This window comes from bacterium (genome assembly GCA_037127815.1).
GTDB lineage: Bacteria > Patescibacteriota > Minisyncoccia > Phycocordibacterales > CAIZLB01 > CAIJKW01.
This window is the reverse complement of record JBAXXP010000005.1, coordinates 1-46,097: the sequence shown is the minus strand read 5'-3', so window position 1 is coordinate 46,097 and position 46,097 is coordinate 1. Positions and strand designations below refer to the sequence as shown.

At 36.2% G+C, this 46,097-nt stretch carries 48 protein-coding genes and 1 tRNA gene; 39 read left to right on the top strand and 10 right to left on the bottom strand.

Going from position 1 to position 46,097, the window contains the following annotated elements; translation table 11 throughout:
• The first annotated feature begins 212 nt into the window (after positions 1-212).
• The 7 genes from WCQ00_03975 (at position 213) to greA (ending at position 7,237) form a co-directional block, all read left to right on the top strand.
• Complete coding sequence (locus WCQ00_03975) at positions 213-563, top strand: hypothetical protein (protein MEI6042693.1); 351 nt, start codon at positions 213-215, stop codon at positions 561-563.
• A gap of 121 nt (positions 564-684) precedes the next feature.
• Positions 685-1,236, top strand: a complete 552-nt coding sequence (gene frr, locus WCQ00_03970) for a ribosome recycling factor (protein ID MEI6042692.1) — start codon at positions 685-687, stop codon at positions 1,234-1,236.
• A 75-nt stretch (positions 1,237-1,311) separates the two neighbouring features.
• Positions 1,312-2,475 (top strand): site-2 protease family protein, encoded by a 1,164-nt coding sequence (locus WCQ00_03965; protein ID MEI6042691.1) that lies wholly within the window; start codon positions 1,312-1,314, stop codon positions 2,473-2,475.
• Between the two features lie 137 nt (positions 2,476-2,612).
• Complete coding sequence (locus WCQ00_03960; protein MEI6042690.1) at positions 2,613-3,677, top strand: rod shape-determining protein; 1,065 nt, start codon at positions 2,613-2,615, stop codon at positions 3,675-3,677.
• Positions 3,655-4,458 (top strand): rod shape-determining protein MreC, encoded by an 804-nt coding sequence (locus WCQ00_03955; GenBank protein ID MEI6042689.1) that lies wholly within the window; start codon positions 3,655-3,657, stop codon positions 4,456-4,458. Before WCQ00_03960 ends, WCQ00_03955 begins: the two co-directional genes overlap by 23 nt.
• Positions 4,459-4,709: 251 nt before the next feature.
• A complete protein-coding gene (locus WCQ00_03950) occupies positions 4,710-6,647 on the top strand; it encodes a penicillin-binding transpeptidase domain-containing protein (protein ID MEI6042688.1) in 1,938 nt (645 codons plus the stop codon).
• Between the two features lie 125 nt (positions 6,648-6,772).
• Complete coding sequence (greA, locus tag WCQ00_03945; GenBank protein MEI6042687.1) at positions 6,773-7,237, top strand: transcription elongation factor GreA; 465 nt, start codon at positions 6,773-6,775, stop codon at positions 7,235-7,237.
• Between the two features lie 99 nt (positions 7,238-7,336).
• Here the strand turns inward: greA and WCQ00_03940 are convergent, their stop codons facing one another.
• Positions 7,337-7,726: a hypothetical protein gene (locus WCQ00_03940; GenBank protein MEI6042686.1), complete on the bottom strand. Its 390-nt coding sequence runs from the start codon at positions 7,724-7,726 to the stop codon at positions 7,337-7,339.
• A 606-nt stretch (positions 7,727-8,332) separates the two neighbouring features.
• Between WCQ00_03940 and mraZ the strand changes: the two genes are divergently transcribed.
• The 17 genes from mraZ (at position 8,333) to WCQ00_03855 (ending at position 21,716) form a co-directional block, all read left to right on the top strand.
• Positions 8,333-8,776 (top strand): division/cell wall cluster transcriptional repressor MraZ, encoded by a 444-nt coding sequence (gene mraZ, locus WCQ00_03935; GenBank protein MEI6042685.1) that lies wholly within the window; start codon positions 8,333-8,335, stop codon positions 8,774-8,776.
• Positions 8,777-8,781: 5 nt separating this feature from the next.
• Entirely contained in the window at positions 8,782-9,825 is a 1,044-nt protein-coding gene (gene rsmH, locus WCQ00_03930) for a 16S rRNA (cytosine(1402)-N(4))-methyltransferase RsmH (protein ID MEI6042684.1), read from the top strand.
• 32 nt (positions 9,826-9,857) lie between these two features.
• Entirely contained in the window at positions 9,858-10,184 is a 327-nt protein-coding gene (locus WCQ00_03925) for a hypothetical protein (GenBank protein ID MEI6042683.1), read from the top strand.
• A 132-nt stretch (positions 10,185-10,316) separates the two neighbouring features.
• The gene (locus WCQ00_03920) at positions 10,317-12,071 is read left to right on the top strand and encodes a penicillin-binding protein 2 (GenBank protein MEI6042682.1); all 1,755 of its coding nucleotides are present in this window, start codon (positions 10,317-10,319) and stop codon (positions 12,069-12,071) included.
• Between the two features lie 367 nt (positions 12,072-12,438).
• Positions 12,439-12,855 (top strand): hypothetical protein, encoded by a 417-nt coding sequence (locus WCQ00_03915; protein ID MEI6042681.1) that lies wholly within the window; start codon positions 12,439-12,441, stop codon positions 12,853-12,855.
• A 180-nt stretch (positions 12,856-13,035) separates the two neighbouring features.
• Entirely contained in the window at positions 13,036-13,716 is a 681-nt protein-coding gene (locus WCQ00_03910) for a hypothetical protein (protein MEI6042680.1), read from the top strand.
• A gap of 452 nt (positions 13,717-14,168) precedes the next feature.
• Positions 14,169-14,240: transfer RNA gene (locus WCQ00_03905), tRNA-Glu, on the top strand.
• Positions 14,241-14,391: 151 nt separating this feature from the next.
• Positions 14,392-15,414, top strand: a complete 1,023-nt coding sequence (locus tag WCQ00_03900) for a hypothetical protein (protein ID MEI6042679.1) — start codon at positions 14,392-14,394, stop codon at positions 15,412-15,414.
• Between the two features lie 168 nt (positions 15,415-15,582).
• On the top strand, positions 15,583-16,488 hold the full coding sequence (locus WCQ00_03895) for a hypothetical protein (GenBank protein MEI6042678.1): 906 nt from the start codon (positions 15,583-15,585) through the stop codon (positions 16,486-16,488).
• Positions 16,489-16,778: 290 nt separating this feature from the next.
• Positions 16,779-17,984 (top strand): tryptophan synthase subunit beta, encoded by a 1,206-nt coding sequence (trpB, locus tag WCQ00_03890; GenBank protein MEI6042677.1) that lies wholly within the window; start codon positions 16,779-16,781, stop codon positions 17,982-17,984.
• A 104-nt stretch (positions 17,985-18,088) separates the two neighbouring features.
• On the top strand, positions 18,089-18,520 hold the full coding sequence (locus WCQ00_03885; protein MEI6042676.1) for a hypothetical protein: 432 nt from the start codon (positions 18,089-18,091) through the stop codon (positions 18,518-18,520).
• A 102-nt stretch (positions 18,521-18,622) separates the two neighbouring features.
• On the top strand, positions 18,623-19,117 hold the full coding sequence (locus WCQ00_03880; GenBank protein ID MEI6042675.1) for an NUDIX domain-containing protein: 495 nt from the start codon (positions 18,623-18,625) through the stop codon (positions 19,115-19,117).
• A gap of 155 nt (positions 19,118-19,272) precedes the next feature.
• The gene (locus WCQ00_03875) at positions 19,273-19,509 is read left to right on the top strand and encodes a hypothetical protein (protein MEI6042674.1); all 237 of its coding nucleotides are present in this window, start codon (positions 19,273-19,275) and stop codon (positions 19,507-19,509) included.
• A 48-nt stretch (positions 19,510-19,557) separates the two neighbouring features.
• Positions 19,558-20,118: an alpha/beta hydrolase gene (locus tag WCQ00_03870; GenBank protein MEI6042673.1), complete on the top strand. Its 561-nt coding sequence runs from the start codon at positions 19,558-19,560 to the stop codon at positions 20,116-20,118.
• A 62-nt stretch (positions 20,119-20,180) separates the two neighbouring features.
• Positions 20,181-20,657 (top strand): hypothetical protein, encoded by a 477-nt coding sequence (locus WCQ00_03865; GenBank protein MEI6042672.1) that lies wholly within the window; start codon positions 20,181-20,183, stop codon positions 20,655-20,657.
• Positions 20,641-21,294 carry an MFS transporter gene (locus tag WCQ00_03860; GenBank protein ID MEI6042671.1) on the top strand — a complete coding sequence of 218 codons (654 nt, stop codon included), beginning with the start codon at positions 20,641-20,643 and terminating at the stop codon, positions 21,292-21,294. The genes WCQ00_03865 and WCQ00_03860 overlap by 17 nt, the downstream gene beginning before the upstream one ends.
• A gap of 5 nt (positions 21,295-21,299) precedes the next feature.
• Positions 21,300-21,716: an HAD-IA family hydrolase gene (locus WCQ00_03855; protein MEI6042670.1), complete on the top strand. Its 417-nt coding sequence runs from the start codon at positions 21,300-21,302 to the stop codon at positions 21,714-21,716.
• Between the two features lie 64 nt (positions 21,717-21,780).
• Here WCQ00_03855 and WCQ00_03850 read toward each other — a convergent pair whose 3' ends face one another.
• Positions 21,781-22,311: an inosine/xanthosine triphosphatase gene (locus tag WCQ00_03850; protein MEI6042669.1), complete on the bottom strand. Its 531-nt coding sequence runs from the start codon at positions 22,309-22,311 to the stop codon at positions 21,781-21,783.
• 254 nt (positions 22,312-22,565) lie between these two features.
• Here WCQ00_03850 and WCQ00_03845 point away from each other — a divergent pair, with 254 nt between their 5' ends.
• Positions 22,566-22,859, top strand: a complete 294-nt coding sequence (locus WCQ00_03845) for a hypothetical protein (GenBank protein ID MEI6042668.1) — start codon at positions 22,566-22,568, stop codon at positions 22,857-22,859.
• Between the two features lie 144 nt (positions 22,860-23,003).
• Complete coding sequence (locus WCQ00_03840) at positions 23,004-23,408, top strand: hypothetical protein (GenBank protein MEI6042667.1); 405 nt, start codon at positions 23,004-23,006, stop codon at positions 23,406-23,408.
• A gap of 101 nt (positions 23,409-23,509) precedes the next feature.
• On the opposite strand, the gene WCQ00_03835 is transcribed toward WCQ00_03840, so the two are convergent.
• A complete protein-coding gene (locus WCQ00_03835) occupies positions 23,510-23,971 on the bottom strand; it encodes a GatB/YqeY domain-containing protein (GenBank protein ID MEI6042666.1) in 462 nt (153 codons plus the stop codon).
• Between the two features lie 57 nt (positions 23,972-24,028).
• Between WCQ00_03835 and WCQ00_03830 the strand changes: the two genes are divergently transcribed.
• Positions 24,029-25,234 carry a DNA recombination protein RmuC gene (locus WCQ00_03830; protein MEI6042665.1) on the top strand — a complete coding sequence of 402 codons (1,206 nt, stop codon included), beginning with the start codon at positions 24,029-24,031 and terminating at the stop codon, positions 25,232-25,234.
• Positions 25,235-25,244: 10 nt separating this feature from the next.
• Here WCQ00_03830 and WCQ00_03825 read toward each other — a convergent pair whose 3' ends face one another.
• Positions 25,245-25,526, bottom strand: coding sequence for a hypothetical protein (locus tag WCQ00_03825; protein ID MEI6042664.1), 282 nt, complete (start codon positions 25,524-25,526; stop codon positions 25,245-25,247).
• Between the two features lie 14 nt (positions 25,527-25,540).
• A complete protein-coding gene (locus WCQ00_03820) occupies positions 25,541-25,936 on the bottom strand; it encodes a hypothetical protein (GenBank protein ID MEI6042663.1) in 396 nt (131 codons plus the stop codon).
• 115 nt (positions 25,937-26,051) lie between these two features.
• Here WCQ00_03820 and rplU point away from each other — a divergent pair, with 115 nt between their 5' ends.
• Positions 26,052-26,417, top strand: coding sequence for a 50S ribosomal protein L21 (rplU, locus tag WCQ00_03815; protein MEI6042662.1), 366 nt, complete (start codon positions 26,052-26,054; stop codon positions 26,415-26,417).
• Between the two features lie 115 nt (positions 26,418-26,532).
• Positions 26,533-29,883 (top strand): hypothetical protein, encoded by a 3,351-nt coding sequence (locus WCQ00_03810; protein ID MEI6042661.1) that lies wholly within the window; start codon positions 26,533-26,535, stop codon positions 29,881-29,883.
• Positions 29,884-29,967: 84 nt separating this feature from the next.
• Here the strand turns inward: WCQ00_03810 and WCQ00_03805 are convergent, their stop codons facing one another.
• The 3 genes from WCQ00_03805 to WCQ00_03795 all read right to left on the bottom strand — a co-directional run bounded on the left by WCQ00_03805 (position 29,968) and on the right by WCQ00_03795 (position 32,935).
• On the bottom strand, positions 29,968-30,693 hold the full coding sequence (locus tag WCQ00_03805; protein MEI6042660.1) for a toprim domain-containing protein: 726 nt from the start codon (positions 30,691-30,693) through the stop codon (positions 29,968-29,970).
• Between the two features lie 66 nt (positions 30,694-30,759).
• A complete protein-coding gene (gene dnaB / locus WCQ00_03800) occupies positions 30,760-32,187 on the bottom strand; it encodes a replicative DNA helicase (GenBank protein ID MEI6042659.1) in 1,428 nt (475 codons plus the stop codon).
• A 169-nt stretch (positions 32,188-32,356) separates the two neighbouring features.
• Complete coding sequence (locus tag WCQ00_03795; protein ID MEI6042658.1) at positions 32,357-32,935, bottom strand: hypothetical protein; 579 nt, start codon at positions 32,933-32,935, stop codon at positions 32,357-32,359.
• Positions 32,936-33,035: 100 nt separating this feature from the next.
• On the opposite strand from WCQ00_03795, the gene WCQ00_03790 reads away from it, so the two are divergent.
• On the top strand, positions 33,036-33,605 hold the full coding sequence (locus WCQ00_03790; protein MEI6042657.1) for an NYN domain-containing protein: 570 nt from the start codon (positions 33,036-33,038) through the stop codon (positions 33,603-33,605).
• A gap of 108 nt (positions 33,606-33,713) precedes the next feature.
• On the opposite strand, the gene cysS is transcribed toward WCQ00_03790, so the two are convergent.
• A complete protein-coding gene (cysS, locus tag WCQ00_03785; protein ID MEI6042656.1) occupies positions 33,714-35,165 on the bottom strand; it encodes a cysteine--tRNA ligase in 1,452 nt (483 codons plus the stop codon).
• Positions 35,166-35,785: 620 nt separating this feature from the next.
• On the opposite strand from cysS, the gene WCQ00_03780 reads away from it, so the two are divergent.
• From WCQ00_03780 to leuS, 9 genes are all read left to right on the top strand, one after another.
• Positions 35,786-37,042 (top strand): S41 family peptidase, encoded by a 1,257-nt coding sequence (locus WCQ00_03780; protein ID MEI6042655.1) that lies wholly within the window; start codon positions 35,786-35,788, stop codon positions 37,040-37,042.
• Between the two features lie 18 nt (positions 37,043-37,060).
• Positions 37,061-37,510: a 50S ribosomal protein L9 gene (gene rplI, locus WCQ00_03775; GenBank protein MEI6042654.1), complete on the top strand. Its 450-nt coding sequence runs from the start codon at positions 37,061-37,063 to the stop codon at positions 37,508-37,510.
• 178 nt (positions 37,511-37,688) lie between these two features.
• Complete coding sequence (locus WCQ00_03770; GenBank protein ID MEI6042653.1) at positions 37,689-38,108, top strand: type II toxin-antitoxin system Phd/YefM family antitoxin; 420 nt, start codon at positions 37,689-37,691, stop codon at positions 38,106-38,108.
• Between the two features lie 3 nt (positions 38,109-38,111).
• A complete protein-coding gene (locus WCQ00_03765; protein ID MEI6042652.1) occupies positions 38,112-38,381 on the top strand; it encodes a type II toxin-antitoxin system mRNA interferase toxin, RelE/StbE family in 270 nt (89 codons plus the stop codon).
• Positions 38,382-38,408: 27 nt separating this feature from the next.
• Entirely contained in the window at positions 38,409-38,825 is a 417-nt protein-coding gene (locus tag WCQ00_03760; protein MEI6042651.1) for an NUDIX domain-containing protein, read from the top strand.
• 39 nt (positions 38,826-38,864) lie between these two features.
• Entirely contained in the window at positions 38,865-39,575 is a 711-nt protein-coding gene (locus WCQ00_03755; GenBank protein ID MEI6042650.1) for a M48 family metallopeptidase, read from the top strand.
• Positions 39,576-39,646: 71 nt separating this feature from the next.
• Entirely contained in the window at positions 39,647-40,042 is a 396-nt protein-coding gene (locus WCQ00_03750) for a TspO/MBR family protein (protein ID MEI6042649.1), read from the top strand.
• 122 nt (positions 40,043-40,164) lie between these two features.
• Positions 40,165-42,825, top strand: coding sequence for a hypothetical protein (locus WCQ00_03745; protein MEI6042648.1), 2,661 nt, complete (start codon positions 40,165-40,167; stop codon positions 42,823-42,825).
• Positions 42,826-42,930: 105 nt separating this feature from the next.
• The gene (gene leuS / locus WCQ00_03740) at positions 42,931-45,423 is read left to right on the top strand and encodes a leucine--tRNA ligase (GenBank protein MEI6042647.1); all 2,493 of its coding nucleotides are present in this window, start codon (positions 42,931-42,933) and stop codon (positions 45,421-45,423) included.
• A 108-nt stretch (positions 45,424-45,531) separates the two neighbouring features.
• On the opposite strand, the gene WCQ00_03735 is transcribed toward leuS, so the two are convergent.
• Positions 45,532-45,921: a hypothetical protein gene (locus WCQ00_03735; protein ID MEI6042646.1), complete on the bottom strand. Its 390-nt coding sequence runs from the start codon at positions 45,919-45,921 to the stop codon at positions 45,532-45,534.
• Positions 45,922-46,097 lie beyond the last annotated feature (176 nt).

Here is a 46,097-nt window from a genome sequence, read left to right as displayed (position 1 = left end):
TGCAGCAACTGATTTGATGTTGATGCTTGCGGATGGGACAGTGAAGTAGGGAGTAGTTGTAAAATGAAAAATATAAAATACCCCGTTTCGTGGGGTATTTTTATTGTTAAGTCTTGTTGCTGAGGTAGACAGTATTTCTATAATCCTACACATATTTAATAATTGTAATAATACTTTGTGTGTGCTATAAAAATAGATGGAGGCGACAAATTATGATCATATCCACGCATAATAAAGTAAAATCGTTACGTGATTTCTGGCGAGAAATTGTGGACGCCAAAAAGAATGACGCATGGTACAAAATAAGCGGTTGGACTAACGTTCGAGGTAAGGATGTTGTTGTCCTTGAAAAAGATGGAGAAAAGACGGAGAACATTGAGATGTCTGACACTGATGAAGACAACGTCTTGTCTCAACAAGTGAGAAGTCTCTATGAGGTGAGTAACCTTGTTCACCTTCGCTTTTTTCAGGATAGTTTCAGAGTTGTGGTTTGCGCTGAAAATTCGCAGATCAAACGATTGAAGTGCGACAAAAAGGACCGTATTTATTTGTCTGAATTTTGATTGGTTTTATCTCATTTGGTCAGCTGCAGGTTTTGTACGTCAATTAATGCCCGGCCCCTCTAGAGGGGCCGGGCATTTGAACTTTTACTTAACCAACTCAATATGGTATTATACAAACATTATGGCATACGATTTTTCATCATTTAAACAAAAAACAAAAGGCACAGAAGATTGGCTTATTAAAGAGTTGTCAGGAATAAGAACAGGTAGAGCAACAGTTTCATTCCTTGATGGTATTAAGGTTGATTCTTATGGAAGTATTATGCACTTATCAGGTGTAGCAAGTCTGGTGACTGAGGATTCAAGATCAATAAGAATTACACCTTGGGATAGAAGCCAAACTCAGACAATAGAGAAGGCAATTAATCTAGCTAATCTTGGTGTTTCTGTTTCTGTTGACGATAAAGGACTACGTGTTATTTTTCCAGAACTAACAGGTGAGAGAAGACAACAGCTTGCAAAAATCGCAAAACAAAAACTTGAAGAATCAAAAGTTGCCCTTAGAAGAGAGCGTGGGGAAATTTCTGATGATATAAATACAAAAAAGAAAGATGGAGAATTAAGTGAGGATGATATGATGCGCGCAAAGACAGAGATGGAGAAAATAGTAAAGGAATGCGAGGCTATTTTAGAGGCTCATTTTGCAAAAAAAGAAAAAGAAATAATAATCTAGTCTACTAAATTTAGAATAATTTATGGCAGTCAAGATCTATAAAAAATCTTACTTAATAATACTAATAAATAATTAATGATATCTACAATAATAATATTCGTACTCGTTTTAACTCTTCTTATTGCCATTCACGAGCTGGGGCACTTCCTTGCTGCAAAAATGTTTGGCATTAGAGTTGATGAGTTTGCTATTGGTTTTCCACCACGTCTATTCCATATGATGATTGGAAAGACTAAGTTTGCAATGAATCTTGTTCCTCTTGGTGGATACGTTAAAATTCATGGAGAGAATCCAGAGGATAGTCTTACTCAAGACAGTATTTTAGCAAAACCAAAGTGGCAACAAATTGTTGTACTTATTGCTGGTGTTACATTTAACGTTATTCTTGCTTATCTATTTTTGGTTGCAACATTAATGATTGGAACGAAGGTTTCTGTAGATACATTCCCTGGAGAAGTTGTTCAAAACCCTAAGTTAATTATTACAACAGTTCTTCCTGGAGCTCCTGCTGAATTAGTTGGGATTAAGCCAGGAGATGAAATACTTTCTATCTCAAATGGTAAGGATTTATTTGTAGGCCCTACATTATCTATTTTAAATGTTCAAAAAACAATTTCAACTGCTGATAAGAATGTATCTGTAACAGTGAAAAGATTATCTGTTTCCGGTGTTAAAAGTTCTTCAACTGCGTCTGTTACATCATCGACATCAACTCAAGAGATTACATCAAAGGAAGAAGCAAAGGCTTTTAATTTTGCTCCAGTAGTGTCGGGCGATCAAAATAAAAAAATGGCTGGTATTTCTATGGACATGATTGGAGAAGCAAAAATAGGATTCTTTAAATCATTTTACTATGCGGGTATTCAGACATTTAATTTACTAGAAAATATTACAATAGGATTATCAAAATTTATTGGGAGTATTTTTGTAGGCAAAGGCTCTCTTAAAGAGGTAACTGGACCAATAGGAATTGCTAATGTTGTAGGAGACTCTGCAAAAGCAGGAATTACAGATCTATTTATGATTATTGCTGTTATTTCTGCAAATCTTGCTGTAATTAACATGGTTCCATTCCCAGCTCTTGACGGAGGTAGGGTTGTTGTGGTCATAATAGAAGCAATAATAAGAAGACCTATTAAGGCAAGTATCATAGGGTGGGTAAATGGTATAGGTTTTATAGTGCTAATTGGGCTAATGGTGGTTGTAACATTCAAGGATATATTTTACATGTTCAAATAGTAGATGTGGCAAGTTGATTATAGCCTATATTTTATATAGAATAGCGGTATAAGGGTCAGGCATCATACCAGTACAATGTACTTGTATTTGTGACCTTAAACGATACTGACGACCCAATCATACAACCATCCAAATACATGTTTAAAAATATCAAAGCTAAATTTTTCAGAATGACTTCCAATGAGATTGGAATAGATCTTGGTACTGCTAATACTCTTGTATATGTTTCTGGAAGGGGTGTGATAATAAACGAACCGTCAGTTGTTGCTGTGAATCAAAAAACTGGAAGAGTTGTTGCTGTTGGCGCACAAGCAAAGGCAATGCTCGGAAGAACTCCAGGGCACATTCTTGCTGTAAGACCAATTGTTGATGGAGTTATTTCTGACTTTGAAATTACAGAAGAAATGCTTTCATATTTAATTAAAAAATCTGAAGAGCTATCAAAGAAGATGCTTGGACCAAAGGTTGTTGTTGGTGTGCCTTATGGAATAACTAATGTTGAGCGTCGTGCAGTACGTGACGCAGCAAGAAATGCTGGAGCAAGAGAAGTTCATGTGATTGAAGAGCCTATGGCTGCAGCAATTGGAATAAGACTTCCAGTTAGAGAAGCTACGGGAAGTATGATAGTTGATATCGGTGGGGGTACAACCGATATTGCTGTTATATCACTTGGCGGTATTGTTCGCGCAAAAAATCTAAAAGTTGCCGGTGATAAGCTAAACAATGATATAATGTCTTATATCAGAAATGAGTTTAAAATTCTGATTGGAGAAAAGACTGCTGAGGATTTAAAGATTGCAATTGCAAGTGTTGTAGAAAATAAACCAGCACTTGAAGCTGCAATTAGGGGGAGAGATTTAGTTACAGGATTACCAAGAGAAGTTATTGTAACTGACTCAGATATAAGAGAAGCAATAGGGGCATCAATAGATACCTTCCTAGAGGCCGTAAAAGAGGTTCTAGAGACCACTCCACCTGAAATATTGGCTGATGTTATGAGAAATGGAATTCACCTTGCAGGAGGTGGCGCATTGATTAGGGGTCTTCCTGAAGTGTTATCAGCTTATGTTGGAATTCCTGTGTTTGTTGCTGATGACCCACTTACTGCAGTTGCAAGAGGGGCTGGAATAATCCTAGAGGACATGGACATTTTTGAGGAAATGCTAATACAAAATGAAGATGAACTACCAACAAGGAAATAGATATAATTCAAATCAAAAAAAAGTATTTAGTAAAATACAGTTTATTAGTTTGTTAATTTTATTTATTTTCTGTGCACTGCTTTATATATTGGCAAAAAAATCTCTAGTCAGTAGTGTTCAGAATATACGAGCGTACGTAGTTAATGGAACAAGCGAACCTAGATTTGTGCCTAGAAATTTATCTGAGCAGGCGCTGATAGTTTCTCTTCAAACTGAGAATGATTACTTAAGATCACTGCTTGGAAAAACACCAGTAAATTCTGATATGATTTTATCGAGTGTAATAGAGAGGCCTCCAAGAACTCCTTTTGATTCATTGATATTAGATATTGGTGATGATCAAGATATTGCAGAAGGTGACATGGTTTTTTCCGATGGAATGTATGCTATTGGGATAATTTCTTCTGTTTCAAAACATACTTCAACCGTGACACTTTTCTCATCGTCAGGGCAAAAAATTGATGCACTTATTAATTCTCCAATAGAAGGATCAAAAGATATTGCTAACTCTACAACCACAAAAAATATTAAAGATAAAGATTATCTGAATTCTGTAACCGTTGAAGGAAGAGGTGGTGGAAATTTCTATATAAAATTACCTAAAAATATTAAGGTAAAGATAGGTGATCCTATTGTCTGGCCATCATCTGAGACAATTGTTTTGGGCTCAATTGAGGTCATTGATTCAAGCGAAGGTGATGCATATTCACAGGTCTATTTTAAAAGTCCTATTAACATGAATTCATTAAGATATGTTCAAATCAAAAAGATTTTACGTTAATCTAATAGTGTTATTGTCCGTTTTTATTATGCCTTGGTGGGTTCCATTATCTTTGGCTGTTATATCCTCGTGGTTCTATTTATATTATGAAGCTGTGATAGCAGGTTTACTTCTGGACCTTTTATACAGAAGTGATATTTTTGTTACTTTCTATGGTAGACATATTCCAATGTTTTTTACTATACTATTAACACTCGTTATAATAATTTTTAGAGTTATAAAGAAACAGGTGAGGTTTTATTCATAAATAAATGTTCAAGAAAAAAAGAAGATCAGCAAGAAATGCAGAAATTTTTCCAGAAGATATTTTTCTGGATTCTTCTAACTTGCCACATTTTGATGAAGACCAATTTGAAGGAAGAATTGAGAAGCCGATACATTTTAATAATATCATTGCAGTTGGTGTTATTTTTTGTTTTGTCGCTATTGTATATATGTATCAAATTGCTGATATACAATTAAATAGAGGGGCTGATTTTAGAAGGATTGCTGAGAATAATCACTTAAATCACAGTTTAATATTTGCAGAGCGCGGGGCGATAATGGATAGATATGGAAGACTTTTGGCATGGAACAAAATTGATGAGACTCAATCAGAATTTTCTTTAAGATCCTACAGAGAGAACGCGGGTACTCATAATCTATTGGGATATGTAAAGTATCCTCAAAAAGATAAATCTGGTTTTTATTATAATACTGAATTAAAAGGGTTTGATGGGGTAGAAAAATATTTTAATACAAATTTACTTGGACAAAACGGTCTTAAGATTGTAGAAACTGATGTTCATGGAAAAACTTATCCTGGTAGTTTGATTAAACCAATGGAAAAGGGAACAGATTTGATACTTACAGTTGATGCTAAGCTACAGGAAGCATTTTATGCATCAATGAAGGATATTGCTGCAAGATCTGGTTTTAAAGGCGGAGCTGGAGTGATTATGGATGTTAATACAGGGGAGATTTTAGTTAGTGTCTCATTTCCGGAATATGATAGTAACGTAATGACTGATGGAAAGGATGTGGAAAAAATAAATTCATATTTATCTAATGATTCAAATTTGTTTTTGGATAGAGTTAGTGATGGTTTGTATACTCCAGGGTCAATAATTAAGCCCATATTCGCGTTAGGTGCATTGAATGAGGGAATCATAACCCCAGAGAAGCAAATAGAGAGTACGGGGCAATTAAAGGTTCCTAATCCATATCAACCTGGAGAGTTTACTATATTTAAGGACTGGAAGGTTAACGGCTGGACTGATATGAGAAAAGCTATAGCTGTTTCTTCTGATGTCTATTTCTATCAAATTGGAGGAGGTTTTCCAGGCCAAAAAGGTCTTGGAATTGATAGAATAGATAAATATGCGAAGATGTTTGGTTTTGGTTCTACTACAGAAAATAATTATTTTACAGGTAAGGTTGGAGTTATTCCAACTCAGGAATGGAAAAAAGAAAACTTCAATGGCGATATTTGGAGGCTTGGAGATACATATCACACAGCGATTGGCCAGTATGGTTTTCAGATAACACCAATTCAGGCTGTTAAGTCAGTTTGTGCGCTGGCAAATGGTGGGTACTTAATTTCCCCTGCATTAAATATGGCGTCAACGACGTCGGAGTATACTGTTCAGGGTATTTCAAGAGACTCAGCTACTTTAAATGCATTTGGATTAGTAGATCAAAAAAATGCATCAAATAAAATTGCTATAAGTAATGCAGAATATTTTAGAGTCGTACGAGAGGGAATGAGGATGACTGTAACTGATGGAACAATGAAAGCACTTGATGTACCGTATGTAAAAGTTGCTGGAAAGACTGGAACAGCGCAACTTGGTACGTTAAAAAAATATATTAACTCTTGGGCTGTTGGATTTTGGCCAGCTGAAAAACCTAGGTATGCGTTTGCTGTAATAATGGAAAAAGGCCCGAGTGATGCTTTGTATGGATCAACTGCTGTAATGAGATTGTCATTGGACTGGATGAATATTTATGCTAGGCAATATCTTGCAGATTATGTGGCACCCAAAGTTGATGATGTAAAGGTGGACGATGTAAGCGCAGACTCTGCTAATGTTGCCGACCCTTCATTATCCGCAAGTTCAACTTTATTAATACAAAAAGCCAAAAATAACGATCTAAATACAAAAGGTAGTACATCAGCAAATCTAATTGAGATAGAGAGACCAAATTAAAGAAAGTCAAGCGAGGTTAGTTGAAATAACGTTGTTTGTAGGCGTAAAATAGTACAATATATATAAAAAAACAGTCTCTTGTCAAGATTAGATAAATAGATTATAATTGGCGCCTTATAAAAAATATGACAAAAACAGATTATTTAACAAAAGGAAAATTTGAGGAACTTGAAGCTGAGCTTAAGCATCTTAAGACTGTTAAGCGTAAAGAAATTGCGCTAAATCTTGAGTATGCAAAAGCTCTTGGTGATTTATCTGAGAATGCAGAGTATCATGACGCCCGTGAGTCACAAGCTGCGCTTGAAGATAGAATTGCACAGATTGAAAACGTTCTTGTAAATTCAGAAATAATAGAATCTCATCACAGTGATAAGGTTGAGATTGGTTCTATTGTGCATGTTAAAACTTCATTAAGTAAAACTGAGAAGGTTTATACTCTTGTTGGATCAGAAGAGGCTGATACTTCAGCTGGAAAGATTTCTTTCAAGTCTCCAGTAGGCCAAGCTCTACTTGGAAAGAAGAAGGGGGATAAATTTAAATTCAAAACTCCATCAGGAGAGATAGAGTATCATGTTATTTCTTTAGAATAGTATTCTGATCGCAGATCTAAAACGTGTTACTGGCTAATGATAAATAATAAAGGCGCATTCCCCGTAGGGGAATGCGCCTTTTGCTGTATCGGACTTTCACTAGCCCCGATGTGTAGTTTTTAAAAATTCCTCAAATGTTTTTTCTCCAGTACAAAGCTTGACTGCTGCGATTCTGCGCCAGCTCGCATTACTGTTGATTATGCTTGAAATTAATCTGCAAAACCAACCCATTTTCAGACGTCTTTCAGTAATCTTTAAAACATATTTGACGAGATGTGCAGAATTAAAACATCCTTCTGTGCCATCGTGAATAAAATCATTTCTGTCCCTTAAGGTGTATCTTAATGTGTGCCCAGTAGGTACGCCATGTATCACGTTCCGTTTATCATCAAGTAGTATGAAGTTGTATCTTTCCTCCACCCTACAACCATGGCAGTCAGCCTTTTGATGGATAACACCGACTTCAATAAGTGTGTCTTCTAAAGTCATTGTTTCGTTTCTGAAACATAAGCCACGAAAGCAGTCGTGAAATGGCAAAAGAGCTTTTCCACAGGACTTATTTTGATGGAGATTGATACCAGTGTGTACAGAATCTGAAAATGGTACACCGACCCGAGAGCTTGGAGCCGCTAATTTGAGAACAACCCGCCCTGCATCTCGTCTCTTGTTGGGTTCCAACCTCGCATCATTATACTCCTTGTTTCGTAAGATAATCCTCTCATTTTGTTTTTTAGCCTCAATCAATCTACTTTGTGCACGGGACCTTCTCCGGCGAGAATCAGACGACTTTTTGTTTGAGTTCATCTATTTGGCTTTTTGGTTTGTGTTTGTGATTGCAGAATTTCCAAAATATACCCTTGTCTAGGAGCTGTATTTCTAGTTACAAATAGTATATTAAGCCACCAATATTGTAAATGGCAATATTATTTGCGTCACCGCTTGTAGATTCAAAAGTTATGCACAAGATATTTCATAAAGGAGTTTGCAAGTGGGAAGTAAGTGGTATAAAATAGTAACTAAGTGGGAAATAGTGGTAAGGATTGAGAATTGAGAAATACGTTGCAACTAAGCCATAAAAACCATGAAAGAAAGAATATGTTAATAGGAGAATATACACACAGCCAAGATGACAAAAAAAGAATCTCTTTACCTGCTAAATTCAAGAAAGAGATTGGCAAAAAAGTTGTGGTAACTCACGGCCTTGATAACTGTTTGTTTATGTTTTCAATCAAGGAATGGGAGAAAATCTCCGAGAAACTAGGTTCACTTTCAATGGGGCAGGCTAGTAGTAGAGGTTTCAACAGAATGTTCCTTGGAGGAGCTGTTGAATTAGATGTCGATGGCGCAGGCAGAATACTTGTTCCAGATTTCTTGAGAGAGTATGCAGGACTTTCTGATAAAACTGGAAAGGTGGTATTTACCGGCGTATATAACAAGATAGAAATTTGGGATGAATCACGTTGGAAGGCTTACAAGCTTGAAAACCTGAAGCATGTCGATGAAATCGCTGAGAAGTTAGGCGAAGTTGGTGTAATCTAAAAATTATGACAAAACGCAAAACTCAAAAAGGAAAAAAGACAGGAAAGCGGGAAATTAGGGATAAGAAGGAATTCGTTAGAAAGGAATTCACAAGACATATCCCTGTTCTTTTACAATCTGTGCTAGAACAATTGGACTTAAAAAAAGGTCAGGTATTTATTGATTGTAATCTTGGTGACGGTGGTCACAGCGAGCAAATAGCAAAACAATTGGATGGAGATGTAACTATTGTTGGCTTTGATTTAGACCATGATGCAATTGATAGGGCAGCTTCAAATTTTGAGATAGCTTTTAAGGATTTAAAAAATCGGCCAAATATAATTCTTATAAATGACAATTTTAGAAATCTTAAAAAGGCTTTAGACGATAAGGGGATAGAGACTGCTGATGCAATACTTTACGATCTTGGGCTTAGTTCTTACGAGCTGGAACAGTCAGGTAGAGGGTTTAGCTTTAAGAAGGATGAACCATTACTTATGACTTTTGCAAACGGAGGAGAACACCCAGAATCACAGCAAAGTAAGAAGATGATATTGGATAAGGAAGCAGATACAAGTTTTAACGCTGAAGACATTATTAATGATTGGGATGAGGAAAACATAAAGACAATCATTGAGTCATACGGCGAAGATAAGTTTGCTTATAAGATTGCACGAGGAATTGTTAATGCAAGAGCGCTTGAAAGAATCACAACAACATCAAGGCTTGCAGAGATAATTAAGGCTTCTGTTCCATCATTTGCAAGACATGCAAAAACGCATCCAGCAACAAAAACATTTCAAGCACTGAGAATTGCGATTAATGATGAACTTAACGCACTCACAGAGACACTTCCACAAGCAATAGATAAATTGAAACCTGATGGGAAGCTTGTAGTCATCTCATATCACAGTCTTGAAGATAGAATCGTCAAAACAGCATTTAAAAAGTTTGAAGAAGATGGCCTAGGAAAGATTATTACAAAGAGACCAATTGTTCCAGCAGAGGAAGAAACAGACGAGAATCCAAGGTCAAGAAGTGCAAAACTCAGAGTGTTTCAAGCAAATTAATAATTAAAAGAGGAGTAAGACTCCCAAAAAAAATGACAACAAAAGTAACAAATACAATAAATATAATAGACAGAATTTCAGTAACATTGTTCTGGTCTTTTTTGGCTGTTTTTATGTTTCTTATGGGAACATATGGATATATGGTCAATAAAACTGTTTGGAATGCTTTTGATAAGGATCAGTCTGATGAACAAATTGTGGCCTTAAACTCAAAGTTAGGTGATTTGGAATTTCAATATATGTCATTATCTAATAATATTTCAATTGAGAAAGCTTATGAATTGGGCTTCCAAAATGCATCTGCAAATACCATATTTGCATCTCGTGAATTTGTCTCAAAGAACGTAGCAATGAAATAATCGTAATTATAAATTACAGGTGGCGATGAAGTAAATAATAAAGTAAAATGAATAGTAATGTTAAAATCTAGAATCAGATTAATCGCGTTTGCTATATTGGCTTTCTCCGTATTACTTTTTATCAAACTGTATATGTTACAGATTGTTCAATCTGATGATTTTAGACAAAGAGCAGACAGACAATATCAAAAACCAGCAACAGCTTTTAATAGAGGTACTATTTTCTTTACACAAAAAGATGGCACACAAATTTCTGCAGCTTCACTCAAAACTGGTTTTATTTTAGCGATGAAGCCGGCCGCTGTAAAAGCAGGAAACGCAGAGGATATTTACACTAAATTGTTACCTTTTATTCCTGAGTTGGTTCACGATGATTTTATAGCTAAAGCAAACAAGTTGAATGACCCATATGAAGAGATTAGAAAGAAGGTTGACCAACAAACTGGAGAAGAAATTATTGCTCTAAAATTACCAGGAATAAGCTTGTACCAAGACAAGTGGAGATATTACCCCGGGGGATCTTTAGCTTCAAATGTTTTAGGATTTATGGGTTATAAGGGTGATACATTTGCTGGTAGATATGGACTTGAGAGAGCGTATGACGATGTTTTAAGTAGGACTCAATCTGATGCCTATGCAAACTTCTTTGTGGAGACATTTTCAAATATTAAGAAAACCGTAATTGATGGAAAATCATTAGAAGGTGACATTGTTACTACAATTGAACCAAAAACTCAGGCTTATGTTGAGGAGATGATTAGTAAAATTAATAAGCAGTACTCATCAGAAAGAACTGGCGCTATTATTATGAATCCACAGACCGGCGACATATACGCCATGGGTTTGAGTCCATCGTTTGATCCAAATGATATAAGTAGTGTAAAAGACCCCGTTCTTTTCAGAAATGACCTAGTAGAAAGTGCATACGAAATGGGGTCTATTATGAAGCCTCTAACAATGTCTACAGGAGTGGATACAGGCAAGGTTACATCCCAAACCACATACAACGATACGGGTTCCGCAACTTTTAATAATAAAACTATTTCTAACTTTGATAAAAAAGGAAGAGGTGTGATTACACTTCAATGTGCGTTGGCAAAATCACTAAACACTGGATTTGCATTTGTTGAACAAAAAGTTGGTAATGAGGTATTCTCTAATTATTTTAGAAATTACGGGCTAGGTAATAAAACAGGAATTGACTTACCAAATGAAGCGTCAGGTTTGATTGATAACCTAAAGACAAATAGAGATCTTGAGCATGTTACAGCTTCATTCGGTCAGGGAATTTCTGTTACTCCAATTGAAACTATTCATGCGTTTTCAGCTATTGCAAATGGGGGAGTAATGGTTAAGCCGAGACTTGTAAAAGAAATAAATTATAAGATTGGAACTTCTAAAAAAATACCAGTTCAAATGGATGCTCGAGTTATAAAGGAGGACTCTGCGCTTGAAGTGGTAAATATGATGGTTAATAATTTTGACACATCACTAAAGAATGGATTATATAAGAATCCAAATTATACAATTGGAGTTAAGACAGGTACAGCGCAGGTGGTTCGTGGTGGAAAGGGATACTCCGATAGTATTTATCTTCACTCATTTGTTGGATTTTTACCCGCATACAATCCACAGTTTTTAGTTTTTATTTATACCGTGAATCCAAAGGGAGTTAGTTATTCATCTGATACGCTAGCGATTCCTTTTATCGATTTATCTAAGTTTTTAATCAGTTACTATCAAGTGGCACCAGATAGGGCGCCAGCTGGCGTAGATTTGGCAGGCACGGGCACAAGCTCAACACCTTCTGCTACATTTGTACCAGTAGGAACTGGAAGAGTTGCACCGCTCAATAAGACTGCGCCTAATGGAAAGAATTGTATCTAGTTTTAGTCGCCCCCCCCCACAATTTTTTTTACACCATTTTCTCAACCATTGACGTATATTTTAATCAATGGTATTGTTTTCCCTGGTCATGAGGACCTTTGATAACATGAATATTCAGTCTACACAATTGGGCCATCCATTACGGGTGGCAGGTGATTTGCAAACTAAACAACAAACCAAAGCAGGGTGTGGTCCTGCGACAAAGGAGTACGGACATTGCCGTGCTTCAGACGTGAAAAGTGCCTTAGGGGAAGGGCGTATGTTCTTTCCTCGGCACTGCCCTTATCTGTTTAAGGATACTGTTCCCAGTCACGAAGATCAGACCAATTTGGAAACTATTGATCTGAGCTCAGACTACATTGAGAAGATGAAGACGAGGTCGTTTGAGCACATTCATTTATTTGCAATTCCACGGATTGGGGTGTCCCAACTTGTGGATGCACATCCGGGCTTGTTTGGTGACATCTCTGGACTTCCTGAGGGTTGCCGGGGAATCCCTGAAAATAATGAAACCAGGAGTTGGCGTTGGTACCTTGCAAGCCGGGTGCTCAAAAATAGTTCATCAGGCGGAGACTTGAATCTAGCCCGATTAATCTATTTGAACGCTCTCTATTATCAAGAAGCAAAACGGTTCTACTTCCCCGGACGTGTCATTTGTGACACGGGCTTTGGCGGAAAGATAGCTGTTTATTTCCGGGATAATGCGGAAATCACAATTCCAGCATGCAATGGATTGATTCAAGGATCCCATGTCTACGGCGTGGGAATTGGTCCAAAGCGATAGTCCGTAATCTGTTCCCGGCGCCAACACGATGTTGGCGCCGGGATTTTTTTATAATATTTTAATTCTGAAACTTTTAGGATTTAATAAAAGCACTACAATCATAGAGTATTGATTTAAATCACAAGGTTTGACTTTTATAATACAAAATGGCATTGTTTTCATGGATAAACAAATATCTAAATGAGAACCTTGCCAATTAAATCGTCGGTTTGGACAACTCGGTCAAAGAAACTTGGAAGTTCGACAATCAACAATCAAATTGAAATCAAGAAGGAAAAAAGAAAAAAAATTCACAAGAAGAAAATCTTAAGATGTGCATTGAGTTCTGCTGAAAAAGTACTGGGAGCAAACAGGGTTTTTACGGAAACTCATTGCCCTCAAGAAATTAAATTGCAGATCGAGAATGTAACTCAGTTGGGTGGAAGGAGGATTCCAACTTCTCTTCGTTTATTGAGGGAGGTGCGCGAAAGCGTTTGTCTTTTCTATATCCCTACTGGGATATCAGTTTCATTAATGCAAAAATCTTTTCCGAAAATGTTTGGAGATCTCAGCGGCCTGATTCCGGAAATTGAATGTCTGGAATCTTTCGATGAAAAACCATGGAATTGGTTTGCTGTCTTAAAATGCATAAGCTTTGATTCTCCAAAAGTTCTTTTGCTGATTGAAGTTCTGTACATTCACATTGCATACCGCCTGGCAACAGGCAAGAACTTCTTTAATGATTCTGCTGTTGTGTGTTATGCATTAGAGCCTAGGTCAACTGCAGTAGCTGTTTTTTTCAGTCCAGAAGGTGTAATCTCTATTCTAAAAGGGAATCATCTTCTTGATGTTCATGGTTACGTGGTAGGGAAGATGCTCTGAAATTCTCCGCCTATAGAAATCGCATATGAAAATTGAAAATAGTAAACCAAAATACAAATACAACTGATCGTATGAAAACTGGACCTACAAACAAAAAATCAGCTTGGCCAAAACGGCAAAGGAAATCATCGCGGAAGATAAGGACTCGAGACCTTATGTGGAGACGGCGCGTTGCTCATGAGGACGCCTCCAGGTTTTGTGGTTCTAAGTCGTGCAACTCTTTTATTAATAACGGAAATGTTCCGTTTAGAGAGGACCATGACGATTAATCTATTTTCCCGTGTCACCATGTTCACGGTACTCAGATAAGGCCTAGGGTCTTATCTGAGTCTCAATCAAGCCTCGGCGCCATTATATGGTGCCGAGGCTTTTACTTTACCCAAAATAGGGGATTGATAAATATCAAATTTTGTGCGATATTAGTAGAGCTAATCTAAACAAATAGCAAACATGGCCCTATCGTCTAACGGTTAGGACGAAGCCTTCTCAAGGCTTAAATCCGGGTTCGATTCCCGGTAGGGTCACAATTTTTAAGGAGTGCAACGACAGTAAAAAAGTGATGCCGATGCACCCAGACTTTTTCAAGCGAAGCGAAGTAAAAGACGTTGGTGCAGGCGGCGCACACTAGAGCTGAACATGTGGACGTTGTGAACATCTGTGCTATGATTTGAATATATGAAGAACATACAAAAGGGATTCCTTGTGCCAGTGCTTTTGACTATTATTGCTTTGTTGGTAGTAGGCGGTGGTGTTTATATTTATACCAATAAGAAAGCTGAAGCCCCAATATTACCTGACAGCTCTCGTACAAATACAGAAGTTCAGACAACAGCTCAAGCTAAACAAGAGACCAAAAAGGAGGTGATCAATACTCAAAATACGCCAACATCTGATACCACAGAACCATGTACGAACAACGGTTCGATGGGTAGTATAAAATGTAAAGTTCCGGAGATAAAAGTAAATGGACCAAAGGAATTGGATTTGAATCAAAAAGGTACGTGGACGGTCAATGCTTTTAGTCCAAATGACAAAGGTGAGGGTAGTACTTTAACTTATTCTGTAAATTGGGGTGATGGCACTGCAGAGTATGAATTTGGAGAATTGTATCCGCCATTTTATCACGCTTATTCAAAATTTGGTGATTTTAATATAATAATTACAGCGAGAGATAGCACTGGCGCGAAAACCATAGAAAACATAAGTGTCAGTGTAATAAACTCAACATCTCCTGGGTTAAATACTACAGCTAGTAAAACTGTTGGATGGAAAACCTATGACTCTGGTAGGGGATTTTCGTTTAAATATCCATCGACATTTTCTGATAATGGTAATTCAACACCACAAAAAATAATTTTTGCTTATAATGACCAAGGTCAGAGGTATCTTTCAATCGCTGTTGACGACTTAAACACATCGCTTGAACAAAAAGCAAAAGATATTATTTCAGCGAAGCAGTCAATAGAACAAGGTGCGTTGCCTCTAACAATATCTTATAAGCCATATCAGATTGGTAGGATTAATGGATTTCTAATAACGACCCAAGCGGGAGATGTCTTGCAAAACACAGATGAAATATTTATTACACAAATATTAAATAATCAGACTCTTAGCTTCAGTTATTCGTATCAAGGTGTAAATAAACTAAACGATACTTACTACAATCAAATACAGACGATAATTTCAGCATTGAATTAAGTATAAGATAATAATTCTTTTCTGAGGTTTATGATGCTCGACCGAAGGGCTAGCAGTTCGGAAAGCCATGTTTTGGGGTCACAATTTTTAAAATAGGACGATTGTAAAAAGTAATTTATTAAAATTTATTATTTAGTGAACATGTTGATACTTTGATATAATGTACATATGAAAAAAGGGATTTTATTAATCGCATTAGTGGTATTTTTATTAGTGGTTAGTCTATATTTATTTTTGGGAAATAGTAGAAAAATTACAGAAGATATTATAAATGAGAATACAGTCATCAATCCAGAAACTGTACTTGCTAATAAGGGTATAAAAGTTATTTACCAACAAGAAGAAAATACAAACGGAAATTCTACTAGTACATTTAATTTTACAAAAATTAATGCTGATATGTTGAATTCTGGAATAAAAATACCTATATTATTACCTCAGAAAATCGATTTTGCAGTAAATGGAGAAAAAATCCAAGCTGAATATACTGTAACTGAAGATGTTGGATATAGGGTTAATGTCTCAACTTTAGTACCAGAAAATGGTAATTGCAATGGTGCTGAATTCTGCACCGTGGCGTATTTTGAGGGGAAGAAAAATACTGCAAAGGATATTGGAGGATTTGGATGGGAAAAAATAAAGATAAATGAAAATTTGGATGCTTATTATTTTAATGAAAGCTCTCGCACTACGCCTACTTTAGAATTTATTTATAATGGTAATTTATATACCTTCCAAATAAAAAATAAGAGCAAGGTGGAGGTTCTGTCTTACGTTAGAAATATATTAGATGACAGTTTTACTTATAAGCTTAGAGATAGCTATTATCACGCAAGAGATGTTCTAAAACAAAACGGGTGGTTGGCAATTATTCCATCAGTATATGAGAACGAATCTGGTACAATTCCTTCAACGACAACACCCATAGATACTGAATTCCCCGAAATATCGTATTGTGGATCTGGGGTAAATGCGATTTGTACAGTTGATTTCAGGAAAGGACTTTTTATAAATCATCTTGATCTACAGCACAGTGAATCAAATGAAGCTTGGTTTGTTGTTGGGTCAGAGTGATATTTAATTCCATTTGTAACATGTTCCTTGCCTTCAATTCATATATACCCTATAATCTCATCGTGTTAAGAAATATAAATATTATAAATACAACTTGGTGGGCAACTCACATTAGTGGGTAGCTTTTGTTGTATTTATAATTATCTCCTTAAATAACAAAAACTCCCACAGATTGTGGGAGTTTTTGTTTTATCTATATGACTAAATTTATTTTTAAAAATCATTGTACTGAATTTTGGCGTAACTACTAAACGTCTGCTGTTAGTTAGTTATTAAATAAATAAAATTATATGAACAAAGAAATAAAATCGTTAAAAAATTTACCGGATATAGATGGGTATTATGGAGAGTTTGGAGGAAGTTTTGTACCTCCTCAATTGGCTGAGGTGTTGAAGGAAATAGAAAGGGAATATTTAATTGCAAAAAATGATCCAGTATTTCAGAAGGAATATCTAGATTTACTAAAGAACTATGTTGGAAGACCATCGCCTTTGTATTATGCAAAAAATTTAACTGAAAAACTTGGTGGAGCAAAAATATATCTTAAACGTGAGGACCTAAATCATACGGGTGCACATAAGATAAATCACTGTATTGGAGAAGCTCTACTGGCCAAAAGAATGGGTAAGAAAAAATTATTAGCAGAGACTGGAGCTGGGCAACATGGAGTTGCTCTTGCAACAGCTGCGGTACTTCTTGGTCTTGAATGTGAAATTCATATGGGTTCAATTGATATAGAAAAAGAACACCCTAATGTTATAAGAATGAAATTATTAGGTGCTAAAATTGTTGAGGTCACTTCTGGTGGAAAATGTCTTAAAGATGCAGTGGACAGTGCTTTTATCAAGTTCATGAATGAATATAAAACTACTTTTTTTGCTATTGGATCAGTGGTCGGACCCCATCCATATCCAATGATTGTTAGAGATTTTCAATCAATTGTTGGTAGGGAAGTTAGAGAACAAATAATGGAGCAAGAAAAAAGATTGCCGGATTATATTATTGGATGTGTTGGAGGGGGATCAAATGCGATTGGTTTATTTCATGAATTTCTTGATGATACAGTTAAGCTAATTGGAGTAGAGCCTGCTGGAAAAAGTGATAAGGTTGGTGAACATGCTGCGACTATTACACATGGCACGACTGGTGTAATACACGGAATGAAAACGATTGTTTTACAAGATGAAAAAGGGGAACCGTCGCCGGTTCATTCAATTGCATCTGGATTAGATTATCCTGGAGTTGGGCCGATTCATGCATATTTAAAAAGTATAGGAAGAGTAGATTATGTTGGAGCCTCTGATGATGAATCTCTCAGGGCCTTTCTTGAGCTATCTAAGGTTGAAGGAATTATTCCAGCCCTTGAAAGCGCTCATGCAGTAGCTCATGTAATAAAGCTTGCTCCAGCATTGAGTAAGGATGAGATTATGGTTGTTAATATTTCTGGCCGAGGAGATAAGGATATAGATTATGTTGCTAAAATATTGGAGATATAGATTTATTTTATAGCCAGTAATTTAAAATCGAAAAAATTATCAAAACCGTCAGCAGTGGCGGTTTTGCGTTTAGTTTAAAATAGTATAGTATAGCCAATGGAGTTATGAAAACGATTGATCCATTCAGAGATATTGCTCCTGCTGAAGTCAGGAGAAGATTGAGCTCAAAAAAACTTGGACGTTTTAATGAGCTTAAGGTGATATATGCACTCGAAACACTGAAACCTTGGTGGTATGAGGAGTGCTGTGAATCAGATGATAATGAAGATCATTGTGGTGTAGATCTTTGGATTCGACACAAGGTAATCGGTTGGGTACGATTCCAAGTGAAGAGTTCTGTACGTGGACTTATTGGTCACTTTAAACAATCAATTAGTCACGAGAAAGAGGGATGCGGTATTATTCCATGTGTAGTGTCCAAACCTGAAAGCACGCTAGAAGAGATAGTTGGTCAGCTCGACTACGGATTCAGGTTTGAAAGAACTCATGGTTTACTTTCGAAAAAAAGAAGGGCCTTTAAGAAGCTTAAACGTTAACAAGGAGGTACAAATATATAAATCCCCCGAACCGCAGAGCGGTTCGGGGGTTCATTTGTACCCATATTTAATAATTTCAATTCATGCTACCATTTCCATAGTATGAAAGAACGAACTGGTACAATTGTTTTTGTAATCAAGGACGGAATGGTTCTTTTGGCAAAAAAGACTCGAGTTCTTGGAATTGGGCTGTGGAATGGCTACGGTGGAGGTTTTGATTCAGAGACGGACCAAGACCTTGCCGATTGCGCAGTCAGGGAATTTGGAGAAGAAAGTGGAGGCGCATCAATTTGCAAGAGCGATGTGGAAAAGGTGGCTTATATTGAATTTCATAATGGCGACAGCTTTCTTTTTAAAGCCCATGTATTTATTGTAAACAACATTATTGATATACCGACTGATTCAGGTGAAATGATTGAACCGACATGGTTTTCAGTTGATGAACTACCACCAAAGGAACAATTTATGGATTCTGATATGCACTGGATTCCTCGTATTCTTAAAGGAGAAAAATTGATTGCCGACGTCTGGTATGATGGCAACTTTAATCTCACAGAAAGAGGCGTTGAAATTAAAAAAGTAGATGTCCTCGATTGAATTTAATACTCCCGGTGTCAGTAACGCAAAACTGACGTATAACACCCGACTTAAGCGTTGTCTTAGGGGGTGTTTTTAATTACATTATAAAGAAAGTACAAAGTAAATAGGTATTATTTATGTTAAGATATATGAGAAGTAATCGCTAAAATATAATGAAAAAATTCATAGAATGGTATGGTTGGTATGGAATGGTTGCAATAGTATTTGCCTATATTCTAATAAGTTTTTCTTTCATTAGCCCAAATAATGTCTGGTATCAAATTCTTAACGGAACAGGCGCGTTAGGAATTGTTCTTGTATCCTTCCAAAAAAAGAACTATCAGCCAGGAATTCTAAACATAATCTGGACTGCCGTTGCACTTATTGCTATTTTTAAAATAATTTTTTAGATTTAATCACTTCTCGGTCATCTGTATTTTTCCTGCTATACTAAAAATATGAAAAAAGTATATATAGTTCATGGCTACACAGGAACCCCTGATGGTAATTGGTTTCCATGGCTAAAATCGGAATTGGAAAAAATTGATGATGTGACAGTAAAAGTTTTAGCAATGCCAAATACTGATCACCCAATATGTTCTGAATGGCTACCTTATATACAATCTGAGGTATTGAATCCTGATGAAAATACATACTTTGTAGGTCACAGTTTGGGTTGTATTACAATTGTGCAATATTTAAATAATTTAAATCCTGAAATAAAGACTGGTGGGGCAGTTCTTGTTGCAGGCTTTGTGAGTCCTATTCATTTTACGGAATTAAATAGTTTTTTTGATATTCCTTTGGATTTTGAAAAAATAAAAAGAGTGGCAAATAAAATCATCGCAATAAGTTCAGACAATGATCCTCATGTTCCGTATTGGCAAGCTGAAGAACTTGAAACAAATCTTGGAGCAGAACTATATACCATACAAGGAGGACAGCATTTGAATAAAAAAGCTGGATATAAAGAAATTCCCCTAGTATTGGAGAAAGTTGAGGAATTAATGGGTTTGTAATACCTGACTTGAACCTATGTAATCATTTGGTCGTAAATTATCAATTGTGCTATTATTAGTCTATGAATGAATCATCACCAGAAAGCAAAAAACCAGTATTATCAGTAGAAGAAATGGGGTTAGTAAACTCAGTTGAGGTAAGAATGAACTCTATAGAATTATATATGGCGATAGTTGAAATGAAACAGGAAGAATTGATTAAGATGAATAATTATTTAGAAGAGTCATATAGAACATTCTTACCAAAAGTAGATACTGAAAATTTACATTCAACATATGAAGAATTTGCAGATATGATTAAAAGAGGTGATGAGATGCTTGCCTCATCAGTTTCTAGAAAAATGGAGGGATCAGTCAGTGGTAGGTACATACTTACAAAAAAAGAGCTTGAGGATTGGAAGGCTAATATTGAGATATTAAAAAACCAAACAATTCCTAGGTTGAAAGAAGAAGGCCTTAAGGACCAGGTTGATTTGTTGGAAGATGCAATTATGGCGTCAGAAATTAAAATCGCTTACGATTATGACGTTGCAAAATAGAGCCGAGAATAAGCCAATTATAAACAAAGCTATAAAAACCTTACTAGCTTTTGTTTTTATTTTTAATGTATCTGCCGGTTTATATATGCCAATAATTGCGATTTTTATTACGCAAAATATAATAGGTGCAACTTTGGCTACTGTTGGTGTGTCAATCGCAATCTATTCTATTGTAAAAGCTATATTTCAAATCCCAATTGCTAGAAGATTAGATATTGCAAAAGGGGAGAGAGATGATTTTTACGTTCTGCTTTTAGGTATAATATTAGCAATATTCTACAGTCTGGCATATCTGTTTATTAAAAATATTAATGATCTATATTTCTTACAAATTTTAACAGGTATTGCAGATGCTTGTATTTTTGCTGCTTATTATGCAATATTTTCTCATCATATTGATAGAGAGAGTCAGGGTTTCGAATGGAGTTTGTTCAGTGTTGGAGGCCTAACTGTTTCTACATCAATTGGAGGGTTGACTGGTGGCTATATTGCAACGGTATTTGGCTTTGAAGCTGTATTTATTCTAGCTTCCTCACTGAATATTGTTGCGGCACTTGTATTACTGATTTTATTTCCGTATGTTAAAAATTTCAGATTTGCCGGACATTACAAGAATTTAAAAATTGGTAAAAGATAATAAAAATGAAAAACACAATTAAAACAATTTTCGTCGATGCTGGAGGAGTACTATATTTGAACAATAATGGTATGGCCTGCCTTAACGCGGAGCTTATACAGTTTATAAAAACTAATCAGGAAAAATATATTTTTGTTCTTATCTCAGATACTGATTTAGATCTTGATGATACTCTCAAAAAAGATGGCATAGATAGATTATTTAAACTGGTAATGACCTCTGCAAAGGCTAAGTTAAGTAAAGACGAACCTGAAATATACAGACAGATTTTGTTTACTATGGGTTTGAAAGCCAAAGAGGTTGTATTTATTGATAATACACAAATATTTCTCGACGCTGCATTTGCACTTGGCATTAACACTATTCTTTATGATGGAGATTTTGCTAAAACAAAAAAGGAGATCGAGAGTATCGAACAATAGATTGAGTTAGGGTTGAGATTAGGTATTGCTGGGTCAAATACTATTGTGTCTGATTCCAATTCAACTAGTCAAAAAACTCAGGTGACTGAAATCTAGTTAACGCACACTCCGTGGCGTTTTTAAACTCGTCAACTCTATTATATAAACCCTTAGATAGAATACCGTTTGTACCATCAAGTTGTCTTATTGAATCAGTTGAATCCTTCATCAACTCCTTCATGAGTGGACCAAGTTCTTGGCCTTCTTCAATTTTCTTCTGAATACTAATTGGTAATTGCATTTTTGCACTTGATCCAATTCCTGTTTTGCCGTTTTTGTCTATGACAACAACAACTCCTGCCAAGAACATTCCATAATCATTTGTATCAACATATCCTTCCATTCCAATATAATAATCTGCATCTTCATGTTTTAGTTTGGCGTTGTTTGCCCTGTTCATTGCTCCTTCAATTCCTTCAGCTTCTGATAATGGTTGTTCAGAAATATCTGAATCAAATTTCTCATTAATAAGTGAAAAATCTGACCAAACTCTATTAAGTACGCTCTCTACTGCTTGAACTTTAGCTTTATTTTCTGTGCAGATTATTATTTTCATATTTATTTAATTAGTTATGTGTTTAATCGATTGTAGCATAAAGGTCTTAAAGAAGGGAATCTAATTTTTTTTAATAGTTGACATTTTCTCCATGATATGGCATTGTCATAAATAGACAAGTTTGAAGTTTTATAGATATGTTTTGTGTCATTTGAGTTTTGCGATGAAGTCTGAAGGTATTTGCTAACATGAGGTGTTGCAAATAACTGGCTTCTAGTAAACTCAAATAACAATTAACAATAGAATTACTCAGAATGAATAGATTACTCACGCATCATAAAAAGCCAATCACTGATGTCCTTAGGATGGCTCAATATGCTCTGTACTGCGCCATGGTCAGACGCAAGGCGGATTGCTTGGAAAATGGAGTTCTGTTTCGAGATGATGAAACTTCTTATCGCGTTCTTGTCCCTCAGGATGATGAAAAGGGCGGATACGAGGTGTTCATTATTGCTGAACATCATTATGGCCCTCTGGCGAATAGGTTCTACGGAGAACCACCAGAAGGTAGTCTGATACTATCAGCAAAGTCAGTAGTTAAGGACTAATCATCCCAAGCTACAAACCCAGCGCATTCACCACTATGGTGAATGCGCTGTTCCTATATACGGAGCCTGTTGTATGGCTAAAGGAGGAGTTTTGCCTGTGATTTGCTTGACAGAATGAGCTAATCATGCTACTATTTCACGTAGATGAACAAACGTCGCTCTGTAAGTAAGGGCAACTTTGCAGCTGCGCTGCAGGTTGTCACCGCCGTGATTTTCCTTATGGTCTGTGCATTCTATCTGGACGGAGTCCGGAGAGCATTGCACGACCCGAGGTACGTAGAATTGGAGCGTCTGGCCAGTAAGGCCCAGACTGCAAGCAACAACTATGTGTTGTGCTTGCACACCTACGCCGAAGATGCTGGCACGGTTTGCCGTGATGACATCAAAGCAAAGGAGCTCCAAGCCTTCAGCGAACTCTCTGAGGTGGCTATGGCTACACCAGAGGACTTCGTACCTGCAAAGGTCTTCAGGTTACTTCACGATGGTCCTATCTGCTCAAGAGCAGTTAGGAAGACAGCGGACTCTGGTGGAAACACCAAGGTTCGATAACAATTTTAGGCTAGGTACTCTATACGTATCTTGCCTCAACAACCAACAAGGGCCGACGCGCAAGCGTCGGCCCTCTTTTTATTCCATTTTTGTAATACCTACTATGCAAACATTGCATCAACAACTGCCTTTACGTCTCCACCATCAGCTTTTCCTTTTAATTCTTTCATGCATGTGCTCATTAGAAGTCCTGCTTTTGTCTTATCTGTTGTATCAACTCCAAGCTCTGCTTTTTTAGCTTCTACAATCTTCTGAATTTCTTCACGAGACATTTGTGCTGGCATATAGACTTCAAGCAAAGCAAGTTCTGCCTTCTCTGAATCTGCAAGATCAGCTCTTCCTCCGTTTGTAAATTGCTCAATAGCATCTTTTCTTTGCTTAACAGCACGCTTTATAACAGCTATTGCTTCCTCGTCAGTTATTATGTCTTGAGGTTTCTTGCCAACAGCCACTAGTTCATTTGTAAAACCAGAAAGTAGACCACGAAGAGTCATCATTTTTACTGAATCTTTTGCTATCATGGCTTCCTTAAGCTCGGCTCTAATTTGTTCTGAGATTGTCATATTTTTTGTTGTTATTTGGATTGTTTAATTCTTAAGTTATTTGGTATAATCATTACCATGAATATATCTTCCAGCACAATTGCGGTTATTATTATAGCTTTATTGATAGTCATTATCAATATTGTTGTTCTGTTTATTTTGATGCGTAAGTCAGGCGCCCCAAAGGGCTTTAGCGAGGAAGAAAAGGCTATGTTCTTTGCCAAGGACCAATCAACTCAACAGATTATCCAATCCTCTCAGCAAATACTGTTACAGCAGTTAAATGAGCTATCTAGAAACGTAGACAGCAAGCTTGGAGATGTAGCAAAAACGGTGGACAATAAGCTGGGCGATGTTGCAAAGAATATGGATAACAAGATGTATCAATCGTCAAAAGAAATGAGAGAATCAGTGCAACATCAAACAACTGAATCTTTTAAGTTACTTAAGGATGTAACAGAGCGTCTTACAAAACTCGATGAAACTAACAGACAGGTTGTATCATTTGCAGATCAACTACAAAGCTTGCAGGATATATTAAAGAATCCAAAACAACGTGGAATTTTGGGTGAATATTATCTAGAAACACTGCTTAAGAATGTTTTACCAATAGGAAGCTTTCAAATGCAATATCCATTTAAAGATGGAACCATTGTGGATGCTGTTGTTTTTGTTAAAGATAAAATTATTCCAATTGACTCAAAGTTTAGTTTAGAGAATTACAATAGACTATCAGCAGAAAGAGATCCTATTGAAAAAGAAAAGCTAGAGAAACAGTTTAGAAATGATTTAAAAGCAAGAATCGATGAGACTTCAAAATATATTAAGCCTTCAGAAAATACTATGGAATTTGCTTTTATGTTTATTCCTCACGAAGCCATTTATTACGATTTGTTGGTAGCACAAGTTGGATCTGTTAAAATAAATACAAGAGATTTGATTGAATATGCGTTCAAAGAGAAGCATGTGATCATTACTTCACCAACATCCTTCCTCGCCTACTTACAGACCGTGCTACAAGGTCTAAAGGCACTACAAATTGAGGAATCAGCAAAGGAGATTAGAAAAAGGGTAGAGGACCTGGGAAAGCATTTGGGTGCATACGAGCAATTCATGCAATCATTAGGTAAGTCTCTGGGGACTACAGTGAGCCATTATAATAAGGCACACAGAGAGCTTGCGAAGGTAGATAAAGATGTTATGAGAATCACAGAAAGTGCAGTTACTGCGGAGATTGATCCTATTGTTATAGATAAACCGGCGATGATTACAGAAGAGGAATAAGATTTTGATTCTACTTTAATTGATTCAAATCTATAGGTGCAACGTATACATCCGGATGAAAATCTCTGTATGTATTTATTCCAAAATACATCGTCAGTCCGACTGCGATGATGATGACTATAAGCAAAATAAACTTTGCATGATCCTCATTCTTGGCAAGTTTAAGTGCTATCAAAAAACCCAAGATAGAACTTGGTCTTTTTTCTTTAACAGCTGGTGCTTTACCCAAAGATCTTCCATTTGGGCTAAACATTTGCTCTCCTGCTTTGTATTCTTCAAATTCTATAGGCATAAAGTTTAAAATATTTATTTAACTGGAGCAGGTGAACCTGTTGGTATTTCTGCATTCATAACCTCTTGTGTAGCTCTTTGTCTTGCCTCTGTTGGGTCAATACCTTGTTGTACGTATTCATTTGTCTTTTGCATGATTTGAACAGGTACAGGAAGGTTTCTTTGACCAGCTGGTGCACTTGGTGTGTAGTAGAAGAAATAATAAATTACACCAAAAGATGAAAGCAAAAATAAGGCTGAAAGAGCAAGCAACATGTTGTTCGCTGCCTTTTCTGACTTAATGATACCCTTTGTGATTAGAAAATTGACCATTGATGGACGTTTATCACTTTTTTGGAATCTAGAATACAATAAACTGCCATTACCTGGTGCTGGTGATTGCAAACTATCGTCAAATTGTAAATCGTTCATGATACTGCTATTTTAACATATAAATAGTGGTAATATAGGCCATTATCCACAGTAAGGCTAATTATCCACAAGGGGGCTTGATAATCCGCGCCAGTAGTGTATACTCTGTACCTATATGGCTATAACTAATAAAATATCACCTAAAATAGCGAGCGCAGAAGCGGCTTTTGCTGTTATTAAAACCGGCGCAAAGCAATACAGAGTTTCTGAAGGGCTTATTATAAGTATGGAAATTATGAAGGGAGAACACGCTCTAGGAGAAAAAGTAGAGTTTACAGATGTGCTTCTTAAGGATGACGGTAAAGCAACAACACTAGGAGCACCTATGATCCCAGGAGCAAAGGTTGTTGGAGAGATTGTAGAAATCGGAAGATCAGCAAAGGTTGTAGGAATGAGATACAAACAAAAGTCTCGTTCAAGATCAATGAAGTTTGGTCACAGACAACCTTTCTTTAAGGTTAAGATTACAAAGGTAGCGTAGGTTACTAAAAAGATAAACATGGAAAAACCGAGTCAAGCTCGGTTTTTTTGTTGGTAAATAATAAGTAATTTTTATGTAATTATACTAAATATTCTTTTTAATGTATAATATAGTGATGAAAAAAGTTGTATTTGCTCTGTCTGTTTTTATTTTCACGATTGTCTCAATACCAGTATTTGCTCAATCTAATAACTGGGCAGATTATGGACTATCAGAGGGGTCTGTTAAATATCTTACTGAAGCGGAAAAGCAAAATATACTTAATTCTCTTACGCCTGATCAGACAATTAAAAAACAAAAAGAGGAATTAGAAAAAACAGGATCATCATCTTTTCCTTTTGTACCAGGGTCGGTACTTTTGGGAAAAACACCAGATGCCAAACTAAGTTCAGAGGTTGTAAATTGCTTTGATTATTATACATTCGGAAGTGTTTCTGCTGACATGTCGTCTCAAAGCTCTAGTGCTGTCTCTGGTATGGACATGAATTTTTTTGGTAATATAAAGAATAATAATAAATATCCAATAGTACAAGGTACCTTATACGTTAAAATATTTAAAAATGTAGGAGGAGAAAAAAATCCTAATGGACCTGATGTTGTCGATCAATTTATTGCGGTTGATAATCTAGCGATTCCTGCCAATGGTTCTATACCAACGTCATTCACATGGAAAGTTCCTACTTATGCACAGAGTGGAGATTATAGGCTTGTAACTTTTTTTATAGTAGATAAAAAGTTCAATCTGCTCGGTCTATCGTTTACAGATGATGTTGTGGGAAATTCATTTAATTTCAAAGTTGATGGAGAAAAAACAGGCGTAATGTTTAACAAAAGTTCAGTGGTGATAAATGCTATTCCTTACTACTTCGCAGCTTATCCACCTCGTATTAAAAAGGAAGATGACGTAAAAATCTCTCTTTCTGTAGAAAATACAACAAAGATAAGGCAGGTAACACAAGTTAAATGGAAACTATACCAATGGGATAGCATTAACCCAAAAAATTTAATTAGAGAATTCACAACAGAAATTGAAATAGCATCATCATCGTCAAAAAAAATAGAATTATCAATTCCTGAAAAAGATGCACCTGTATATTATCTGGTTGGAGAGCTAGTTTACAAAGATTCAAAATCTGTTGTAGGAATTAGATTCGTAAGAGATGAGGTTGATAAGGTAAGACTTAATTTTCCCTCAATTACTTCTTTTCCATTAAAAAAAGGGGAGTCATCAACTTTGTTTACATGTTTGCATAATAGTGGTCAGTCTTCACAAGTCCCGAATAATAAGCTTCTGCTGGAAATTAAAGATGAAAAGGGTAAGGTTATAGAATCTTATTCCTATGAGGGTATTGTTACTGGAGACATGATGGCTGTAAAAAAAGACTTTATATCTAAGGTTGATTTAGATGTTTTTTCTGTTCATGCCGTACTATTCAATAATGACAAAATTGTTGATGAATCTACAATGAATTACGATTGTAAATTAATTGATCCTACAAAATGTAATAAAAGAATATTCTCACCAATATTTCTAACCATTGTAGGAATTATAGTATTATTTTTTGGTTTTATTTTTATTAAGAAATATAAAAATAGAATTAAGGAAAATATTATTTTACCTATTGTTATTTTGACATTTTTTCTGAATATTATATTTTTTCCACTAAATACGGTGGAGGCGATGACGACTATCTCATCTGATAAAACTGTTACTGCTGAGTTTTACTATTTCTGGAATAGATGGAGTTCTTCTGGTTGGTCTAGAGCATTAATAAACCCACAGATTAAGGTGGACTATAAAATTGAAATTATCGATACCTCGACTGGTTTGTCAATTAAAAAAGGTGATAATGTAAATGTTGGAACAACCATTAAGCTTAGTTTTTTAAAGCATGAGTCTACAGATATTTCCTGGACTGGTACTGGATATTCTCAGGATTCGCCATATGGAGATTGGGGTAATTCTATGCCAACTTATGTTAAAAACCCCGAATGTTTAGATAAGGATTATGTTAGTACTACGCTCTTCGAATATGTAAATTATAAGGCATATATACCTCTCATGATAAGTCCTCCTGTTGAATCAATTAGTAATACGAATAATATGTCTTGTGGTCAACTACTGAATGATGAAAAACAAGGTTACACAATGACATGTACTATAAATAGCGCTGGCGGTATTTCACCTATATTTTCTTTTGGACAAACTTCTGGAAAATTTTATTATAGATATTATGACCCAAGAACAGGATCAACTGGTTACCCCCCTTTGCCACTTATTCCTGGTTGTTATGGAAATAATATCCCACTGGAGACCCTTAAGACTCCTGCTACTATGTGGGCCAATCTTACAACAGCTCCGTATCAGTACAATATATCAGCCTCATCTTACACATATGATTTCACTGCAGTAGTACCGCCTCCAGTTAATAAATCGCCAAACCCTCCAACAGTAATTGGTCCGGATATAGGAAATACTGGCACACCCTATTCCTTTGCTGTTCAAGCGACAGATCCTGATGTAGGCGATAGTGTAAAGTATACTGTTGATTGGAATAATGATGGTGTTGGAGATACATACCTTCCGTCTACGGGGTTTGTTTCATCGGGATTAAGTCAAGATGCTAATAAAACATGGGGTTCATCGGGAAAAATTTCTTTTAAAGCTCGAACAGAAGATAATCATGGTGCAACCTCATCATGGGTAACACATAGTATTGATATAAATGAATTAATAAATGGTTCTTGTAATAACAGCATAAAAGATGCCTGTTATTTTGGAAATACCGTTGATCCCAGAGACGTGGGTTCTCAGTTTACCTGGGTATGTAGTGGGCTATATGGAGGAGCATCTTCAGGAACATGTTCTATTAATAAGTCCCCAATCAATGGCTCATGTAACAACAACGTAAAAGATGCGTGTTACTTTGGAAGTACTGGTAATTCTGCCGTGACTTCAACTCAATATACGTGGATATGTGGCGGTTTGTACGGAGGTGTGTCTTCAAGTGTATGTTCGATCAACAGACCTGCTGAAAGCGCGTCATGTGGAAATTTAGTTGATGTTTGTAGTGTTGGAACATTTCAACCTTCGATAGATTCAACTGATGCAGATATATGGAGTTGTCTTGGAATAAATGGAGGAAGCTCTCTGACGTGTATCCTTAAAAAACCAATAGTTGGAGAATATATTTTCAATCCCAGTACGACAGTCTCTGGGGGAAAATGTAAACTATATCTTAATGTATCTAATGTAAGTTTTTGTTATGTTAAGAACAGATATAATCAGGTAACAGTTCCATCTTCATCTCTTCCTGTTACAAATAGCTCTATTAGTATAAACGGAGGTATTCCTGTATCTGTAGGAACGCATACATTATTTTGTAAAGGGCTCGGTGAAAATTCAATAGAACAATCTTTAGGTAGCAGATCGTGCGTTATTAATGGTACATTCGGAGAGATTTAATGGTCAATACATAATTGTATATTGATAAAAAAGCAATTATAAAAGTATTCCGGTTTTCAGTAACATGAATGAAGTGTATTTTTATTAATGCCGATTCTCCAAGGCACTTTTCAATGTATCTCCATCAGAATATTCTAGCTCTGTTCCTGTTGAAAGACCTCGCCCTAGGGTTGTGATTTTAAAACCAGACTTTTCCTTTTGTGGTCTAAGTAGTGTACTCAAATAAAATGCAGTATGTTCACCCTCAGTGTTTACACTTGTTGCAATAATGATTTCCTTTAATTTAGATGGCACAGACTGCTCTGACAAAGTTGATGACACTGTGTCTGAAACAGAATCCAATTCTCTGGATAATTCTTCAATAGTTTCTTCCTCATTTTTTTTGCTTTCTGTTCCACATAATTCATTAATTCTATATAGTAATTCACCCTGTCTTATTTTTAAATGAGGTGATTCATCCAATATTGGAACAGTGTTTCCTAGGACAAAGTATAGACCGTTGTATGCTCTACTTCTCTCAACTGCAAGTAAGTCAATGTCCTTAACCACAATCATTAAGGTTGATTGATCTCTTGCTGGATTTGTACAAATTGGACAGGGGACAATAGCTTGTTTATTTTTGTTTTCAAAATATCTATAGCATTTGTCGCAAATAGAAATACCTCGCTTTATGTTTCCAATAGCATTAATTAGAGTAGCAACATCTTCTTCATTTTCTTGTAAAATATGATACACAAAACGCTTGGCCTGCCTTGGGCCAATACCTGGGAATTTCTTGAATATTTCTGTTAATTTATCTAGGGAGTCCATTTTTTATATTTTATGTTTTCGTCAGAGTCTGCTGATTCTGACGCGATCTTTATGCTTAAAAATCGCTTATTGCATATGCTCATCAAAATCGCCAAAGTCACTCTTCTCAATTGAAACGAATGATGTATGCTCACCGTCAAATTTAAGTTGAACAACACCAGTTGGTCCATTTCTATGCTTCTCAATCAAAATCTCAGCAATACCATCACGCTCATTGTGTTCCTTGTATCTATCTTCACGGTGAATAAACATAACAACATCGGCATCCTGCTCAATAGAACCTGAGTCACGAAGGTCAGATAGTCTAGGCTTACCACCACGCTGTTCAACGGCACGGGAAAGCTGTGAGAGGGCAAGTACGGGTACATCCATCTCACGTGCTAGGTGTTTAAGAGAACGGGAAATCTCTGTAATTTGTTGAACAAGGTTATCTGATGCCTTGGCGCCTGTTGGTGACATAAGCTGCAAGTAATCCACAATAATTAAACCTAAACCTTTTTCAGACTTGATTCTTCTAGCAAAACTTCTCATTTTAACGATGTTGTTTCCAGCTTGATCATCAATATAAATTGGTGCGTCATTTAATTTTCCAAGACCTTGTTGAAGCATGACGAAGTCATTATCGTTAAGATTCTTGGCGGTTCTAATTTTCCATGATTCAACACGAGAAGCTGCAGAGAGCATTCTTGAGGCAAGCTGCTGTGCACTCATTTCAAGAGAAAAAATACAAACTGGAATCTTTCCATCAACTGCGGCGTGCCTTGCAATGTCTAGCGCAAAAGACGTCTTTCCAACAGACGGACGGGCAGCAAGGATAATCAGGTCAGATTTTTGAAGACCTGCCAATTTTGAATCTAAGTCTTTGAATCCGGTAGGAACACCACGAAGTTCATCTGGAGAATTATGAAGTCTGTCAATATGATTCCAAGTTTCTTCAAGTGCACTCTTTAGGTCAGTGAATTTTTTTGCATTACCAACGTTTGTAAGTTCAAAAACTTTCTTTTCAGCAAGGTCTAGGATTTCGTCTAGGTCTCCTTGTTCATCAAAGCCCAATTGGGAAATATACTCTGATGCACCAATTAAATTTCTCATCATAAACTTCTTACGAACAAGTCCTGCGTAGTGATCAATGTTTGCAGAAGATGGAACAGAGTGAACAAGCTCAGTTAAATAACTAGCTCCTCCGACTTGATCAAGAATACCTTGCTCTTCAAGTTTGGATCTGACGGAAAGAAGGTCAATAGGTTCATGCTTACCTGAAAGTTCAAGCATTGCAAGAAAAATCATCCTATGTTTTTCACTATAGAAGGACTCTGCTTTAATTATGTCTGAGACGTCAAGGATTGCCTCCTGGCGAAGCATGATAGAACCAAGTACCGCTTGCTCAGCTTCAATGCTGTGTGGGGGAATACGCAATTCTCTTCTATTGTGAAAGGGTTCAACTTTTTGTGAGTTATATCCTCCTTTTCTGTATGTGTTAGTTTCTGTTGCCATGGTATCCCAATTTTAGCACATAAGAACAAATAAAAAATTATTATTTATCACTAAAACACATCAAAACGGAGTACAAGATGTTCACAAGGTGTGCATAAATATACAAAGACAAATAAAAATCTCTCGCCTTTGTGGGGTGAGAGATTCTACAGCCTTCCGTAAGGTTTTATTAAGCTTTTTTATGTTTTCTAGAATCCAGTAGATGTCTTTTTATTACCCTTGTCAACCATGACATAATCACTACAAATATGATGTAACCAATTATGAAGGGGTATGGGGATGAATACTCGCCAATTTGAGCTACTGCGTAAATTACAATTACAGTAAGCCATGAGACAGTTGAGATTGTTGAAACTAGAACAATTTCTTCTCCGTGATACATATGATGTTCAGATAAATGAGCGTGTTGATTCTGATGTCTTATTAGTGCTGGAATATGAACTCTTCTTAGGGTCATAGAACAAACGAGGGCTGCAATTGTAAAAAGAATTGTTACAAAAGAGAATGTTAAAAATTGATCTGGGATTGTTGCGGGGATTATAAACAGAATTAACGTTTGAATAAATAGTGCAATTATTGCAGCAGAGATGCTTAGTAAACTTAATCTTCTAACCATCAAAACTTCTTTTGGTCTAAGCTTACTGTGATTGAGTGATGCGATAAAAAACATGTCAATAATAAAAGCTGCAGCTGCACCAAGTGCAATTGATACGAGCTGTACGGTAGTGAGGGTGATGATGGTGTTCATATAGTAAATTATACAGCGATTCCCAAGAAGAGTCTATTTTTGATGCATTTCTTTATAAAATCTTCGGGTTCTCTTCATGTGTAAAATATATAATAACCGCATGAACAAAAATGAAAATATCAATGATAGTAAGAATAGGTCCAAAAGAGAGCAAAACTATGCTTTTATTGATGGGCAGAATCTATATATAGGAACGGTTAAGAAGGAAAATGATGCTTGGAGTATTGATCTAAAAAAATTTAGAATTTATCTTGCGGAAAAATATTTTGTCACACAAGCTTTTTATCATTTGGGATATGTACAAAACAGCGAAAGCATACAACAAATTTATGAAAAAATTCAAACTTCTGGCTTTGTATTGGTATTTAGACAGCATCATCAAAACATGGCTGGTTCTAAAAAAGGCAATGTTGATTCAGATATTGTCTTCGCTATTATGAAAAAAATATATAAGCATGAATTATTTGATAAAGTTATTCTAGTTTCTGGTGATGGAGACTATAAGAATCTGGTAGATTTTCTCATCGAAGAGAACAAGTTTAAAAAGATACTATTTCCTGATAAGAAAAGAGCTTCATCATTATATAAAAAAATTGGATCTAAATTTTATGACTTCCTTGAAAATATTAAAATATATATAGAAAGTGAGGTAAATAAAAAAGGCTCCTAAGGCACTTGCACCTTTCGGATCCTCTTTTGTCGTAATGCGTATATAATATATAAAAATAACAGTGATGTCAATCAAAAGAGGTTCTACAAGTAATTGTAAGTAAAATAATTAGATTATAGAGATTTTTGGTTTTGTATCATTTCCTGTATCCTCAACTTTATAACCTAAATCATTAATTTTCATTCTGATTAAATCAGCCTCTGCCCAATTCTTTTCCTTACGAGCTTTTTCCCTTTCTTCAATGAGAGCCTTCACTTCTTCAGTTAGATCCTCGATAACACTTTCTGTGGCTTGAACCTTGTCTTTTGCGGATTGAATTATGTTTAATCCAAGAACATTATCAAATTGTTCAATTAATTGTAGTTTTTCATTGTTCTCAATTTCCACATCCTTCAGAAGTGACCATACTAAAGCAAGAGCTTTGGGTGTGTCTAGATCATCGTTCACAAACTTCAAAAAATTATTCTTATATTCCTTAAATGTGTCAGATTCTCCATCTAGATATTTACCAGCGTCTGCAATAAGTGAAGCTGTAGAGTCTATTAATTTTGAATATGCGCGGTTGGCATCCTCTAGTGCTGTATGTGAGTAATTGATAGCAGTGCTGTATCTTGCTGTAAGCAGCCAGTATCTATAAGCAAGAGGAAGAATACCTTTCTCTTTTAATGTGTCTATTGTAATAAAAGTACCAGCGGACTTGGACATTTTTCCACCTTCAAAAATTAGAAAAGCATTATGTAGCCAAAAGTTAGCAAGGGGAGCACCACCATGCGCACATTCTGATTGTGCAATTTCGTTATTATGATGAACTGGGATGTGGTCAACTCCACCTGTATGAATATCGAAACTATCTCCCAAATATTTTGCAGACATTGCAGAACATTCTATGTGCCAGCCGGGAAAGCCTTTTCCAAATGTAGTATCATATCCTAACTTGTCATCAAATTTCCAAATAGCAAAGTCTTTATAGTTTCTTTTTTCTGAATCTTCACCAATTCTACTTTCATCCCCAGCAGTTTGCCCCAGCTTTCCATAATCAGCTTTTTTTGAAGTATCAAAATATATTCCTTTGGATGTTTTATATGCGACATCTTTATCCAGCAGAATATTTATCATATCTACATCTTCCTTTATATGATCACTAGCAAAAGGGTATGTTGATGCACTTAGAATATTCAGATCTTTTATTGCATCCCTGAATGAATGATAATAATAGTCAGCGATTTCACGCATTGATGCAAGGGTCATTGTTTTACCTTCGCGTAAAATGGCTTTAGTCATTTTGTCTTCACCTTCATCTGAATCACTTGAAAGATGTCCAATGTCTGTGATATTTATCACCTGATTAACTTCATATCCGTTGTATTCAAAAACACGTCTTAATGTATCTGCAAAAACATAGGCTCTTAGGTTTCCAATATGAGGGTAATCATAAACAGTTGGTCCACAATGGTACATTCCAACCTTATTAGGTGTGATGGGGGAGAATTTTTGTTTTGATTTACCTAATGTGTTGAATAGATAAATATCACTCGAGTTTTCAGTGGTGTTGTTGTCCATAATGTTGATTGAATTCTAGCATATATTATGTATGTACCAAACACTATTCAATGGGGTGTTACAAAATTAGATATGGAAAATCCCCCGCAAGCAAGCTTGCGGGGGATGGGGACGGGCTGAGCCGGAGGTTAGGATGCTTTCTTCACGCTCCACAACGCCAAAGCCAGCGCCTCACGCGGCTTACGGAGGCCACCAAATGACATGGAGGGGTTACGGCCCCGTGACCGTGACCACTTGGCGTGGGCGATCACTTGTTGAGCAGATCCGGTAGGCAGTTCCTTTGTTTTTTGATTCATAATGCTTGTTTTGCTTGTGTTGTTTCTTGCTTGGTTGAAGACCATAATTAAATTGCTTTTGGCAAGGTAATTCTGATCTTGTTTCCAAACATAAATTCCACAGATAAGGAAGGACTAATTCGAGTAGTATTAAAGCATTAAATTAAGTTACAGTCAAGATGATAAAAGTAGAAGCTAACCAAAAAACTTTCTTTCTATGAGACTTACGAGTTGCAACGAGTAGAGAGGATTTCTAGCAAGAAATCCTCGTACTTATAGAAAGAAAGTTTTTTGGTCTTTATACATTGACCACGCCACCCAACTCTGCGATAATGAAATAATATTATGATAAATCAAAAGAAAGAAATTTTAAAGAGGATTGGAACTGGAGCACTAGTTGTTTTAGTTGTTGGAGCAGTATTTGCATCTGGTTTTATATCGGGACAGATGGGAACAGCTGAGGCCAGTAAAATCCCAGGAGTCGTTAATACAGATAAGAGTAAACCAAAAGAAGTTAGTGCTGATTTTGAATTATTTTGGAAAGCATGGTCAACATTAAATGATAAGTATGTTGCAACTCACAATTCAACAACCTCACCCGCTCCAACTAATCAAGATAGAGTGTATGGTGCTATTAAAGGAATGACAGCAGCACTTGGCGACCCTTATACAGTATTCTTTACACCATCAGAATCCTCAATCTTTGAAAGTGAAATAGACGGTAACTTTGAAGGTGTTGGAATGGAGCTTGGTATTAAGAATGACATTCTTACTGTTATTTCTGCCCTAAAGAGCACTCCAGCTGAAAAGGCGGGAATAATGAGTGGGGACAAGATATTAAAAATCGATAGCACTCTAACAACAGGAGGTCTTAGTGTTGAACAAGCTGTTAAATTAATTAGAGGTCCAAAGGGTACACAAGTGGCATTTACTCTGCTTAGAGGTGATGCAACATCGACAATAGAAATTAAAGTAGTGAGAGACGTTATAAATCTTCCAACGCTCGATTCAAACTACGACGCAAAGACTGGAATATTTACAATTAAACTTTATAATTTCTCTGCACAATCAGCATCATTGTTTAGAGTTGCGTTAAAGAGTTTTGTAGATTCAAAAAGCAATAGACTAATTATAGATGTCAGAGGAAATCCAGGAGGATATTTAGATTCAGCGGTTGACATGGCAAGTTGGTTTCTTCCTCCAGGAAAAACTATCGTAAGAGAAAGTTATAGTAAAGGAAAGCCTGAGACATCAGAAAAGAGTAGAGGATATAATATCTTTAATGATAATCTACGTACTGTAATACTTGTTGATCAAGGTTCTGCATCTGCCTCTGAGATTCTTGCTGGTGCACTTCAAGAAAATGGAAAGGCTAAGCTTGTTGGAACTCGTACTTTTGGAAAAGGTTCTGTTCAGGAGCTTGTAAAATTGACTCCCGATACATCACTAAAGGTTACAATCGCTAGATGGTTAACACCAAACGGTAGGTCAATTTCAGAAGGAGGTCTTACTCCAGATGTCGAGGTTAAGGTTACTGCTGATGACGTTAAAAAGGGTACAGACCCTCAAATGTTAAAGGCTATTGAGATTCTTACTAATTAATGCTATATTCATTCCACTATGAAAGTTATTTTGCTTAAACACATTCCAAAAACTGGAAACAAACACGATATTATAAACGTAGCTGATGGTTTTGCTATAAATTCACTATTCCCAAAAGGATTAGCTGAGAGAGCTACACCAGGTGCTATTAAGAGAGTTGAAGAGTTCAAATTAGGAGAAGAGGCTGTAAAAACAGTTAAAGAAGCTCTACTTTTGAAGAATCTTAAAGAGCTTAACGATGTTAAAATCGTTATCTCTGGGAAGGCTAATGATAAGGGTCATTTCTTTGCTGGTATTCATAAGGACGAGATTATTCACGCCCTAAAGGAACAAAAGCAAATTGATATGGATGCTTCACACATTGTCCTAGAAAAGGCTCTTAAGGAGATTGGTGAGCACAAGGTGGATGTTAAGGTTCAAGACAAAACATCTCACTTTACAGTTGAGTTGGTTGCACTAGAGGCATAATCAATAATAAACAGTTGTTTTAAAAACACTCGCATGGGCGGGTGTTTTTTGTTGTGGATAACTTTGATTGAATCTTTGGATTTTCTTTGGGTACAATATATCAGTATAGGAATATCAGATTTGAATATTAAATAACCCGCAAACTTGATTAAATAGATATGTACGTTATAATGTACATATGAATATAAAAATGAAAAATATTATATCAATAACTGAGGCTAGGTCTAAAATATTTGAAATTGCAGAAAAGGTTCAGAAAACTGGGCAGGTTTTTGCATTCACAGAAAATGGTAAACCAAAAGTTGTGATAATGAGCTCTGATGATTATGAGAATATTATGGAGGATTTGGAGCTTATGAAAAATCATAAATTCATGGCAAAGATTAATAAGGTTGAACAAGAATTTTCAGAGGGCAAATACACTGCCTGGAAAAGTATAAGAGAGGATTTGTTAGGAAGTTCGAAGATAAGTGCAAGCATTAAAACTAAAACAAAATCTAATAATAGTCTATTGTTGCTTGCAGATGCGCCGTCTAGGAAATATTTACAAGGAGCTAAAAAAGCACAAGAAAATAGATCTAAAAGTAAACTTAAGTAATCTATGGTAAAGAGATATTTGGTCTACTTGCATAATGATGCTAAAAAAATATTGCAAAAGATACCGAGACATATTGCCGTCAGAATTGATGATGTTATTAGTGAATTAGAACTAAATCCATTACTTGGAATAAAAATGCATGGAGAAATTTCTCACCTAAGAAAAATTAAGATTTCCAATTATAGGATGATTTATCAGGTCTATGATTCAAAACTCGTTATTGTAATACTTGAAATAGAGAGTCGTGGAAATGTTTTTTATGATAGATCGTAATCACTTGATATATGCTATAATCGCCGTATGACAAACATAGATCTAATCGCGAGAGGAATAATCGTTAAGGATGCCAAAATATTATTATGCAAGAATCTTAGTAAGGGCCATTACTATTTGCCTGGTGGGCATATTGAACAAGGTGAATCTGAGGATCAAGCATTCAGAAGAGAAATACAAGAGGAAATTGGTAAGGAGGTTGAGAAAGTTCAAAGAATAATTGAGGTTGAGAATGAATACGTTGAAGATCTAATTGAAATGCATGAATTTATTTCAATATATATAGTAAAGCTTGCGGATTATAATGATGTTCACAGTTTGGAGGATCACATTGAGTTCGATTGGGTTCCGCTTAAGGAATTGAAAACTTGTGGCTTTAAGCCTGAAGAATCTATAGACGATATTCTGAAGTGCGTGAAGGATAATGAGGGGTTCTGGGCATAAAGGTTAATTTATAATTAGTATTTTATAAAGATTTTAACAATGCTACACACGTTACTGAAACTTAAAAAGAAAATAACTGCACTTAGGAAAAGAAAACCTACAAGGGTCACACGTGTTGTCAGAAAAAGAGCTGTAATTAGAATTAAAGCAAAAAGACCAATCAAGGTCATGCAGAATAAAATTGTTTTGAATGGTCAAGATGTGACTTATACTCTCCGCCTCAACCCTCGCTCCAAATCCATTAGACTGGCAATAAATTCAGACGGAGAATTCATTGTAACCACTCCTCCAAGAGTGAGTATTTTAATGATTGAGAGAATTATTGAACAAAAAAAAGAATGGGTGATGGAAAAAATCGAACATTTTAAAAATATTCAAAATCCCCTTGAACCTAGAAAAACTAAAGCTGAAAAGAATGCTGACTCTAAGGCCTCATACGCTAGGGTTAAAAAAGATGCATTAAGAATTGCGACAGAAAAGGTTAATCAATGGAACGCTCATTACAAGTTTAAATTTGATAAAATAAGTATTAAAAATCAAAAAACTAGATGGGGAAGTTGCTCAAGAAATGGAAATCTGAATTTTAATTATAAAATTGCCTTGCTTCCTGAAAAGCTTGCTGATTACCTTGTTGTTCATGAAATTTGTCACCTTGGACAATTTAATCACTCAGAAAAATTTTGGAAATTAGTTGAGGAAACTATTCCTGATTATCTGGAGGTCCGCAAAGAGTTGAAGGGTGTTAAGTAGTGCACATATGTGTGTAGCAATGAATTTTGTAGAATTGATGTGGCTTTTTGAGGCTGTGGTATAATTTCTATATGAACTCATACAACTGGTATTCTCAGCTTATAAAACCTAGATGGTCGCCTCCAAGTTATCTATTTGGTCCAGTTTGGAGTGTGCTTTATTTTATAATATTTTTAAGCTTTGGGTCTGTATTTTATAGAGCCTTCACAAAGCAAATCCCATGGATTGTGGCACTTCCTTTTGCCCTTAATCTATTTTTTAATTTTATGTTCACGTATTTGCAATTTGGTCTAAAAAATAACTTATATGCTGCTATTGATATACTATTAATACTAGGAACACTTATTTGGGCAATTACCGCAATTTATCCTCATGTTAAGTGGATCGCGTACGCTCAGGTCCCATATTTACTTTGGGTAACTTTTGCAACAGTTTTGCAACTTACAATTACTTATTTGAATAGATAGTTTAGTTTTTTATAACGATGTAAAAATTTACGGTGAAAATTTGGCTTCTACTGTGGGAAGTTTACTATCTCAATACAATAAAATGTATTATAATTATTACATTATATATAAATTATTTTTAAATGATTAATTCAACAGATGACGATACAAATGGTGTGATAAATAGTACTTCAAACGGAAATAATGTACCACATAGAGAGTTTACATCTAAAAATCCACCTGTTGGATTTAGAATGGAAACCGATGGTGTATCTGAAGTTGAAGCAGATATTATCGACTTGACTCCAACTCAAGCTCATGTTCCTGACTCAGCTTTATCACCTATACTGGCTCCGTCACCTACACCTTCTCCATTGCCTACCCCAGCTCCATTTTCTGTTGTTAATATAAATACTTCACCGGTCTCAATTCCTGTTGCTTCTCCCATGGCTACTCCTGTTGAAATCAATACACTCGCACCAATTCCAGAGACAGCCGTCCCTGTGCAGGCACAAGAGGTAGTTCCTGTTCCGCTGGGTGCTCCAGTAATTGAACCTATTGTTGAAATACCGCATGTTTCAACACTAGAAAAAGTTGAGCCTTTTCAATATGTAGAACAAATAAGACCGGTTGTTAATGCGGTTATGCCCAAATATGTGCCAGAGCCATCGCCAGTATCTACACCTATGTCTGAACCTTCTGTGGCAAATGTTTTTTCTGCTGCCAATCCACCAGCTGGGTTTCCAGCAGAATCACAGGTTAGTGCTAAAAATCCTACTTTTGGAAACCTCGGTGTTAATTCATTTAGTAACGATGGATTTACTAATCATCCGATTGCATCAGCTTCTACGTCTACACCAGTAAAATCAGGTGGAGGATTAAAACAAATTTTGATTCTACTCCTTATACTAATTATCATATTGCTTGGTGGTGCTACTGCGTATGCTTATATTAAAAAGATGGGTCCTTTTGCACCTTCTACATACACGGAGGCTAATTTTTCATCTAGTATGCTTGCAAAAATCGGACAAATTAATACTGCAACATATACTTCATCAGGAGCGGTAAATGTTGTTGCAAGAGATAAGGATGCAACAATTTTTAATCTGGTAGTTTCAAATGATAAAGAATTGAAGTTGAAATATTTTTATGACGGAACGCGTCTGAAAGATGCGTTGGGTATTATAAGTGGTTTAAATTCAGGTGTTGGTTATTATTCTAATTACGGGGCTCCAACTGCAACAAAAAAGCTATACAAGTCTTACACAACTACTTTGGTCGCTGCTTTTACTTCTAAAAATATTACATACTCCTTGTTTGATCCCGAGACATCTGCAGCGTATGCATATAAAGTAACTGAGGACGGCAAGAATTTTGAGTTAGTTGTAGACTTTGCTACTGATGATGCAATTAAAACAATTAAGGGTTCAGGTTATTCAGCAACAAGTACAAAAATAGAGGGCAAAAAGGTTACATTCACAAAAGATAGTTATTTTAGCAGTTACTCCTTCAGTGGAGAGCCTCCAAAGCCTTTCTTAACTCAAATGAGTGGAATGCTTAGCATGATTCCACCACAAGCAAGTGCAAAGATCGCAGTTAGTGCATCTTCAGACTTAAGTGCTGGAGCTATGGCAGATTGGTCATTCAATTTGGATGCAACAGGGGACTTTGGTGACATGACTTACAAAATAAATGCAGACGCTCTTAAAAAGGGTGATAATTATTATTTTAAAATAAATAATATGCCAAGCTTCTTTTTATTCGATGCATTGGCAAAAGTTAAAGGAAAGTGGGTTGTTGTTCCATCAAAAGCCTCTTCCACTGAGTCGGCTACAGCTTCATCCACTGGGGATAACGTAAGTTCTCCGTTTTCATTTATACAGACTTCAATTCCAGAGCAGGAAGCAAAGTACAAAGAGAATCGTGATAAATTTGTGAAGTTTATTAAAAAGGTTGTTGCAATTGCTGACGAGGAGAAAATTATACTATTTAGAAATGCACCAAAAACTGAGAATTTAGATGGACGTAATTTGGTTAAATATGATCTGAGTCTGAGAAAAGAAAAAATTATTTCTTTCTATACTAGGGTACAGAGCGAAATAACTACAAATCCCGATTTTGCAGAATATGCAGCGGGAATTGACCAAGGTTATTTGGATTATTTGAAGAGCGATGAGTTTAGTCAGGTCTTTGACTATTTTGATAAAAATAATAGTTTTGCTATATGGACAGACGGTCAAGGCTTTCCTGTTGTTGTTCAGAATACAATGAGGGTTGTTCCACCGGATGATGCTACTCAATTAAAGGATAAACAAATCAATGTGACGTTTAAATTAGATATTTCGAATATCAATAAGCCTATAACTATTGAGACTCCAGTGGGGGCGACACCTATAGATAAGCTTTCAGACAGTGTGTCTAGCTCACTTACAGGCGCAAGAAGTAAAGGGCAAGATGCCGCTATTCAATCGTCGCTTTCAAATATGAGAGCTCAAGCAGAGTTGATCTACGATAATAGTACGTCTTCAAAAAATAGTTATGGAAAAAATCCTTTTGGATTCGGTGTTTGTAAGCAAACTGCTGGAACACTTTTTGGTGATAAAGTTATGTTTTCATTAATAAATCAAGCTACGAATAATGATCCTTCTAAGGCAACATGTGTATCTATGGGAATGTTAGGAAAGGTTGACGCTTGGGCGTTATCCGCTCCTATGGCTAGTGATAATACTTTTAGTTGGTGTGTTGACAATACTGGCGCAAGCAAGAAGATTTTAGGCGCAGTTTCTACTACTAAGTGTAAATAGTCTTTCTGTCATTTGAGGGGTAGCCGATTCTTTGTTAGGTCATAACACATGATTTTTTGGGCACCATAGCAAAACAAGCTGTTTTGTACTACAATGTTTACTATCATGGCTAAAAAGCAAGAATACGATCATAAGAAAATCGAAAAGAAATGGCAGAAAAAATGGGAGGCAAGTAAGATCTATAAAACTGATGATAAGACCCTGGCTGTTGGGCAAAAAAAGTTCTATGTTCTAGACATGTTTCCATATCCTTCCGGTGAAGGTCTTCATGTTGGCCACCCAAAGGGTTATATTGCAACTGATATTGTTTCTAGAATGAAGCGTATGAGTGGTTACAAAGTTCTACACCCGATGGGGTGGGATGCTTTTGGTCTTCCTGCTGAAACGTTTGCTATAAAGAATAAAACTAATCCTATGATTGGTGTTAAGGCAACTGTTGCTAGATATAAAAAGCAACTTTCTATTTTAGGGTTCGATTACGATTGGGATAGAGAGATAAACACTACTGATCCTAAATATTATAAATGGACACAATGGACATTTTTGAAGATGCTAGAGCGAGGGCTTGCTTTCCAATCTCACGAACCTATTAATTGGTGTCCAACTTGTTTAACTGGGCTAGCAAATGAGGATCTTGATAATGGAAATTGCGAGAGATGTGGGAGTGTTGTTGAAAAGAAACCACTTAGACAATGGGTAATTAAAATCACAGATTATGCAGATAGAATGTTGAATGATTTAGAAAAACTCGATTGGCCACAATCTATTAAAGAAGCGCAGAAAAATTGGATTGGAAGAAGTGAGGGTTCAAAGATTTCTTTCGATATTACATATGGAAGCAAAATTGATGTAGAGAAATCTGATAAAAAAATAGTGGTGTTTACAACTCGTCCTGATACTTTGTATGGTGTGACATACGTTGTGTTTGCCCCAGAAAATCCATTAGTGTTGGAATTGAGAGATAGGATTACAAACTGGAATGACGTTTCAAAATATGTAGAAGAAACTAAAGCAAAGACAGAAATTGATAGAACGTCAGAGGGAAAAGAAAAGTCTGGAGTAAAACTAGGTGGCGTATTTGCAGTGCATCCAATTACTAAAAATGAGGTTCCAGTATTTATTGCTGATTATGTGCTTGCGGGATATGGAACAGGTGCTGTGATGGCTGTTGCTGCGCATGATACAAGGGATTACATGTTTGCAAAGAAATACGATTTGGATGTGGTGGAGGTTGTGAGTAGGCCTGTGTCTGTCGGGGTTGATGGTTCCATCGACTCAGTTGTTCCTGATGATAAATTTGAATCATTGCCATACTTAGGAAATGGCGTAATGGTAAATTCGTCAAAATTTGATGGAAAGATTAATACAGATATTTATGAAGAAATTACAAAACAAGCTGGTGGAACAAGGGAAGTAATTTACAAATTGAAAGACTGGGTATTTTCTCGTCAAAGATATTGGGGTGAACCAATCCCGGTAATTCATTGTGAAAAATGCGGAGTTGTTCCTGTTCCATATAAAGACTTGCCGGTGACACTTCCTAAAGTAAAAAGTTATGAGCCAACAGGTAATGGAGAGTCTCCACTTGCTAATATTGATTCATGGGTGAATGTAAAATGTCCTGTATGTAAAGGTCCTGGAAAAAGAGAAACAAATACTATGCCTCAGTGGGCTGGTTCATCTTGGTACTATTTAAGATATATGGATAATAAGAACGATAAGGCCCTAGTTGACCCTAAGAAGGAAGAATTCTGGTCACCTGTGGATTTCTATGTTGGAGGAGCAGAACACGCTGCACGGCATCTAATTTACGCTAGATTCTGGCATAAATTCTTGTTTGATATAGATGTTGTTAAATATGATGAACCTTTCAAGAAGCTTCAGAATGTTGGTTTGATTATTGCAGAAGACGGAAGAAAGATGAGTAAAAGATATGGTAATGTTGTGAACCCAGATTCTATCGTGGAAACTTATGGTGCAGATTCCCTACGATTATACGAAATGTTTATGGGTCCGTTTGATCAAGAAATATCATGGAAGACTGACAATATAATTGGCGTAAGAAGATTTATTGAAAAAGTTTGGAGATTGCAGGATAAAGCGATTGAATCAAAACTTAGTATGGATTCATTAGATAGTGCAACGGAGATTTTATTTAATCAAACTATTAAAAAAGTTACCGATGACATTGATGCTCTTGGGTTTAACACCGCGGTATCTCAAATGATGATACTTGCGAATCAATTTGAAAAAGTTAAGGATATTCCTAAAATTGTTTATTTAACTTTGGTTAAATTAATGGCGCCTTTTGCGCCACACATAACTGAAGAAATTTGGCTTGCATTTGGACAGAAGGGCAGTATTCATACATCGAGTTGGCCTGAGTACAACTCTAATAAATTAGTATCTTCAACTGTTACTGTGATGGTTCAAGTAAATGGAAAAGTAAGAGGGGAGTTTGAAGCAGAAAATGGTATATCAAAAGAAGATATGGAAAAGATGGCTTTTGCTGTAAAGTATGTTCAAGAAAATCATGCGGGAGTTGTGCCAAGCAGAGTGATTGTGGTGCCTAATAAAATAGTGAATTTGGTTTACTAACTATTTGTTAAATGGATTAGATATATGGTTTAGGTATTCAAAAAAACAATCTGGCACAAAAAAACAGCCGCGGCCCCGAAGGGTCCGCGGCTGTTGCCGTAAGTCACATTATTTGCTCACAAGAAGCAGAGCTTGCAGACCATCAATTACGGTCCTGATTGCCTCCACTTCATCCGTTCCACCGGCGAGTACGTTCTTATTCTGGAATTGACGCAGAGCCTCATCTGAGTCAACTAACGAGAAAGGCTCATCACCTTTTTGTGGATAGCCGCTGTGGACTTGAACCACACAAACGCTCTCGTTTGTTTCGTGAATTGTGAATTTCGTGATCTTGTAGGACTCCATGAATTTGGAGATACATTGTCTGATGTTGTTTGTGCATCCGCACTCAACTTCAAACGGGGCGATACGGCCCCTTTTGTTTCCCTTCTTCTCATAGTGCATATAGATATATGCATGTCCGTTTTGTTCATTCATTCCAATCATGCACACTGTCAAGATACCATTCCTCATCTTCATATTTGCTTGGTTTTGGTTGTTATTTTGTTTTAACACACCCTGAAAAGTTCAGGTCTGTGCATAATATAATCACACATCAATGTTTTTGTAAAGACCACCGTAGGCACATTCAACCTCTAAGTGCACCACTCAACGCTTCTAATGGTGTCTTGAAT

Bases quoted from the DNA above. Each gene is read 5' to 3' on its own strand.
- WCQ00_03975 (MEI6042693.1), top strand. From the start codon at position 213: ATGATCATATCCACGCATAATAAAGTAAAATCGTTACGTGATTTCTGG.
- frr (MEI6042692.1), top strand. From the start codon at position 685: ATGGCATACGATTTTTCATCATTTAAACAAAAAACAAAAGGCACAGAA.
- WCQ00_03965 (MEI6042691.1), top strand. From the start codon at position 1,312: ATGATATCTACAATAATAATATTCGTACTCGTTTTAACTCTTCTTATT.
- WCQ00_03960 (MEI6042690.1), top strand. From the start codon at position 2,613: ATGTTTAAAAATATCAAAGCTAAATTTTTCAGAATGACTTCCAATGAG.
- WCQ00_03955 (MEI6042689.1), top strand. From the start codon at position 3,655: ATGAACTACCAACAAGGAAATAGATATAATTCAAATCAAAAAAAAGTA.
- WCQ00_03950 (MEI6042688.1), top strand. From the start codon at position 4,710: ATGTTCAAGAAAAAAAGAAGATCAGCAAGAAATGCAGAAATTTTTCCA.
- greA (MEI6042687.1), top strand. From the start codon at position 6,773: ATGACAAAAACAGATTATTTAACAAAAGGAAAATTTGAGGAACTTGAA.
- WCQ00_03940 (MEI6042686.1), bottom strand. From the start codon at position 7,726: ATGACTTTAGAAGACACACTTATTGAAGTCGGTGTTATCCATCAAAAG.
- mraZ (MEI6042685.1), top strand. From the start codon at position 8,333: ATGTTAATAGGAGAATATACACACAGCCAAGATGACAAAAAAAGAATC.
- rsmH (MEI6042684.1), top strand. From the start codon at position 8,782: ATGACAAAACGCAAAACTCAAAAAGGAAAAAAGACAGGAAAGCGGGAA.
- WCQ00_03925 (MEI6042683.1), top strand. From the start codon at position 9,858: ATGACAACAAAAGTAACAAATACAATAAATATAATAGACAGAATTTCA.
- WCQ00_03920 (MEI6042682.1), top strand. From the start codon at position 10,317: ATGTTACAGATTGTTCAATCTGATGATTTTAGACAAAGAGCAGACAGA.
- WCQ00_03915 (MEI6042681.1), top strand. From the start codon at position 12,439: ATGAAGACGAGGTCGTTTGAGCACATTCATTTATTTGCAATTCCACGG.
- WCQ00_03910 (MEI6042680.1), top strand. From the start codon at position 13,036: ATGAGAACCTTGCCAATTAAATCGTCGGTTTGGACAACTCGGTCAAAG.
- WCQ00_03900 (MEI6042679.1), top strand. From the start codon at position 14,392: ATGAAGAACATACAAAAGGGATTCCTTGTGCCAGTGCTTTTGACTATT.
- WCQ00_03895 (MEI6042678.1), top strand. From the start codon at position 15,583: ATGAAAAAAGGGATTTTATTAATCGCATTAGTGGTATTTTTATTAGTG.
- trpB (MEI6042677.1), top strand. From the start codon at position 16,779: ATGAACAAAGAAATAAAATCGTTAAAAAATTTACCGGATATAGATGGG.
- WCQ00_03885 (MEI6042676.1), top strand. From the start codon at position 18,089: ATGAAAACGATTGATCCATTCAGAGATATTGCTCCTGCTGAAGTCAGG.
- WCQ00_03880 (MEI6042675.1), top strand. From the start codon at position 18,623: ATGAAAGAACGAACTGGTACAATTGTTTTTGTAATCAAGGACGGAATG.
- WCQ00_03875 (MEI6042674.1), top strand. From the start codon at position 19,273: ATGAAAAAATTCATAGAATGGTATGGTTGGTATGGAATGGTTGCAATA.
- WCQ00_03870 (MEI6042673.1), top strand. From the start codon at position 19,558: ATGAAAAAAGTATATATAGTTCATGGCTACACAGGAACCCCTGATGGT.
- WCQ00_03865 (MEI6042672.1), top strand. From the start codon at position 20,181: ATGAATGAATCATCACCAGAAAGCAAAAAACCAGTATTATCAGTAGAA.
- WCQ00_03860 (MEI6042671.1), top strand. From the start codon at position 20,641: ATGACGTTGCAAAATAGAGCCGAGAATAAGCCAATTATAAACAAAGCT.
- WCQ00_03855 (MEI6042670.1), top strand. From the start codon at position 21,300: ATGAAAAACACAATTAAAACAATTTTCGTCGATGCTGGAGGAGTACTA.
- WCQ00_03850 (MEI6042669.1), bottom strand. From the start codon at position 22,311: ATGAAAATAATAATCTGCACAGAAAATAAAGCTAAAGTTCAAGCAGTA.
- WCQ00_03845 (MEI6042668.1), top strand. From the start codon at position 22,566: ATGAATAGATTACTCACGCATCATAAAAAGCCAATCACTGATGTCCTT.
- WCQ00_03840 (MEI6042667.1), top strand. From the start codon at position 23,004: ATGAACAAACGTCGCTCTGTAAGTAAGGGCAACTTTGCAGCTGCGCTG.
- WCQ00_03835 (MEI6042666.1), bottom strand. From the start codon at position 23,971: ATGACAATCTCAGAACAAATTAGAGCCGAGCTTAAGGAAGCCATGATA.
- WCQ00_03830 (MEI6042665.1), top strand. From the start codon at position 24,029: ATGAATATATCTTCCAGCACAATTGCGGTTATTATTATAGCTTTATTG.
- WCQ00_03825 (MEI6042664.1), bottom strand. From the start codon at position 25,526: ATGCCTATAGAATTTGAAGAATACAAAGCAGGAGAGCAAATGTTTAGC.
- WCQ00_03820 (MEI6042663.1), bottom strand. From the start codon at position 25,936: ATGAACGATTTACAATTTGACGATAGTTTGCAATCACCAGCACCAGGT.
- rplU (MEI6042662.1), top strand. From the start codon at position 26,052: ATGGCTATAACTAATAAAATATCACCTAAAATAGCGAGCGCAGAAGCG.
- WCQ00_03810 (MEI6042661.1), top strand. From the start codon at position 26,533: ATGAAAAAAGTTGTATTTGCTCTGTCTGTTTTTATTTTCACGATTGTC.
- WCQ00_03805 (MEI6042660.1), bottom strand. From the start codon at position 30,693: ATGGACTCCCTAGATAAATTAACAGAAATATTCAAGAAATTCCCAGGT.
- dnaB (MEI6042659.1), bottom strand. From the start codon at position 32,187: ATGGCAACAGAAACTAACACATACAGAAAAGGAGGATATAACTCACAA.
- WCQ00_03795 (MEI6042658.1), bottom strand. From the start codon at position 32,935: ATGAACACCATCATCACCCTCACTACCGTACAGCTCGTATCAATTGCA.
- WCQ00_03790 (MEI6042657.1), top strand. From the start codon at position 33,036: ATGAACAAAAATGAAAATATCAATGATAGTAAGAATAGGTCCAAAAGA.
- cysS (MEI6042656.1), bottom strand. From the start codon at position 35,165: ATGGACAACAACACCACTGAAAACTCGAGTGATATTTATCTATTCAAC.
- WCQ00_03780 (MEI6042655.1), top strand. From the start codon at position 35,786: ATGATAAATCAAAAGAAAGAAATTTTAAAGAGGATTGGAACTGGAGCA.
- rplI (MEI6042654.1), top strand. From the start codon at position 37,061: ATGAAAGTTATTTTGCTTAAACACATTCCAAAAACTGGAAACAAACAC.
- WCQ00_03770 (MEI6042653.1), top strand. From the start codon at position 37,689: ATGAATATAAAAATGAAAAATATTATATCAATAACTGAGGCTAGGTCT.
- WCQ00_03765 (MEI6042652.1), top strand. From the start codon at position 38,112: ATGGTAAAGAGATATTTGGTCTACTTGCATAATGATGCTAAAAAAATA.
- WCQ00_03760 (MEI6042651.1), top strand. From the start codon at position 38,409: ATGACAAACATAGATCTAATCGCGAGAGGAATAATCGTTAAGGATGCC.
- WCQ00_03755 (MEI6042650.1), top strand. From the start codon at position 38,865: ATGCTACACACGTTACTGAAACTTAAAAAGAAAATAACTGCACTTAGG.
- WCQ00_03750 (MEI6042649.1), top strand. From the start codon at position 39,647: ATGAACTCATACAACTGGTATTCTCAGCTTATAAAACCTAGATGGTCG.
- WCQ00_03745 (MEI6042648.1), top strand. From the start codon at position 40,165: ATGATTAATTCAACAGATGACGATACAAATGGTGTGATAAATAGTACT.
- leuS (MEI6042647.1), top strand. From the start codon at position 42,931: ATGGCTAAAAAGCAAGAATACGATCATAAGAAAATCGAAAAGAAATGG.